The 56,575-nt window shown below is 62.3% G+C and carries 51 protein-coding genes and 1 pseudogene (1 of these 52 cut by a window edge); 16 read left to right on the top strand and 36 right to left on the bottom strand.

Annotation, left to right across the window (positions count from 1 at the left end; translation table 11 throughout):
* Nucleotides 1-148, top strand: the 3' portion of a protein-coding gene (locus ABW22_RS16745) for a hypothetical protein (RefSeq protein ID WP_237763280.1). The gene continues 131 nt to the left of window position 1, outside the view; 148 of the gene's 279 nt are visible here — the last part of the coding sequence; its start codon lies beyond the left edge, outside the window; it ends in the stop codon at nucleotides 146-148.
* A gap of 104 nt (nucleotides 149-252) precedes the next feature.
* Here ABW22_RS16745 and ABW22_RS08455 read toward each other — a convergent pair whose 3' ends face one another.
* On the bottom strand, nucleotides 253-525 hold the full coding sequence (locus ABW22_RS08455) for a hypothetical protein (protein WP_157648582.1): 273 nt from the start codon (nucleotides 523-525) through the stop codon (nucleotides 253-255).
* 606 nt (nucleotides 526-1,131) lie between these two features.
* Nucleotides 1,132-1,797 carry a mechanosensitive ion channel family protein gene (locus ABW22_RS08450; RefSeq protein WP_059754810.1) on the bottom strand — a complete coding sequence of 222 codons (666 nt, stop codon included), beginning with the start codon at nucleotides 1,795-1,797 and terminating at the stop codon, nucleotides 1,132-1,134.
* 222 nt (nucleotides 1,798-2,019) lie between these two features.
* Between ABW22_RS08450 and ABW22_RS18000 the strand changes: the two genes are divergently transcribed.
* From ABW22_RS18000 to ABW22_RS08435, 3 genes are all read left to right on the top strand, one after another.
* The gene (locus tag ABW22_RS18000) at nucleotides 2,020-2,502 is read left to right on the top strand and encodes a hypothetical protein (protein WP_059754806.1); all 483 of its coding nucleotides are present in this window, start codon (nucleotides 2,020-2,022) and stop codon (nucleotides 2,500-2,502) included.
* Nucleotides 2,503-2,676: 174 nt separating this feature from the next.
* Complete coding sequence (locus ABW22_RS08440) at nucleotides 2,677-3,357, top strand: hydrogenase maturation protease (protein WP_237763279.1); 681 nt, start codon at nucleotides 2,677-2,679, stop codon at nucleotides 3,355-3,357.
* A 123-nt stretch (nucleotides 3,358-3,480) separates the two neighbouring features.
* Complete coding sequence (locus tag ABW22_RS08435) at nucleotides 3,481-5,730, top strand: putative bifunctional diguanylate cyclase/phosphodiesterase (RefSeq protein ID WP_059754803.1); 2,250 nt, start codon at nucleotides 3,481-3,483, stop codon at nucleotides 5,728-5,730.
* A 34-nt stretch (nucleotides 5,731-5,764) separates the two neighbouring features.
* Here the strand turns inward: ABW22_RS08435 and prmB are convergent, their stop codons facing one another.
* The 3 genes from prmB to ABW22_RS08420 form a co-directional block, all read right to left on the bottom strand.
* Complete coding sequence (gene prmB, locus ABW22_RS08430) at nucleotides 5,765-6,670, bottom strand: 50S ribosomal protein L3 N(5)-glutamine methyltransferase (RefSeq protein ID WP_059754798.1); 906 nt, start codon at nucleotides 6,668-6,670, stop codon at nucleotides 5,765-5,767.
* Between the two features lie 457 nt (nucleotides 6,671-7,127).
* Entirely contained in the window at nucleotides 7,128-8,258 is a 1,131-nt protein-coding gene (gene dapE / locus ABW22_RS08425) for a succinyl-diaminopimelate desuccinylase (protein ID WP_059754795.1), read from the bottom strand.
* Between the two features lie 6 nt (nucleotides 8,259-8,264).
* Nucleotides 8,265-8,612 (bottom strand): ArsC family reductase, encoded by a 348-nt coding sequence (locus ABW22_RS08420; protein ID WP_059754792.1) that lies wholly within the window; start codon nucleotides 8,610-8,612, stop codon nucleotides 8,265-8,267.
* 84 nt (nucleotides 8,613-8,696) lie between these two features.
* Here ABW22_RS08420 and ABW22_RS08415 point away from each other — a divergent pair, with 84 nt between their 5' ends.
* From ABW22_RS08415 to ABW22_RS08400, 4 genes are all read left to right on the top strand, one after another.
* Nucleotides 8,697-10,499, top strand: a complete 1,803-nt coding sequence (locus tag ABW22_RS08415; RefSeq protein WP_059754790.1) for an ABCB family ABC transporter ATP-binding protein/permease — start codon at nucleotides 8,697-8,699, stop codon at nucleotides 10,497-10,499.
* On the top strand, nucleotides 10,499-11,794 hold the full coding sequence (locus tag ABW22_RS08410; RefSeq protein WP_059754787.1) for an MFS transporter: 1,296 nt from the start codon (nucleotides 10,499-10,501) through the stop codon (nucleotides 11,792-11,794). Before ABW22_RS08415 ends, ABW22_RS08410 begins: the two co-directional genes overlap by 1 nt.
* Nucleotides 11,787-12,215, top strand: coding sequence for a GNAT family N-acetyltransferase (locus ABW22_RS08405; RefSeq protein ID WP_059754784.1), 429 nt, complete (start codon nucleotides 11,787-11,789; stop codon nucleotides 12,213-12,215). Before ABW22_RS08410 ends, ABW22_RS08405 begins: the two co-directional genes overlap by 8 nt.
* Before the next feature lie 187 nt (nucleotides 12,216-12,402).
* On the top strand, nucleotides 12,403-13,368 hold the full coding sequence (locus tag ABW22_RS08400) for an NAD(P)/FAD-dependent oxidoreductase (protein ID WP_059754781.1): 966 nt from the start codon (nucleotides 12,403-12,405) through the stop codon (nucleotides 13,366-13,368).
* Between the two features lie 119 nt (nucleotides 13,369-13,487).
* Here ABW22_RS08400 and ABW22_RS08395 read toward each other — a convergent pair whose 3' ends face one another.
* The 6 genes and pseudogenes from ABW22_RS08395 to ABW22_RS08380 form a co-directional block, all read right to left on the bottom strand.
* The gene (locus ABW22_RS08395) at nucleotides 13,488-13,781 is read right to left on the bottom strand and encodes a chaperone modulator CbpM (RefSeq protein ID WP_059754778.1); all 294 of its coding nucleotides are present in this window, start codon (nucleotides 13,779-13,781) and stop codon (nucleotides 13,488-13,490) included.
* Nucleotides 13,782-13,784: 3 nt separating this feature from the next.
* Nucleotides 13,785-14,738, bottom strand: coding sequence for a DnaJ C-terminal domain-containing protein (locus ABW22_RS08390; protein ID WP_059754776.1), 954 nt, complete (start codon nucleotides 14,736-14,738; stop codon nucleotides 13,785-13,787).
* Nucleotides 14,739-14,787: 49 nt separating this feature from the next.
* A complete protein-coding gene (locus ABW22_RS18265; RefSeq protein ID WP_269083907.1) occupies nucleotides 14,788-14,916 on the bottom strand; it encodes a hypothetical protein in 129 nt (42 codons plus the stop codon).
* Nucleotides 14,917-15,107: 191 nt separating this feature from the next.
* Nucleotides 15,108-15,709: pseudogene (locus tag ABW22_RS08385) on the bottom strand (GGDEF domain-containing protein).
* A gap of 28 nt (nucleotides 15,710-15,737) precedes the next feature.
* A complete protein-coding gene (locus tag ABW22_RS17995) occupies nucleotides 15,738-15,992 on the bottom strand; it encodes a hypothetical protein (RefSeq protein WP_237763278.1) in 255 nt (84 codons plus the stop codon).
* Between the two features lie 112 nt (nucleotides 15,993-16,104).
* Entirely contained in the window at nucleotides 16,105-16,980 is an 876-nt protein-coding gene (locus tag ABW22_RS08380) for a formylglycine-generating enzyme family protein (protein ID WP_237763277.1), read from the bottom strand.
* A 388-nt stretch (nucleotides 16,981-17,368) separates the two neighbouring features.
* Here ABW22_RS08380 and ABW22_RS08375 point away from each other — a divergent pair, with 388 nt between their 5' ends.
* The 3 genes from ABW22_RS08375 to ABW22_RS08365 all read left to right on the top strand — a co-directional run bounded on the left by ABW22_RS08375 (nucleotide 17,369) and on the right by ABW22_RS08365 (nucleotide 22,486).
* Nucleotides 17,369-18,199: a hypothetical protein gene (locus ABW22_RS08375; RefSeq protein ID WP_059754773.1), complete on the top strand. Its 831-nt coding sequence runs from the start codon at nucleotides 17,369-17,371 to the stop codon at nucleotides 18,197-18,199.
* Between the two features lie 365 nt (nucleotides 18,200-18,564).
* The gene (gene pepN / locus ABW22_RS08370; RefSeq protein ID WP_059754770.1) at nucleotides 18,565-21,276 is read left to right on the top strand and encodes an aminopeptidase N; all 2,712 of its coding nucleotides are present in this window, start codon (nucleotides 18,565-18,567) and stop codon (nucleotides 21,274-21,276) included.
* A gap of 340 nt (nucleotides 21,277-21,616) precedes the next feature.
* On the top strand, nucleotides 21,617-22,486 hold the full coding sequence (locus tag ABW22_RS08365; RefSeq protein WP_157648581.1) for a hypothetical protein: 870 nt from the start codon (nucleotides 21,617-21,619) through the stop codon (nucleotides 22,484-22,486).
* 98 nt (nucleotides 22,487-22,584) lie between these two features.
* On the opposite strand, the gene ABW22_RS08360 is transcribed toward ABW22_RS08365, so the two are convergent.
* From ABW22_RS08360 to ggt, 6 genes are all read right to left on the bottom strand, one after another.
* Entirely contained in the window at nucleotides 22,585-22,920 is a 336-nt protein-coding gene (locus ABW22_RS08360) for a DUF2173 family protein (RefSeq protein ID WP_059754765.1), read from the bottom strand.
* A 293-nt stretch (nucleotides 22,921-23,213) separates the two neighbouring features.
* Nucleotides 23,214-23,561 (bottom strand): DUF2173 family protein, encoded by a 348-nt coding sequence (locus ABW22_RS08355; RefSeq protein ID WP_059754762.1) that lies wholly within the window; start codon nucleotides 23,559-23,561, stop codon nucleotides 23,214-23,216.
* 12 nt (nucleotides 23,562-23,573) lie between these two features.
* A complete protein-coding gene (locus ABW22_RS08350; protein WP_059754759.1) occupies nucleotides 23,574-23,930 on the bottom strand; it encodes a DUF2173 family protein in 357 nt (118 codons plus the stop codon).
* Nucleotides 23,931-23,994: 64 nt separating this feature from the next.
* Nucleotides 23,995-24,294, bottom strand: a complete 300-nt coding sequence (locus ABW22_RS08345; protein WP_059754756.1) for a DUF1540 domain-containing protein — start codon at nucleotides 24,292-24,294, stop codon at nucleotides 23,995-23,997.
* Between the two features lie 120 nt (nucleotides 24,295-24,414).
* Entirely contained in the window at nucleotides 24,415-24,642 is a 228-nt protein-coding gene (locus tag ABW22_RS08340) for a hypothetical protein (RefSeq protein ID WP_059754752.1), read from the bottom strand.
* A gap of 178 nt (nucleotides 24,643-24,820) precedes the next feature.
* Nucleotides 24,821-26,653 (bottom strand): gamma-glutamyltransferase, encoded by a 1,833-nt coding sequence (gene ggt / locus ABW22_RS08335; protein ID WP_059755239.1) that lies wholly within the window; start codon nucleotides 26,651-26,653, stop codon nucleotides 24,821-24,823.
* Between the two features lie 313 nt (nucleotides 26,654-26,966).
* Here ggt and ABW22_RS08330 point away from each other — a divergent pair, with 313 nt between their 5' ends.
* Complete coding sequence (locus ABW22_RS08330) at nucleotides 26,967-27,305, top strand: type II toxin-antitoxin system RelE/ParE family toxin (RefSeq protein WP_059754748.1); 339 nt, start codon at nucleotides 26,967-26,969, stop codon at nucleotides 27,303-27,305.
* A complete protein-coding gene (locus ABW22_RS08325) occupies nucleotides 27,302-27,583 on the top strand; it encodes a helix-turn-helix domain-containing protein (RefSeq protein WP_059754744.1) in 282 nt (93 codons plus the stop codon). The genes ABW22_RS08330 and ABW22_RS08325 overlap by 4 nt, the downstream gene beginning before the upstream one ends.
* A gap of 349 nt (nucleotides 27,584-27,932) precedes the next feature.
* Here ABW22_RS08325 and ABW22_RS08320 read toward each other — a convergent pair whose 3' ends face one another.
* The 10 genes from ABW22_RS08320 to ABW22_RS08275 form a co-directional block, all read right to left on the bottom strand.
* On the bottom strand, nucleotides 27,933-29,228 hold the full coding sequence (locus tag ABW22_RS08320) for a peptidase U32 family protein (protein ID WP_059754741.1): 1,296 nt from the start codon (nucleotides 29,226-29,228) through the stop codon (nucleotides 27,933-27,935).
* Between the two features lie 303 nt (nucleotides 29,229-29,531).
* Nucleotides 29,532-30,725, bottom strand: coding sequence for an NnrS family protein (locus tag ABW22_RS08315; RefSeq protein ID WP_059754738.1), 1,194 nt, complete (start codon nucleotides 30,723-30,725; stop codon nucleotides 29,532-29,534).
* A gap of 42 nt (nucleotides 30,726-30,767) precedes the next feature.
* Nucleotides 30,768-31,088, bottom strand: a complete 321-nt coding sequence (locus ABW22_RS08310) for a TusE/DsrC/DsvC family sulfur relay protein (RefSeq protein WP_059754734.1) — start codon at nucleotides 31,086-31,088, stop codon at nucleotides 30,768-30,770.
* Between the two features lie 48 nt (nucleotides 31,089-31,136).
* Nucleotides 31,137-32,684: an NAD(P)/FAD-dependent oxidoreductase gene (locus tag ABW22_RS08305; protein ID WP_059754731.1), complete on the bottom strand. Its 1,548-nt coding sequence runs from the start codon at nucleotides 32,682-32,684 to the stop codon at nucleotides 31,137-31,139.
* 25 nt (nucleotides 32,685-32,709) lie between these two features.
* Nucleotides 32,710-33,393, bottom strand: coding sequence for a respiratory nitrate reductase subunit gamma (gene narI, locus ABW22_RS08300; RefSeq protein WP_059754726.1), 684 nt, complete (start codon nucleotides 33,391-33,393; stop codon nucleotides 32,710-32,712).
* 148 nt (nucleotides 33,394-33,541) lie between these two features.
* Complete coding sequence (gene narJ, locus ABW22_RS08295) at nucleotides 33,542-34,207, bottom strand: nitrate reductase molybdenum cofactor assembly chaperone (RefSeq protein WP_059754722.1); 666 nt, start codon at nucleotides 34,205-34,207, stop codon at nucleotides 33,542-33,544.
* A gap of 145 nt (nucleotides 34,208-34,352) precedes the next feature.
* The gene (gene narH, locus ABW22_RS08290) at nucleotides 34,353-35,897 is read right to left on the bottom strand and encodes a nitrate reductase subunit beta (protein WP_059754718.1); all 1,545 of its coding nucleotides are present in this window, start codon (nucleotides 35,895-35,897) and stop codon (nucleotides 34,353-34,355) included.
* 145 nt (nucleotides 35,898-36,042) lie between these two features.
* Nucleotides 36,043-39,741, bottom strand: coding sequence for a nitrate reductase subunit alpha (locus ABW22_RS08285; RefSeq protein WP_059754715.1), 3,699 nt, complete (start codon nucleotides 39,739-39,741; stop codon nucleotides 36,043-36,045).
* 65 nt (nucleotides 39,742-39,806) lie between these two features.
* A complete protein-coding gene (locus ABW22_RS08280) occupies nucleotides 39,807-41,417 on the bottom strand; it encodes an MFS transporter (RefSeq protein WP_059754712.1) in 1,611 nt (536 codons plus the stop codon).
* A 31-nt stretch (nucleotides 41,418-41,448) separates the two neighbouring features.
* Nucleotides 41,449-42,702 carry an MFS transporter gene (locus tag ABW22_RS08275; protein ID WP_059754709.1) on the bottom strand — a complete coding sequence of 418 codons (1,254 nt, stop codon included), beginning with the start codon at nucleotides 42,700-42,702 and terminating at the stop codon, nucleotides 41,449-41,451.
* 320 nt (nucleotides 42,703-43,022) lie between these two features.
* On the opposite strand from ABW22_RS08275, the gene ABW22_RS08270 reads away from it, so the two are divergent.
* Entirely contained in the window at nucleotides 43,023-43,520 is a 498-nt protein-coding gene (locus ABW22_RS08270; RefSeq protein WP_237763276.1) for a c-type cytochrome, read from the top strand.
* Nucleotides 43,521-43,601: 81 nt separating this feature from the next.
* Here ABW22_RS08270 and ABW22_RS08265 read toward each other — a convergent pair whose 3' ends face one another.
* From ABW22_RS08265 to nosZ, 9 genes are all read right to left on the bottom strand, one after another.
* The gene (locus ABW22_RS08265; RefSeq protein ID WP_059754705.1) at nucleotides 43,602-44,207 is read right to left on the bottom strand and encodes a nitrous oxide reductase accessory protein NosL; all 606 of its coding nucleotides are present in this window, start codon (nucleotides 44,205-44,207) and stop codon (nucleotides 43,602-43,604) included.
* Nucleotides 44,207-44,572: a hypothetical protein gene (locus ABW22_RS08260; protein WP_059754699.1), complete on the bottom strand. Its 366-nt coding sequence runs from the start codon at nucleotides 44,570-44,572 to the stop codon at nucleotides 44,207-44,209. Before ABW22_RS08260 ends, ABW22_RS08265 begins: the two co-directional genes overlap by 1 nt.
* Nucleotides 44,572-44,841 carry a hypothetical protein gene (locus ABW22_RS08255; RefSeq protein WP_059754696.1) on the bottom strand — a complete coding sequence of 90 codons (270 nt, stop codon included), beginning with the start codon at nucleotides 44,839-44,841 and terminating at the stop codon, nucleotides 44,572-44,574. The genes ABW22_RS08260 and ABW22_RS08255 overlap by 1 nt, the downstream gene beginning before the upstream one ends.
* Before the next feature lie 5 nt (nucleotides 44,842-44,846).
* Nucleotides 44,847-45,368, bottom strand: a complete 522-nt coding sequence (locus ABW22_RS08250; RefSeq protein ID WP_059754694.1) for a nitrous oxide reductase accessory protein NosL — start codon at nucleotides 45,366-45,368, stop codon at nucleotides 44,847-44,849.
* The gene (locus ABW22_RS08245) at nucleotides 45,365-46,180 is read right to left on the bottom strand and encodes an ABC transporter permease (RefSeq protein WP_059754691.1); all 816 of its coding nucleotides are present in this window, start codon (nucleotides 46,178-46,180) and stop codon (nucleotides 45,365-45,367) included. The genes ABW22_RS08250 and ABW22_RS08245 overlap by 4 nt, the downstream gene beginning before the upstream one ends.
* A gap of 15 nt (nucleotides 46,181-46,195) precedes the next feature.
* Complete coding sequence (locus ABW22_RS08240) at nucleotides 46,196-47,146, bottom strand: ABC transporter ATP-binding protein (RefSeq protein WP_059754688.1); 951 nt, start codon at nucleotides 47,144-47,146, stop codon at nucleotides 46,196-46,198.
* Nucleotides 47,118-48,389 carry a nitrous oxide reductase family maturation protein NosD gene (locus ABW22_RS08235; protein ID WP_059754685.1) on the bottom strand — a complete coding sequence of 424 codons (1,272 nt, stop codon included), beginning with the start codon at nucleotides 48,387-48,389 and terminating at the stop codon, nucleotides 47,118-47,120. The genes ABW22_RS08240 and ABW22_RS08235 overlap by 29 nt, the downstream gene beginning before the upstream one ends.
* Nucleotides 48,377-51,040 (bottom strand): 4Fe-4S binding protein, encoded by a 2,664-nt coding sequence (locus ABW22_RS08230; RefSeq protein WP_059754682.1) that lies wholly within the window; start codon nucleotides 51,038-51,040, stop codon nucleotides 48,377-48,379. The genes ABW22_RS08235 and ABW22_RS08230 overlap by 13 nt, the downstream gene beginning before the upstream one ends.
* Nucleotides 51,041-51,162: 122 nt before the next feature.
* Entirely contained in the window at nucleotides 51,163-53,103 is a 1,941-nt protein-coding gene (gene nosZ, locus ABW22_RS08225; RefSeq protein ID WP_059754679.1) for a TAT-dependent nitrous-oxide reductase, read from the bottom strand.
* Between the two features lie 374 nt (nucleotides 53,104-53,477).
* On the opposite strand from nosZ, the gene ABW22_RS08220 reads away from it, so the two are divergent.
* Both ABW22_RS08220 and narL read left to right on the top strand, forming a co-directional pair.
* A complete protein-coding gene (locus ABW22_RS08220; RefSeq protein WP_059754676.1) occupies nucleotides 53,478-55,385 on the top strand; it encodes a histidine kinase in 1,908 nt (635 codons plus the stop codon).
* A 10-nt stretch (nucleotides 55,386-55,395) separates the two neighbouring features.
* Nucleotides 55,396-56,055 (top strand): two-component system response regulator NarL, encoded by a 660-nt coding sequence (gene narL / locus ABW22_RS08215; RefSeq protein ID WP_059754673.1) that lies wholly within the window; start codon nucleotides 55,396-55,398, stop codon nucleotides 56,053-56,055.
* Nucleotides 56,056-56,575 lie beyond the last annotated feature (520 nt).

The following is a 56,575-nucleotide window of genomic DNA, read 5'->3' as shown; positions in this document are numbered from 1 at the left end:
ACTGAGCATCACGACGGCAGGCGCGCCTTATTGCCCGGAATGCCAAAGCCGGATGGTGATGCGTAAAGCCAAGCACGGTACAAATGCGGGCAAGAAGTATTGGCGCTGCTCACGACACCCGGATTGCAAGGGCATGCGCCCAGCCTGACATGTGCTTTGCGGGCATGCGCAAGCCTCTGGATTCATCCTCGTCTGCCTGATCTGCCCGGCTGTTGGGGGCGGAGCCGGCAGCATGGCCAGGCAGCCCGCTTCTCAGTTTCCTTCCTGCTCCCCCACGGGCTCGGCGTCATGCATCTGCGGATGCGCGGTGCGCAGCCAGCCTGCCTCGCTGTCCCAGAACACCGGCTTTTCGGTCTGCAGCATGTGGAGCAGGTTGCGGTAATCCTCCGAGCCCAGGTTGGTCAGGCGGAACAGTTCGGTGAGCCGGGTTGCGCTGCGCAGGATGATGCGCCCGCGGCCGGGTTTGTCGGGCGAGCCGGAGGGCATCCACTCGGCATAGTAGTGACCAATATTCACAACAGCCATCGTCATTCTCCTTGTGTGTCGATCCACTCTAAAAATAGGCGGTTTTGCGCCGCTCGTTCTTGTTCGGGCTTGCTCCGTGTCGATGCAAAGCTAGATTGAACCCAAAAACCGCAGTTGACCGCTCATCACCTCAATGGAAGCCGCGTGAATACTGAGTTTTCCGCCTTCGGATGTGGCGTCCTCGCGCAATATGGGATGTGGCGTCCTCGCGCAATATGTTCGCGTTCACCTTTTGGGTGACACCGCTACGCACCCGCTGGCACGTCTGGTCGCGCGCCTGCCTTTGTCGCGCCTCGTTGCAGGCCCCGGCCTGCCGCCTCGTTGCTTCGCCCTAAAGGACTCCGATCCACTATGGGCTGAAGCCCATGTGGAATCGTATGCGGCAGACACACGCCCAGACGCACCATCGGGCGCGTCCAACTGCGGTTTCCAGGTTGAATTGAAACCCCGTTCATAACGAAATTTGCATCAAACGGCTTCCCAATGCAAAAAATATGGCGTGGAAATTCCACGCCATATTTATTTATTTCCCGATTTAAAACCCGACCAGGCGTTTCACGCGTCTGTCCCTAGCCATCAAGGCAACGGCCGCGGGCACCGTTTGTTTTATTTCTCGGTCAGTTTCTTGATTACGCCTGCCGCCCATTCGCGGCCGCCCAGCCCGAACGCCAGCGCTAGGGCCAGGCCGATCGCACCGAAGCCGATCTGGAAGGCGGCGGTCAGCAGCGTGGTGCCGATCGCCAGCTGTTCCAGCGCCACAAACACTACAAAGATGATGGTCGCATACTCCGCCAGCGTGCTGATGGTGAGCGCGCCCTGCACGCCGATGTTGTTGAGGTAGGCGAACACCATGCTGTTGATAAAACGCGCCACCAGCACGCCGAACACCAGCACCAGAATGGCGACGATGATGTTGGGGATGTAGAGCACGACCTTGTTGAACAGTTCGGCCACCATGTGCAGGCCCAGGCTGTTGGCCACGGTGACGACCACGATGAAGATGACAATCCAGTAGGCCAGTTTGGCGAGCAGCCGCGAGAGCGACACATCCAGATTGCCCTGCTTGAGAAAGGCTTCGATGCCGGTCTTTTCAGCCAGCCGGTCAAAGCGCAGCAGGTCCAGCAGCTTGGTTACCCCCGTGCGTGCAAGATTGGCGAACAGCCAGCCAACGAACAGCAGCAGCAGCGCTGCCAGCAATTGCGGCACAAAACTTGCCAGCTGCGTCCAGAAGGTGGTCAGGGAGGCGACGAACACGTCGAATTGTTGCTGCATGGCACGCTCCTTCTACTGCTTGAAAAAATGGATTATAGCGAATCGATCGGGATGGCTTTCCCGGCTTTCCGACATCGGCGGGCTGACAATGACCTGAATCCGTGATCGTTTTCGCGTAAGCCCAGCGCCAGAGCGGGTTGCAGGCAAATTTACCCGCACCCAGTGGGTGAAGCCGGTGGGGTGGCCTGAGATAATGGCGGCATTGAATTTCCCACCGCCGCCATGACCGACTTCCAAATCAAACGCCTGCCCTACAATCTGACAGCGCAGGCCGGGTTGTCGCTGGTCGGGCAATACCTCAAACGCTTTGCCCAGATCGACCAGATCATCGACCCGCGCTTTCCCATTTCTGGCCAGGGCGGCATTGCCACCAGCAGCCTGCTCAAGGCCTATGTCGGTCTGTTGTGTACCGGCAAATCCGACTTCGACGCCATCGAATCGCTGCGCCGGGGCCTGCGCATCCAGTCGCTCGACAACGAATTGATGGAGCTGTTCGGCGCCCGCTCGGTGCATCCGGTGGGCGTGCGCATCGGCGGCTTCCATGGCGCGCCGTCGCTGGCTCGCGTCAGGGACATCCGGGAAAAAACTGCGCGCCGCTCTGCCGGAGGCCGAAGCCCTGATCCGCTGGGCGGCGGGCATTGCGATGCCGCAGGACGACCAGGCTTTCGTCTCGGGTGCGATGCTACGCCATCGAGCGCGGCCTGATCGGCGTCAGCGACGGACTGCGCATCGAGGCAGACGCCTTCGACGACCACTTTGCCGAGCAGCACCAGGCGCATTCGACTGCGCTGTTCAGCAGCTATCACGGTCAGCCCGCGTGCCGGCGTCGCCAGCGGCTGCACCGAAGCGCCGCGCGGCCTGTTGTGGCATCGCTACGAAATGGACGACGACGGCCGCGTGGTCAATGCCCGCATCGCGCCGCCGACCAGCCAGAACCCGGAGCGCATCGAGGAAGATCTGCGGCTGTCGCTGCTGAGCTTCGGGCTCGACCATCCTGACGACGCGCTGCGCCTGCACTGCGAAAAAGTCATCCGCAACTACCCCCTGCATCTCCTGCGCCACCCATTTCCTGCGGATGAACGTCGAGCGCGGATGAGCAGGGTGCGCATATTCGGCATCGGCTCGTCGTCGGGCGACGACCAGGCTGGCTGGCTGACCATCGATGCCCTGCTGGCAGCCGGCTTGCAATGCGATGATGCGATGGTCATTGAAAAGCTGGATCGCCCTGGTGCCAACCTGATTCCTTTGCTGGACAACACCGCCTGGGTGATTCTGGTCGACGCCATGCAGGGAAGCGGACCGGCCGGCCGCATCCAGCGCTTCGATCAGAAGGATTGGCCACGGTACACGAAGGGACTGTCCACTCATGGCTTCGGCGTGATCGATGCGCTGTCGCTGGCACGCGAACTCGGCCGCCTGCCGTCGCGGATCGACCTGTACAGAATCGAAATCGGCTCGGCGAATCCCGGCGAACAAGCGGGAGACGACATTCAGGCAGCGGCGCAGCAACTTGCCCGGTGTATTGCCGCCGACCTGATCGCCACGCTTCTGCAAGCATGATCGGGACGCATGCCCGAAAGGTGGTTGACGCCGGATGCGCCTTCTAATTCTTGCTATCAATATCAGGTTATTCTTGCCGTTACAGAGGTACTTGACTCAAAAATCCCAAGGATAAAAAAACTCGTGGCGTTCCGACCTTTTTTGCAGGCCTGCCTGTTTTGGCTGGTGTCGTTTTCTCCGGCGTGGGCCGCGCCAGACCGGATTCCGGTCCGGGTAGGCGTATTCGAGAATCCGCCGATTGTCAGTGCGGCAGCCGACGCTTTTCCAGAAGGCATCGCGATCGACATGATCCGCTGGGTGGCCGAACGGGAAAGCTGGCAGGTCACCTATGTCCCCGATTCCTTTGACAATCTCGTTGCACGCCTGGACAAGGGCGATATCGATCTGCTCGCGGTTATCGCCTATAGTGACGGACGCGCCAAGCGTTTCCAGTTCACGCAACAAAGTCTGATCGGCAACTGGGGGATGGTATTCCGCCATGCCGAGGCTGACATCCATTCGCTGCCCGATCTCAAGGGAAAACGCGTCGCGCTGATGCGCAGCGGCACGCACAGCCAGGCGCTGATCGAGCTGTCGAGGCAGTTCGACGCGCCGTTTATCCCGGTCTATGTGGACAACTTTCCCCAGGTGCTGGACGCGATTGCCGAACGCCGCGCCGACGCCGGTGCGGTAAACCGGGTGTTCGCCGCGCTGCATGCGCATCAGCCCGACCTGGTTGCGACCAGCATTGTCTTTAATCCCGTTTTTGTTCACTACGCGGCACCGAAGGGCGCCAGCCCAGCCTTGCTGCAGGCGCTCGACCGCCACCTGGCTGCCCTCAAGGCGGACCACCAGTCGGCCTACTACGATTCCTTGCGGCAATGGCTCGAAGCGGTGCCGGCAGACCGGATTCCAAACTGGGTGCCGTGGTCCGCAGCGGCTGCCGGCTGCCTGCTTGTCCTGGCGCTGGCCATCGCCGGATTTCTGCGTCATCAGGTACAGCGGCAGACCGGCGAACTGCAGCGGCGTGCGGATCAGCTGCAGTCCGAGATCGAACAACGCGTACAGGCCCAGGCGCATCTGAATCAGTTGGCCTATTTCGACGAGCTGACTGGTCTGCCGAATCGCGAGGGCTTTCGCATCGCGCTGAATCAGACGCTGGCCGGCTTGCAGGGCACCAATGAACGCCTGGCCCTGCTATTCCTCGATGTCGACCGCCTGAAAAACATCAACGACGGGCTTGGGCACGGCGCCGGCGATTTGCTGCTGCAGCAGATCGCCATACGCCTGCAATCGGTGCTGCGCGCGCACGATCATCTGAGCCGCTTCGGCGGCGATGAGTTCGTGGTGATCGTGTCCGAGATCGGCGAAGCTTCGGATGCCGAACTGGTGGCAACCCGATTGCTGCAAAGCCTCGCCATGCCGATCGATATCGGCGCCACCCAGATATACAGCAGTGCCAGCATCGGCATCGCGTTCTATCCGGACGATGCGACGTCGCAGGAGGCGCTGCTCAAGCATGCCGACACGGCTATGTATCAGGCGAAGGAAATGGGCGGTAACCGCCTCCTGTTCTATCACGCGCAGCAGACCGCACGCGTGGTCGAACGGTTGACGCTCGACACCCGCTTGCGCCAGGCGCTGGAACGCGACGAACTGCTATTGCATTACCAGCCGATTGTAGCGTTGGGCAGCCGGAATATCGTCGGGGTCGAGGCGCTGGTGCGCTGGAACGATCCGGATCGTGGCCTGGTGATGCCGGGCGCATTCATTTCCGCAGCCGAGGACACCGGCTTGATCGTTCCCCTCGGCGAATGGGTGCTGGAAGCCGGGTGTACCCAGCTGCGCGACTGGCAGAAGCAGGGCAAGGCAGACGGGATGACGCTGGCGGTGAACGTGTCCACCCGCCAGTTCGAAGGGCGGCGTCTGGTGAAATCGGTCGAGCAGGCGCTGTCACGCACCGGTCTGGCACCGGAATGCCTCGAACTGGAGATTACCGAGAACGTGATGCTGATCATGAACGACGAGGTGCGCAGTAGCCTCGAAACCTTGCGCGACATGGGCGTGCGGCTGTCGCTCGACGATTTCGGCACCGGCTATTCCAGCCTGGGTTACCTCAAAGAGCTACCGTTTCATACGCTCAAGATCGACCAGTCGTTTGTCAGCAAAATCCCGGGACAGTCGGGCGACCGTCAGATCGTCACGACGATTCTGGCGCTGGCAAAAGGGTTTGAATTGCAGGTCATCGCCGAAGGCATCGAAACCCAGGAACAGTACGACTTCCTGCGTGACCACGGCTGCGAATTCGGCCAGGGCTATCTGATGAGCCGGCCGCAAGCGGCGGACAATCTGGCTGCCATGCTGGGCCAGCATGCCATCGTCAGCATCGGCTAGACAGCACCTGCCTGCCTGCACCGACGGTCAGGGATTACGATAGATCCGTGAGATCTTCGCGCCGAAGCATGAAGACGAACTGGTCGCCGCTTTCGGTGTCGAGCCAGATGAAGGGCAAGGTGGGGTAGGCGGCTTCGAGGGCATCACGGTTGTGGCCGATTTCCACCACCAGCAGACCGCCGGGGTTGAGGTGATCCCTGGCCTTGGCGAGGATCTGCCGGGTGGCGTCCAGGCCGTCTTCGCCCGAGCCCAGCGCCAGCGCCGGTTCCGCCTGGTATTCCGGCGGCAGGGCGGCGACTGATTCGGCGTTCACATAGGGCGGGTTGCTGAGGATGACGTCGTAGGTGCGGCCTTCCAGCGCCGCAAACAGGTCCGACTCGACCAGCTCGATGCGGTCCGTGAGGCCGTAATCGGCGACGTTCTTGGCGGCGACTTCCAGCGCATCGGCCGACAAATCCACAGCATCGACTTCGGCATTGGGAAAGGCCAGCGCCGCCAGGATGGCGAGGCAGCCCGAGCCGGTGCAGAGGTCGAGCGCGCGCGTCACTTCGTCCGGCGCTTCAATCCATGGCGTCAGTTGCTCGTGCAGCAGCTCGGCGATGAAGGAGCGCGGCACGATCACCCGTTCGTCGACATAGAAACGGTGCTCGCCCAGCCAGGCCTCGTTCGTCAGATAGGCAGCCGGGATGCGCTCGCGCACCCGGCGCTCGATCACCGCCTGCACCTCTTCCGATTCGCCATGCGTGAGGCTGGCGTCGAGGAAGGGCTCCAGCCGCTCGAGCGGAAGATGCAGGGTGTGCAGGATCAGGTAGGCCGCCTCATCGAAGGCGTTGTCGGAGCCGTGGCCGAAAAACAGCTTGGCCTCGTTGAAGCGCGACGCTGCAAAGCGCAGCCAGTCGCGCACGGTGATGAGGGATTCGGTGTCGTCGAAATGTTTCATCGTGTTGGAATAATCCTGGGGAAAAGCAGTTGAACCACAGAGGCACAGAGACACAGAGGAAAAACAAGGCTATGTCACGGTTAGTTGTTGAAGTCATGTCTTGTTCCCTCTGATGAGGCGCCCATCCTTCGGCCTCCCACAGGGGTCTGCTGTTGTAGGAGCCCCCACGAGGAGGAGGCCGTGGTTGTAAAAGCCGACGCGTCGGCAACAACCACGCACGCCCGCCCCGGGCCGATGCCGTGGCGGTTGCGACGGTGCGCAAATCGGGGCGAGGGCGCCCCGCCCACAGCGCTGGCCAACACCAACAAATAACGATGAAAGAGCCAAAAACAAACATTGCGGTACTTGGCCCGATCACCTTTCTGATGAAAGCCGGGTCCAATCAGCGCAAGGATTCAGTCGTTTTTTCTGTGTCTCTGTGTCTCTGTGGTAAAGAATTTAGGTTAATCCATCGCTATCAAGTCAGCAGTTTTTCCAGCGTCTTCTGATAAATCGTCGCCAGCTGCTCGATGTTCTCCACCGCGACGTGCTCGTTCAGCTTGTGGATGCTCATGTTGAGCGGGCCGAACTCGACCACCTCGCGGCAGATGTCGGCGATGAAGCGGCCGTCCGAGGTGCCGCCAGAGGTCGACAGTTCGGGGGTGAGGCCGGTGACTTCGCGGATCGCCTCGCTGAGCCGGTCGCACAGGGGGCCGCGCGGGGTGAGGAAGGGCTTGCCCGACAGGTGCCAGTCGATCTCGTAGTCGAGGCCGTGGCTGTCGAGGATTTCGTTCATGGCGTCCATCAGGCCTTCGGCAGTGCTGGCAGTGGAAAAGCGGAAGTTGAACTGGATCTCGAGCACGCCGGGGATGACGTTGGTGGCGCCGGTGCCGCCGTGGATATTGGAAATCTGCCAGGTGGTCGGCGGGAACCAGGTATTGCCCTCGTCCCACATGGTGTCGGCGAGTTCGGCAATCGCGGGCGCGGCGAGATGAATCGGGTTCTTCGCCAGATGCGGGTAGGCGATATGCCCCTGCACGCCCTTGACGCGCAGCGTGCCGGAGAGCGAACCGCGGCGGCCGTTCTTGATGGTGTCGCCAAATTCGGCGGCGCTGGTGGGCTCGCCGACGATGCAGTAGTCGAGCATCTCATTGCGCGCGCGCAAAGCCTCGACCACTTTCACCGTGCCGTCGGTGGCGGGGCCTTCCTCGTCCGAGGTGATGAGAAATGCGATTGATCCTGAGTGATCGGGGTGCGCGGCGACGAAGCGTTCGGTGGCGGTGACGAAGGCTGCGTCCGAGGTTTTCATGTCGGCGGCGCCGCGCGCGTAGAGCTGGCCGTCGCGCACCGTCGGCTCGAAGGGATCGGACAGCCACTGGTCGAGCGGGCCGGTCGGCACCACGTCGGTGTGGCCGGCGAAGCAGACCACCGGCGCGGTCGTTCCCCTGCGCGCCCACAGGTTGTCGACGCCATTGTGACAATGGCGTTCGATGTGGAAGCCGAGCGGTTGCAGGCGCGCGGCGATGAGGTCGTGGCAGCCGGCGTCGTCGGGCGTCAGCGAGCGGCGTTTGAGCAGTTCGACTGCAAGCGCGAAAGTGTCATTGGCCATGCTGCGTCATGCTCCAAATAAAGTTTGGTACTGGTCTTCGGCGAAACCCAGATGATATGTCCCGTCGCGTTCCAGCAGCGGCCGTTTGATCACGCTGGGCTGCGAAATCATTAATGCAATCGCGCTGGCCTCGTCGGCGACGGCGGCTTTTTCCGCATCGGTGAGTTTGCGCCAGGTGGTGCCGCGCGTGTTGACCAGCGCCTGCCAGCCGGTTTGCGCCACAACCGCGCGCAGCCATGCGGCATCGACGCCCTGTTTCTTGAAGTCGTGGAAGGCGACGTCGAGCGCGTGATCGGCCAGCCAGGCGCGCGCTTTTTTCACCGTGGTGCAGTTGGGTATGCCGTAGAGCTTCATGCCATTTCTGTCGTCCGGGGCGGAATCATCCGCGCATGGACGTAAAATCGGGAAAGAAAACAAGCCTCGATTCTAACCGACCTGATGTTCCATCCCGATCATTCCCATTCTCCGCCACCGCCAATCGGCGAACCCAGCCTGCGCTCGATCGGCCGCCTGTTCCCCTATCTGTGGGAATTCCGCGGCCGCGTGCTGCTGGCGCTGGCGCTGCTGATCGGCGCCAAGCTGGCCTCGGTGGCGGTGCCGCTGGTGCTGAAGGAAATCATCGACGCGCTCGACCAGCCGCGCCCGGAACTGGTGCTGCCGCTGGCCTTCATCCTGGGCTACGGCATCTTGCGCTTTGCCAGCACCTCGTTTTCCGACCTGCGCGACGTGGTGTTTGCCAAGGTCACGCAGCGTGCGATGCGCCGCATCAGCATGGCGGTGTTCCAGCATTTACACGCGCTGTCGCTGCGCTTTCATCTCGAGCGGCAAACCGGCGGCATCACCCGCGACATCGAGCGCGGTTCCAAGGCGATGTCGAGCCTGGTCGGCTATCTGCTGTTCCGCATCACCCCGACCATTCTGGAAATCCTGATGGTGGCGGGCATCCTCTTCGTCAAACTCAACTGGGTGTTCGGGCTGATTACCCTGGTGACGCTGGCGGCCTACATCGGCTTCACCATCACCATCACCGAGTGGCGCACCCAGTTCGTGCGACGCGCCAATGCGCTGGATTCCGAAGCGTATGGCCGCGCCATCGACAGCCTGCTGAACTACGAGACGGTCAAGTATTTCGGCAACGAAAAATACGAGGCGCGTCGCTACGACAACAGCCTGATCGAGTGGGAGAACATGGCGCTCAAGTCGCAGCGCTCGCTGGGCCTGCTGAATATTGCGCAGGCGGGGGTGATCGCCATCGGCGTCACCCTGATGGTGCTGCTCGCCGCCGACGGCGTGGTCGAGGGCACGCTGACGCTGGGCGATCTGGTGATGGTCAACGCCTTCCTGCTGCAGATGTTCCAGCCGCTGAGCTTTCTTGGCGTGATGTACCGCCAGATCAAGGAATCGATCACCGATGTCGAGCGCATGTTCGCGCTGTTGCAGCGGCCGCGCGAAGTCGAGGACGCGCAGGATGCGCAGGCGCTCGACGTGATTGCCGGCGAGGTGAAATTCGAGCAGGTAAACTTTGCCTACAACCCCGACCGACCGATCCTGCACGACGTCAGCTTCACCATTCCCGCCGGCAAGACGGTGGCGGCGGTGGGGTCCAGCGGCGCCGGCAAGTCGACGCTGGCCCGGCTGCTGTTCCGCTTTTACGACGTGGGCGCCGGCAGCGTCCGCATCGACGGCCAGGACATCCGCCAGGTCACGCAGGACAGCCTGCGCGCCGCCATCGGCGTGGTGCCGCAGGACACTGTGCTGTTCAACGACAGCATCTACTACAACATCGCCTACGGCCGGCCGGACGCCTGCCGCGATGAAGTGATCGAGGCCGCGCGTGCCGCGCACATCCTGCAGTTCATCGAAAGCCTGCCGCAGGGCTGGGATACGGTGGTGGGCGAGCGCGGTCTCAAGCTGTCGGGCGGCGAAAAGCAGCGGGTGGCGATTGCCCGCACCCTGCTGAAAAATCCGGCCATCCTGATCCTGGACGAAGCCACCTCGGCGCTCGACACCAAGACCGAAAAGGCCATCCAGGCCGAGCTGCTGGAAATCGCCAAAAGCCGCACCAGCCTCATCATCGCGCACCGCCTGTCCACCGTGGTCGAAGCCGACGAGATCCTGGTGATCGAAGGCGGCCGCATCGTCGAGCGGGGGCGGCATCCCGAGCTGCTGGCGAGAAATGGCGTGTACGCGCACATGTGGGCGCTGCAGCAGCAGGCCGAGGCCGAGGACGGCGCGGACTGATGGAAAAGCTGCTGCAGCCCGGCGTGCCGCGCCGCGAAGTGTGGGCGTGGGCGATGTACGACTTCGCCAACTCGGGCTACACCACGGTCGTCATCACCGCCGTGTTCAGTGCGTATTTCGTCGCCGTCGTCGCCGGCAATGCGCCGTGGGCGACCCTCGCCTGGACCCTGGCGCTGGCGGTGTCCTACGCGCTGGTGATGCTGACCGCACCGTTGATCGGCGCCTGGGCCGACGCCCACGCCAGCAAGAAAAAGCTGCTGTGGCTGACCACGCTGGGCTGCGTCGGCTTTACCGCCTCCCTATCCTTCGCCGCGCCGGGCGCGCTGGGGCTGGCGATCGCTGCGCTCATCCTCTCCAACTATTTCTTCGGCACCGGCGAAAATCTCATCGCAGCCTTCCTGCCCGAGCTTGCGCGTCCGCGCGCGCTCGGCCGCGTCTCGGGCTGGGGCTGGTCGCTCGGCTATGTTGGCGGGCTGGTGTCGCTCGGCGCCAGCCTCGCGTACATCAATTGGGCGCAGGCACAGGGGCTGGGCGCAGCCAATTTCGTGCCGGTGGCGATGCTGATCACCGCCGCGATCTTCATGCTGGCGAGCCTGCCCACGCTCTTGATGCTGCGCGAGCGCGCCACGCCGCAGCCTAAGCACACCCCGCGCAACGCCTGGCGGCAGGTGCGCTACACCCTTGGTCATCTGAGCCAGTTGCCCGACCTTAAGCGCTTTCTGATTTGTACTGTGCTGTATCAGGCCGGCATCCAGGCGGTCATCACGCTGGCGGCGATTTATGCCAGCCAGGTGTTTCACTTCGACACGCAGCGGACCATTGTGCTGGTGCTGGTGGTCAACATTACCGCGGCGATCGGCGCGTTCGCATTCGGCTATGTGCAGGACCGCATCGGCCATGTGCGGGCGATTGCCCTGACGCTCGCCGGCTGGATCGCGATGGTGCTGATCGCCTGGGCCGCGCCAGGCGAGGGGCTGTTCTGGCTGGCGGCGAACATCGCCGGGCTGTGCATGGGTGCGTCGCAGTCGGCGGGCCGGGCGATGGTCGCACTGCTGGCACCCCCCGCGCACCAGGCCGAGTTCTTCGGCCTGTGGGGGCTGGCGGTGAAATGCGCCTCGATCGTCGGGCCGCTGACCTATGGCATCGCCAGCTGGCTGACGGCCGGCGACCATCGCCAGGCCTTGCTGATCACCGCTGCCTGGTTCGTCGCCGGCCTATGGGTGCTGCGCGGGATCCGGGCCGACCGCGGCCGCCGCGCGGCGCATCGCTTCACATTGGAGGCCGAGCATGCCTGACTTCAGCATCCTGCTCACCGACTGGGCGCACGAGCAGGCGCGGCTGTCCCGCGTCCGGCGCGCGGTGTTCGTCGACGAGCAGGGCGTGCCCGAGGACCTGGAATGGGACGCCGACGATGCCGGCGCCGTGCACCTGCTCGCCATCGACGATCAGGGAGAAGCCATCGGCTGCGCCCGCCTGCTGCCCGACGGCCACATCGGTCGCATGGCGGTGCTGCCGGCCTGGCGCGGTCGCGGCGTCGGCCGTGCCTTGCTGACGGCGGCCTTGAGTGCGGCGCTGGCGCGTGGACACGCCCTTGTCCAGCTCAGCGCGCAGACGCACGCCGCCGATTTTTACGTGCGCGCAGGCTTTGTCTCCATGGGGGAAGAATACGAAGAGGCCGGTATCCCGCACGTGGTCATGCATAAAAAACTGACCTGAGCGCAACATCATCAAGCGGATCAGGCTTATTGCATTGGCATGTAAGAATTTACTGATAGAGTTCGTCATGAATAATATTGGGTTCGCATAGGCTGCGCGTTGCCGGCCACGTCTCGTTTCAGTGGCAGTGACCCGGCCTCACGGATTCACGAACATCCCGCACGTCACAACAGAGGTAAGCAAAAATATGGCAAGACTCAGGGCAGGCATCGTTGGCGCGGGCATCTCCGGCGCCAGTTGCGCAGGAACGCTCGCATCAGCAGGCTGGGACGTGGAGGTGTTCGACAAGGCCCACGGCGCGGGCGGGCGTTTGTCGACCCGGCGCACCGAACAGGGCTGGGCCACGTTGGGAAGTCCCTTTATTTCGGCCAAGCGTGATCCCTTCCGCAGTCAGCTGCGTGACTGGGTGCGCCAGGGCTGGCTGACCCCGGTGCGGGGCGACGTCCTGCAAGGGCGCGCCAACCTGTCGTGGTCGCAGGTGCAGCTCCCAAACCATTACCGGCCCACCATCGAACCCTCGCAATTGGTGCACCAACTGCTGGGCAACGCGCGCCTGCACACCCTGGCACGCGTTGCCACCCTGCAGCCACGCACCATCACCATGGAAGACGGCCGGGTGTTCGGCGATTTCGACTGCGTGATCTGCAGCGTGCCCACCCCGCAAGCCATCCCCATGCTCGACGCGCTGCCGCTGCTGCGCGAACGCCTGGGCGAGGTGCGTTACCGCCCGATCTGGTCGTTCCTGATGCGTTGGGAAGGCGGCCCCCAGGCCGACGTCATCAAGTTCGACGACCATCTGCTGGATCTGGCGGTGCGCCAGACCGCCGACGGCCCCGGCCTGTGGGCGGTGCACAGCAGCCATGAATTTGCCGAAACCTATCTCGAAGCCTCGGTCGAGGAAGCCAGCACCCGCGCAGCCTCGGCCTTGATGGGCTTGCTGGGGCTGCCGTGGCCGGTTGAGGTCGAGGCGACCCACCTGTGGCGCTACGCCCAGCCGGAATCCACGGTCGGCGGCTTCTGGCTGGGTGATCGCGAAAACCGGGTCGCCCTGATTGGCGACGGCATCGCCGGTGCGGGGGTCGAGCGTGCCTGGGAAAGCGGTGTGAGATTGGCGCAGGCGCTGATTCAGGCCAGGGAAGAGCTGGTGATCTGAACCGGCAGTCCAGTATGGAGCGGGGCGTCCTCATCCTCGTCACACGAGCAGCAAATGCACCTGACCGCAATGCCATCGTGTATGTTCGCGCGCTTTCTGTCGCCATGTCGGTCTTCCGTTTAACGCAGTCGCGTGCGCAGCGCGTCCATTTCTTCCAGCAGATCAGCCACCAGGGCGGCCAGTTCGGGCACGGCATCGAAATCGCGCTCCAATTGCCGCATGCGCCGTGCGCGCAGCAGGCTTGCACCGGAAAAGCGCCAGGTATTCGCCACGCTTTCGGCACAGGGGAAGAGACCTTCCTCGATATGGCGGATAAGCCAGGCCGGTTCCACCCTGCAGGCGGCGGCCACCTGTTCCAGGGTCAGCCAGGAATCTTCCATCAGGCTGCCAATCAGGATGTCATCGTCACGCATGGCTCACGCCCTCCCTTGATGGCGCGGGTCGAACGCCAGTTCGTGCGCCATGGTTTCATACAATTCCCGCGCCTTTGGGGTGTCGGCCGGCGGCAGCACCACCTGAAGATCGAGCAGCAGGTCGCCGGGCGGCTGGCCGGGAATGCCGTGACCGCGCACCCGCAATTGCCGTCCGCTCTGGGCGCCCTTGGGGATGCGCACCTTGACGCTGCCATGCGGCAGGTCCACCGCAACGATGGCCCCGAGGGCGGCTTCCCATGGCGCCACCGGCAGGTTCAGGTGGAGATCGCGTCCGTCCACCCGGAAGCGCGGATGCGGTTTGAACTGCACTTCGAGCAACAGGTCGCCCGCGGGTGATCCGCCCATCCCCGGCGCGCCCTGACCCGCCAGCCGGATCACCTGACCTGCGCGAACGCCTTTGGGAATCTTCACGTTGAGGGTGCGTATCGCCAGTTGAACCCGGCCTTGAGCGTTCATCTGCGGCACCCGCAGGGCAATCTGCCGGGTGGCACCGCTGAAGGCGTCCTCCAGATCGAGCAGCACCTTGGCGTGGTGATCCTCGCCCTGCGCCCGAAAACCGGCGTGGGTGGGTCGGGCACCCGCGTGCGTGCCGCCCATGCGGCCGAACAACTCGGCAAAGAAATCGCTGAAGTCGGCGGCTTCGCGGGGCGAATACCCCTGGCCGGTAAATTCGAAACCGGCGTCCCAGTCCGGCGGGGGACGGAAATCCTGGCCGGGCTGATAGCCACGCCCGAGCTGGTCGTAGGCGGCGCGTTTCTCCGTATCCGAGAGCACGGCGTTGGCCTCGTTCACCTCCTTCATCCGCAACTCGGCATCCGCCTCCTTGGAGATATCCGGATGGTACTTGCGCGCGAGCTTGCGGAAGGCCTTCTTGATTTCGTCTGCGGTGGCGTCGCGCGCCACGCCCAGGGTCTGATAATAGTCCTTGAACTGCATGCGGGTTCCTTGTGTTCGCGGCTGGGCTTTCTATGACTGAAGTCTAGTGTCACGAACCGGAAATAACGAAACATGAAACAGCATCTTTTTCCGCCATGCGTCGTTGCAGCCCATTGCCGTATACCCCATACGGCTGCTGTTCTGCGCCTAGCCTGGCGAAAAAATCCATCTGTTTCATTTGTTCCGTTATTTCCGGTTCGCAACACTAGTGCACGCACGATCAAGCCGTGATGCCGGCACCCATGCGCCGAAATCAGGGTAAGCACGCGGAATCAGTGAACACATGCAGGTTTGAGAGGGCGAGAAATTCATGACTCAAGTATTGCGGTTGTCTCGTTCGCCGGGGCGGGCAGCCGCGTGGGAACCCGGTCAGGGCTCGGCGATGACGTAACGATTGCGTCCGCTTCGCTTGCCTTCATACAGCGCCATGTCGGCACGCTTGATGACGCTGGAGATATCCTCCATTTCATCGGCCAGTGCCAAACCAAGGGTGATGGTTAGCCTCAGGGTTTCGTCGTAGGCGATCGGCACCGGGGTCGTGCCGACGGTTGCCAGGACGCGACGTGCGGACTTGATGGCCTCTTCGGCGGATTTGCTTTTCAGTAGCCAGATAAATTCTTCCCCGCCATAACGATACAGCGGCTCGTCGATGCGCAAGCTCTGCTTCAGCGTGCCGGCGAGGTGGCGCAAAACCATGTCGTCCACGTGGTGCCCGTAGTGTCGTTGATCGGTTTGAAATGGTCCACATCGATCAACACGACATACAGCAGGGTGCGGTTGCGCCGGGCTTCCTTCTGGTACAGGGCGAAGTCGTTCTCGATGCCGTAGCGCAGGGGCAGTTCGGTCAGCGGATCGCTTCGCACGGATCTGGAAAGGATCAGGGTCTTGAAACTGGCCAGCAGGCCGATCAGTTCGGATTGCGACTGTTCAAAACAGTCCAGATCAACGAAATGCCCCGTTGCGCCGGTCATGACATGGGTGCACAGCGATCGTATGGCGTCATGCATGGTCTGTGGTGCACCGTTTCGACGCGGTGGGCGGCAGGTGCATCCAGCGCCACGAACTGGTCCCGGTTTTCCACGAACCAGGCGCTGAAACGGCACAGGGTGTGCGCCATGGATCGAGCACATCCTCGCCGGGCGTCAAGCGCAGTACGGCGCAGCGGAGAATCCGGCGGGTCCAGTTCATATGCGCCTCGACGGCCGCATCGAGCTCGGCGACGAACGTATCGGTTTCGGTGGGCAGGTTAGACATGCATATGTTCATAAACCTGTTATTAATCGGACAGTTATTCCGCAAGCTGCGCCGGAATAATCAGGTGCCGCACCACGCAGCCATCTTGAATTTCGCGCATCACCCGGCTGTTCTAAACCTCGCGTGCTACGCGAAAGCCCAGATTGATGTCGAGCTCGTTCTCCAGCCGGCGTCGGCGTGCAGCGGCGCGGCAGTCCTCGGGGCCGTCGAACCAGGAACCGCCCTTGGTGACGACGGCCTGCGGCCCACCGGGCTGGGGACGGTCGGGCAGGCTGGCATGGTCGCGGGTCCACGGACTGGCGGTGAATTCCCACACATTGCCCGCCATGTCGAAAAGGCCCCAGCGATTGGGGCGTAGCCTGCCGGCCTCTTTCACGCCGCAGCGGGCCATGCGGCTCGTCAGCTGTTGCGGGCTTTGGGGGCGGGTTGCATCAAGATCCTTTCTGACGTTGTAGACCGCTTCGTCCGGGCCGATGTTGTCGCCGTATGGGTACGTCGTGGTGGCCCCTGCGCGGCAGGCATATTCCCATTCCATCTCGGTGGGCAAGCGGTAGTGCTGGCCGGTTTCGCTGGACAGCCAGGCGCAGTAATCGCGCGCATCGGTCTGCCGCACATCGATCACCGGCATGCGGCCCGACAGCCACAGCAGTTCCTCGCGCGGCTTCCAGCCGCTGGCACGGGCATAGGCCTCGAACTCTTCGGTGGTGACCGGATTCACCCCGATGGCAAAGCCGCGCTCGATCAGTGCGGCTTTGCGCGGGCGTTCCTGCTCGGGTGCGGCCTCCTCCGGCGCTGCGCCGTATTCAAATATGCCCGCCGGAATGACCGCGAGTTCCGGCGCGGCGCTGCCGTCGGAGCGCGCGTCGTGAAAATGCACGTCCGGCAAGCCCAGTGTCTGCGCGGCCTGAGTCTGCAGCGTGATCAACGCGCCCTCGGACAGGGCGAACGTGTTGGGCGGTGCAATGTGGGTGAGGTCGGGATTCATCATGGTCGGGTGCGAACAGGGGATTTGATTATGCCATTTCCCGGATGCTGAAAATGCGGCAGATGGCCGTAAGCAATGCTGCCTACAAGGCGTGGCTGCCTGGCGTGCGAGGCCGCGCATCAGCCATTTCAGCACCGGCAGGCGGGAATAGTGTTCCTCGGCGGCGTCCCGGTAGTCGCGGCTGCAACTGTGGGCAGGTGGTTACGGCGTCAAGCCGATCCGCAAGCCGAGCGTCGGCGTGTGGCTGGTGCCCGAATTTCAGGATTTGTTTGCCGGCCAGCTGGCGGACGGCAAAGGACGGCAAACCGGCAGTTTGAAACTAAAATGTCCTCCACTCCGTCAACCAAGGCGTACCGGGTAGCGTTTTGACCCTCCCGCGCCCACAACCGACATGCTCTACATCGACCTCTTCAAATCCCTCGAACGCGCTCGCTGGAATATGGAAACCGACATTCCGTGGGACACGTTCGACGCCAGCAAGCTGACCGACGAGCAGGCGCTGACCATCAAGATGAACGCCATCACCGAGTGGGCGGCACTGCCGGCCACCGAAATGTTCCTGCGCGACTTCGTGCACGACAGCGATTTTTCCGCCTTCATGTCGATCTGGTTCTACGAGGAGCAGAAGCACGCGCTGGTACTGATGGAATACCTGCGCCGCTTCAAGCCCGAACTCGCGCCGACCGAGGAAGAGCTGCACGCGATCCGCTTCCCGTTCGACCCGGCACCGCCGATGGAAACCCTGATGCTGCATTTCTGCGGCGAAGTGCGCCTCACCCAGTGGTACAAGCGCGCCTCGGAATGGCATACCGAACCGGTGATCAAGCGCATCTACGAAACTATCTCGCGCGACGAGGGGCGTCACGGCGGCGCCTATCTGCAATACATGAAGCGCGCGCTGAAGCAGGGCGGGCCGGGCGTCGCCGCCGCGTTCGCCAAGATCGGTTTCCTGATGGCGTCGAGCCAGCGCTCCGACAAGGCGCTGCACCCCACCAACCTGCACGTCAACGAAGCCCTGTTCCCGCAGGACACCATCCAGTCGCGCCTGCCCAATCCGGAATGGCTCGAACACTGGCTCGACGAGCAGATATGCTTCGACGAAACCTGGGAAAACAAGGTGGTAGGCGGTATTCTTCGCAACCTGTCGAGCTTGCTAGGCCAGCCGTTCGAGAACGTGCGCGAACTCAACAAGTACCGCAAGCAGATGCTCGCGGCCGCCTGAGGCCAATCCGGAATTGCCTATTGCTGCATAAACTCATCCGGGGCGGGCCTCCAACAAGCCTTTGTGGGAGCACTTGCAAGGGGTAGGCCGTGGTTGTAAAAACCTTGCCTATCCGGTTTGTTGCCAAAGTGATTGAGCGTACCCAAGGCGGTATCTACAGGGAATTGGTTTTGGCAACAAACCGGATAGGCCCAAGGTAAAACCGATAAATCGGCAACAATCACGCACCGGCGCCCCCGCCGCGAATGCCAGCGCCGCACCACCGCCCGCATTCGGCCCGAGGGCGGGCCTCCTACATGGCACCCATAATCCGAGCGCCGTGTCGCGGTGCCCACTGTTTTGAACGTATTTTCCAGGAATGACCCATGCGCACCGAAACCCCGAACACGATCTACCTCAAGGACTACACGCCCCCCACCTGGCTGGTCGACACGGTCGATCTCCATGTCGCGATCCATCAAGGTCACGCTGAAGTCCGCGCCCGGCTTGCCTGCCGGCGCAATCCGCAGGGGGCCGGCGGCACCCTGGTTCTGAATGGCGAGGCACTCGCGTTGCAGGCGGTCAGCCTCGACGGCGACGCGCTCGCCCCCGCGCGCTATACCGTTGCCGATGACACGCTGAGCATCATGGGTGAGGATGCCGGCCCGTTGCCGGATGCCTTCCTGCTCGAAACCGTGGTGCGCATCGAGCCGGACAGCAATACCCAGCTCTCCGGCCTCTACCGTTCCAAGGACGGCTACTTCTCGCAATGCGAGGCCCAGGGTTTTCGCCGCATCACCTTCTTCCCGGACCGCCCCGACGTGATGGCGCGCTTCACCTGCACCATCGAGGCTGAACGCGAGCGCTTCCCGCAGCTGCTGTCCAACGGCAACCGGGTTGCATCCGGCACCTGCGAGCACGATGCCTCACGCCACTGGGCGCGCTGGGAGGATCCCTTTCCCAAGCCGGCCTACCTGTTCGCGCTGGTCGCCGCCAGTCTGGACATGCTGGAGGATGAATTCGTCACCCGCTCCGGCCGCACGGTGCGCCTCGCGGTGTATGTCGAACCCGGCAAGCTCGACCAGTGCGGCCACGCCATGGCTGCGTTGAAGAAGGCGATGCGCTGGGACGAGGAACGCTTCGGCCTGGAGATGGACCTTGACCACTACATGATCGCCGCGGTGAGCGACTTCAACATGGGAGCGATGGAAAACAAGGGCCTCAACATCTTCAACACCAAGTACGTGCTGGCCCGCCCCGATACCGCAACCGACGGCGACTACCAGGCCATCGACCGCGTCGTCGCCCACGAGTACTTCCACAACTGGACCGGCAACCGCGTCACCTGCCGCGACTGGTTCCAGTTGTCCCTGAAGGAAGGCCTCACCGTCTTCCGCGACCAGGAATTCGGCGCCGACACGCATTCGCGCGCCGTTACCCGCATCCAGGAGGTGCGCGCCCTGCGCGTCGGTCAGTTCCCCGAGGATGCCGGCCCGATGGCGCATCCGGTGCGTCCGGCGTCCTACGCCGAGATCAACAATTTCTACACCGCCACGGTGTACAACAAGGGCGCCGAAGTCGTTCGCATGATCCACACGCTGATCGGGCGCGAGGCGTTTCGCCAGGGCATGGATCTCTATTTCCAGCGCCACGACGGCCAGGCCGTCACCTGCGAGGATTTCGTCGCCGCCATGCAGGATGCCGCAGGCGTTGACCTCACCCAGTTCCGCCGCTGGTATGCCCGCGCCGGCACGCCGCGCCTGAAAGCCGAGGGTGCATGGGACGCAGCGTCCCGGCGTTACACGCTGACCCTCACGCAAAGCCTCGCCGCGACCGCCTACGAGCAGCGCCTGGCGGATGCGGGCATGCCGATCGTCGAAGGCCCGCTGCATTTCCCGGTCGCCCTTGGTCTGGTGCTGCCCGACGGCACGGATGCGCCGTTACGTCTTGCAGGCGAGACCGCGCCGCAGGGCACCACGCGCGTGCTGTCGCTTACCGCTGCCACGCAAACCTTCGTTTTCGAGGACATTCCGGCCGCGCCGGTCGCCTCGCTGCTGCGTGACTTTTCCGCGCCGGTGCAGCTTGATTTTGAGCAGACCGATGCCGAACTCGCCCACCTGATGGCACACGACACCGATGCGTTCAACCGCTGGGAAGCCGGCCAGCGCCTCGCCACCCGCGTCCTGCTCGCCGGCATCGCGGCCGGCGGCGAGGGCGACGCCTGGATTCCAGCTGACTTCGTCGCCGCCTGCGGCCGCGTGCTCGATGCCGGCCTCACCGACGCCCCCGCGCTGACCGCCGAGGCCCTGGTCCTGCCGGCCGAGCAGGTGCTGGCCGAGGCGATGGCCGGTCGCGGCGAGATTATCGATCCCGAAGCGATCCATCGCGCCCGCGTCAACCTGCGGCGCCACCTCGCCACCCAACTGCGCGAACGTTTCGAGGCCGTGTGGACGGCGCTCGCGCCGTCCGAACCCTACGCCCCGGATGGTGCCCAGGTCGGCCGCCGCGCCTTGCGCAACCTCTGCCTTGGCTACCTTGCCGAAAGCGACGACGCCACTCTGCGCGCCGCCGTGCTGCCGCGCCTGCTGGCCCAGTCCGGGCAGCGCGGCAACATGACCGACGTCATCGCGGCGCTGGCCACCCTCGCCAATCTCGATCTGCCCGAACGCGAGACCGCCCTCGCGGCGTTCCACGCGCACTGGCAGGGCGAAGCGCTGGTAGTCGACAAGTGGCTGCAGGTCCAGGCGACGTCGCGCCTGCCCGGCACCGTGGCGCGGGTGCGCGAACTCATGCAGCACCCGGCCTTCGACCTGAAGAATCCGAACAAGGTCTATGCCCTGGTGCGCAGCTTCTGCGCCGCCAACCCCCGCCACTTCCACGCGGCGGACGGCAGCGGCTACGCGCTGGCGGCCGACGTCATCATCGAACTGCAGGCGATCAACCCGCAGGTGGCTTCGCGCCTGGCGCGCAGCTTCGACCGCTGGCGCCAGTTCGATGCCGTGCGCCAGGGCCACGCACGGGCTGCGCTGGATCGGATCAGAGCCTGCGAGAACCTGGCGAAAGACGTAGCCGAAGTTGTCGGCAACGCCTTGAAGTAAGACAAGCGCCTTGCCGGGCGCGGCTTCCCGCTCAACTTGGCCGCGTTTTAGCCGCTATTAAAACAAAACATATTGAACCTAAAAACCGCAGTTGACCGCGCATCACCCTGAGGAATGCAGCATGGATATTGGTTTTTCTGCCCTCGGCCACGCCCCCCTACAGGGTGAGTCCGCTACGCACCCGCTGGCACGCCTGGTCGTTCGCCTGCCTTGGTCGCCCGTCGTTGCAGGCCCCGGCCTGCCGCCTCCTCGCTTCGCGGCATCCACCCGCCCAGACGCACCATCGAGCGCGTCCAACTGCGGTTTCTAGGTTTACACGCACCGGCAAGGGACGCTCTCTTTGAACCGATTAACTGCAAAACTCGTGCATGGGTTTTCCCGGCTCGCCTTTTGGCGCAAGCCGGCTGCGGCGTTCCCGGAACAACTGGAAACACCTGACCCGGAAGCGTCGATGGACGTGCGGCCGGTCGAGGTCGAGGCAGAACCGGGCGCCGCCGCTGACACCGCCGAACCCCAGGTCGGCCGCTTCGAACGCCTGAAACAATTCTTCAGCCGGGGGCATAAGCCTGTTCCGGAACAGCCCGTGGAGCCGGATCAAGCCGCGCTCGGTGAAGCGCCCGCCCGGGAACAAGCCGATGCAAGTGCCATCGAGGAAGAAGCGTCCGCGCCCCAACGGTCTTTGCTGGCGCGGCTGAAAACCACATTCCGCCAACAGCCCAAACCGGAAGTGCTCGAGGCGGACGAGTCAATCCCCGGCGCGGGACGGAACAGGGACGCGACAGCGTTCAGCGAGGACGATTCAGACAGCGATGAGGACACGGTGCAGCCTGGCCGCATCCGGCGCGTGCTTGCCATGCTGTCGAACAAATGGGTGTGGATACCGGGGGCAAGTGCCATGCTGCTGGTGTTGATCGGCGCGATGGCTTTGATGCTGCTGCAATCCGCGCAGGAAAAAGAACACCTCCAGGCGAAACTGCTGGCGATGCAAAAAAAACTTGAACAGACAGGCGTCGCGAAGGAAAGGGCAGCGGACGCTCCCGCCCCTGTGCCTGCAGACGCCCCCGCTTTTTCAGCAGTCGGCAGTGCTGTTGCCGACCGCCGTCCCGGCATCGACGCCGGAGATTGTCAGGTGAGCGACAAGGCAAGCGTCACCCAGAACCTGAAGAACTGCATCGACAGTTTCAACCGGTCCATGGCGGGGTCGCGCTGATCTGTCGACCCGCAAGGTGGTTGAGGATGGGCAATTCTATGGTGCGGGTGCAGGCAAGTCGGGTCGGCGTTCTGTCTGTCCTGTCCAGGATGTTGTTTTTATTGACTTTCAATCTCAGACAGGACTTTCAATGTTTCGTTGAAAGACACCTCGCTATTTTTCACGAAACACACCACATTCGCGATGGTGCAGATGGACAGCTCGTCACCCATCATCATCCATCCCCGCGGCGGCCAGCCAGCCTTGCCGGAAATGGTCGTGAGGACATCGCTGCTGTGATGCAGGATGCGCCCATTGGCATAACACAACTCCGCGGCAAGGTCCGTATGCAGCGGATCGATCTCGCCTGCCGCCTCCATCAGAGTGCCGTCATCATAAAAGCGCAGGGCTGCGACCACGCCCTTGATCTCAAGCAGACTCGCTAGATCCGTCATGGTCTATCTCCTTCTGTGACACCATCGCCTCCGGGCTGCTAGGGAAACACTGATTAATTCGATATAACCGTCATTGCGAGCGAAGCGCGGCAATCCAGCGCATTGATTAAGCAGGCATTTCTGGATTGCCGCGTCGCTTCGCTCCTCGCAAAGACGGATTAATCAGCGTCTCCCTAGGGAAGCGCTGATTGATTTCGTCATCGCGAGGCCCGCAGGGCCGTGGCGATCCAGAGTTCTTTGATTCCGCTGGCATTCTGGATTGCTTCGCTGCGCTCGCAATGACAAATAGTGAATTATTCGGCGTCTCCCTGGGCATTTTCATTGAAGAGCTGGTAAGCCCGGTCGTAGTTGAACCCCAGGCTATGTCCGAGGACAGCCTTTCCGTCCATCCCCATCATCACATGGTCGAGACTCAGGAAGGCAAAGCCGCGTTCGGGCAGGAAGCCCCGCTGACCGGTATGCTTCGCCCAGCCCGTGGCTTGCATGCGATAGATGGCCATGTTGGCGGCGCACATCTGCGCGACGATTTCGGCGAAATCCGGCTCCAGCTCGCCGCGCATGTCACCCAACTCGCCCGCGCAGGAAAATTCGATCGCGCCATAAGCGCCCGGCAGCTGCATGAGTTGATCCAGGGTCGGCATCTTATTCTCCTTTTATTCGGTTTCACTGACCTCGACGCCCGCTGCCGTTCGCATGGCCGAGAACACTTCGTCGAAGGATGTTGCCGGTGTCTGCACAATGCACATGCTGTCGTCCACCGCGACGATGGCGCTTCCTGGCCCCCACGCTGCCCAGCCGTAACAGCCTGCCCAGCCGGGTTCCCCGGTTAAGCGTTCCAGCAGCAGCCCCTGCATTTCCATTGTCAGCGTAATGGCGGAACACAAGCCTGCCAGCCCGGCAGCCTCGCTGGCAGGGAAAGGGCCTTCGAACTCTTCCAAAAACCCCTTGCGGGAAAAGAGACCCGCGGCAACCGCGCCAGGCAGCTTGAGTAATTCGGATGATCGTGACATAGGCATCCCTCCACGGTTTGTAGATCGTAAACTTGGATGGCGCCTTGGCCGGGGCGGTTGCCGATTAGCGCGGCGAGTAAGTCATGCAGTTGACCGCCTGACCTGCCGGGGCCACGCGAATGCTGTCCGTCATGCACTCCAGATCCTCGTTGAATGCGCAGTTGGTGGATTTGCAGGCGCCGATTCCTGCCGTCCGGGTGGTCGCCCTGGTGTGGCCCGAACCCGAAAAAAAGGTATCGCAGCCTGCATGCAGGCTATTGCCCACGGTGATCGCCTTGGCGTGGCAATTCATGTCGACGTTGTAGGCGCATTCACTCGCCAGGCATTCGGATACGATCGGCATGTCGATGGTCATGTGTTTCATGGGAGTCCTCCTTGAAGCTAAGCGTGTTGAAGCTAAGCGTAGGTGCATGAAATCCAGCGGGGCTCGCGGCGCGTTGCGCGATACCGTATCGGAGGCGAAACGCCGCCGCGAAGGTGCTTGCTAGAGCCCGACCAGATTGGCGTGAACGCCTTGCGCCTGAATCATATTCAAGACGTAGCCGGAACTCGTGCACGCGGGGTTGTAGGTCACCATCAGCAGATGGGGATTCTCGTTCGAACTGCAGGCGCTGATGACGCAGGCATCGGTCCGCACCACGTCTTCCAGCTCGTGCATTCTCTCGGTGGGAATCGTCTCGTTTACATGGACGATCATGTCAACAATATCCATTGTTCACCTCCTTGACCCCGGGCAGCCGGATTGAAAAAAGACCGGGGGATGCCACTCACTTCATTCACTTTAGCAAACTATCCGCGTTTTTAAAGTGGGCATACGCGCGGCCCAAAAGGACGTGTTGCGAGCGCAGCACCGATTTTCTCAATGCGACATTTCGTCGGCGTTCCTTGAATTACGGGTAGTTCTTCCGAGCCTGGTTTCCGTCAAGGCGCTGGCCGACCTGAACCACTGTTCCTTCGCGGCGCGGGTCGGCGGCGCCGTGATGGGTGCCGGACGCGAGGTCGATGACGACTGCCTGCACCGCCCCGATCGTTTCCTGGCAGCCCTCGGTCCCCGCTTCGCCCAATCTCGCATGCCCCATCTTGCGCAAGGCGTCCTGCGTGGCGACGCTGAAACGCGGCTGCATGAAGGGCGCGCCGCCTTCGCACTTCACCTGGCCCGCCGCGTGGGTGACCGACAGGCGCGGGGCGGCGATGGCCTGCTGCATGCTCATGCCGTGGTCGATCAAGTTGAGGGTGACATTGAGCACGGTGTTGATGATGGTGGCGCCGCCGGGCGAGCCGTAGGCGGCGACCGGCTTGCCGTTTTTGAACAGCAGCGTGGGCGCCATGCTGGAGCGCGGGCGCTTGTGGGGCGCGACGTCATTGGCGCCGGGGTTGCCTTCGGCGGCGTCGGCTGCGGGCATGAAGTTGAAATCGGTGAGCTCGTTGTTGAGCAGGAAGCCGTATCCCGGTACGGTGATGCCCGCCCCCCAGGTGTATTCGATGGTGCTGGTGTAGCTCACCACATTGCCCCAGCGATCGACGATGGAAAAATGCGTGGTGTGAGGGCTTTCCTGCGGGGTGCGCGATGGTTTCGGCCGCACGGCGGTGGACGAATCCCAGGGCAGCGGATCGCCCGCCTGCGGCGGGTCCATGCGGCTGTCTGTTTTGATCAGCGCAGCGCGCGTCGCCAGATAGTCGGGATGCAGCAGGCCCTGTCGCGGTAGCGGCGCGGCATCGTCGTCGCCGATCCACAGCGCGCGGTCGGCGAACGCCAGACGCATCGCCTCGATCATGGTGTGCAGGGTTTTCGGGCTGCCGAAGCCGTAGCCCTGCGCGGCGTCGCCGAGCGGAAAATGCTCCAAGAGGCCCAGCATCTGCAGCACGGTGAGGCCGCCGGAAGAGGGCGGCGGCATGCCCGCCAGCGTCCAGCCGCGGTAGTGGCCGACCAGGGGTTGACGGATCGCGACCTCATACTGCGCGAGATCGGCCAGCGTCATGCGGCCTTTTCCGGCTGCGCCCAGTTCGCTGCGCGTGCGCTGCTGCGCCTTGACGATCGCCCGTGCGAGGGCGCCGCGATAGAAGGCATCCGGCCCTTTGGCGGCGATGCGTTTGAGGGTTTTGGCGAGCTCGGGCTGCACCAGCCAGTCGCCCTCGGCCAAGGGCACGCCGCCGGGGCGGAAAATTGCCGCGGTTTCGGGATGAATCCGGGTGCGACCGCCGTCATGGGCGATGTCGGCGGCAAGGAAGCGGTTGACGCGAAAGCCCTGTTCGGCGAGCTCGATCGCCGGCGCCAGCGTGTCCGCCAGCGTCTTCGTGCCCCAGCGGGTGAGCGCGGTGTCGACGCCGCGCAGAGTGCCCGGCACGCCCACCGCAAGGCCGCTGGTCGAAGCCAGCGGAAACTGCATCGGCAAGCCGTCCGGCGCGAACATGTCGGCGCTGGCCGCAGCCGGCGCACGCTCACGTGAATCGACGATGAAGGTTTCGCTGGTTTTCGCCAGATGAATCAGCATGAAACCGCCGCCGCCGATGCCGGACGACTGCGGCTCGACCACGTTCAACGCGAACTGCACCGCCGCCGCCGCATCGATGGCGTTGCCGCCCGCAGCCAGCATGCGCGCGCCGGCAGCGGCCGCCGCCGGGTGCGATACCGCCACCACGCCGTCGGGCGAGGCGGCCAGTACCGAGGTGGAAAACAAAGCGAAGAGCGCGAGCCAGCGCGTGCAAAGCGAGCGGAGGGACATGGATGTCGGCGAATAACGGGAGAGCCCCAAGCCTGCACTGGTTTGGCCGCGCGCGTCAATGCGCGGGCTGCGATGGCCTGTTCTGGAGTTGCAGCCGGGTTTCATCTGCAGGCGCAATGACAGTTCCGTGCCGGCATCACCCCCAACATGATGATTGCCGAACGCTACTGCGATTTCGTAGCATTCCTCCTTTGGCCTCGAAAGCCTGACCTCGTCATGTGCGAGCGGCTTTTTGATGGGGTTGTCTCCAGGAACGGAAAATAGGGCCCAGTAAGGGCTTGCGCTACATACAAATATTTGTATAATTAAACCAATGATAGATACCAAGCCGGTCGAGTTCCGGGGCAGCGCCCTCGATGATCTGCGTGTCTTCCCCATCTCGGCGCGGCGCGAGGCTGGACACCAGATCGGCCAGGTACAGCAAGGCGGCGAACCGGATGATTGGAAACCGATGACAACGGTAGGCCAGGGCGTGCGGGAAATCCGGATTCGGGATGAAGTCGGCGCGTATCGGGTGATCTATGTCGCCAAGTTTGCCGATGCCGTCTATGTGCTGCACTGCTTTCAGAAAAAAACGCAGAAAACCAGCAAGACGGATATCGACTTGGCAGCGAAACGCTACCGGGATTTGTTGAAGGAGATAGAACAATGAGCAATAAACGATTTGCCAGCGTGTGGGATGCCATCGAGGACACGCCCGAGGAAGCGGCAAACATGAAGCTCCGCTCGGTCTTGATGATGGCCTTGAAAAATCATATCGCCCGCGTCGGCATCAGCCAGTCGCAAGCTGCCAAGCTGTTCGGCGTCACGCAGCCGCGCGTCTCTGACCTCATGCGCGGCAAGATCGACTTGTTTGCCCTGGATGCCCTGGTCAACATGGCGGCAGCCGCAGGCCTGCACGTCGAAATGCGTGTGCTGGAAGCTGCATAGGGTAAGTTGCAACGTTTGCCGGGCTTTATTTTCCGGTCCCAAGTGAACCCTGCGTGCACAAAGTGGCTTCGTCTGCCTGGGGCAGTTGCCGGCCAGGAACGGTCATTCAGGGCAGTTGTTGCAGGCGTCTGGTTTTCGGCCTTATGGAAAGCTTTGCATAAGGCCGAGAACCAGACATAAGGATTGCCCAGCCTGACAGTCCGAAATGGGTCGAAAGCGCCAATTCAGCATGATCGAAAGCAGTCACTGCCGAGTGTTGGGTATCAGGCGGCGGTGACCGTTAGCAAAGGCCGATGAGCCGGCCTTGCCAGCCGGTACGCGAAACACCGGCTCATCGGCTAAGCAGCCATCAGACTGGGGCGTTGGGCAGGATGGCAGGTGTTTGGTCGTGCTCTGCGACAAAACGCGCGACGAATGCGCCCTCATAGCCCGCTGGTATGGGAATGCTGACGCGATGGCCGCTGCCCGGTGCGACGTTGACCGGGGTGCTGTCTTTGCCTTGCATGGTGGTAATCGTCAGTTCCAGGTTGCCCCTGGGGTGAATGAGTTCGATGCGGTCGCCGACCGAAAACCGGTTCTTCACGTCGATTTCAGCCAGGCCTGCCGCGTCATACGCCATGACATCGCCGACATAGAGGCTGCGGTCCGACTCGGAATGGCTCTTCAGGTAGCTCTGGTATTCGCGATCCGGGTGGCGTTCGTAGAAGCCGCCGGTATAGCCCCGGTTGGCCAGGCCGTCGAGTTCGCGCAGCAAGCCCGGATCGAGCGGGCGGCCGGCGACGGCATCGTCGATGGCCTGGCGATAGGTTTGGCAGGTGCGCGCCACATAGTAGGGCGACTTGGTGCGGCCTTCGATCTTGAGTGAGTCGATGCCGATTTCGGTCAGCCGCTGCACGTGTTCAATGGCGCGCAGGTCTTTCGAGTTGAGGATGTAGGTGCCGTGCTCGTCTTCTTCGATGGGCATGTAGCTGCCGGCGCGCTGTTTTTCTTCCAGCAAATACACGTCGCCGTCCGGTGCTTCCTTGCCGGGGAGGGGGTTGTATTCCCAGCGGCAGGAGTTGGTGCAGGCGCCCTGGTTGGGGTCGCGGTGGTTGAAGTAGCCCGAGAGCAGGCAGCGGCCGGAATAGGCGATGCACAGCGCGCCATGCACGAAGACTTCAAGTTCCATGTCCGGGCATTCCTGGCGGATCTCGGCGACCTGGTCGAGCGAGAGTTCACGCGAAAGAATGACGCGGCGGATGCCGAGTTTTTTCCAGAAACGCACCGCCGCGTAGTTGACGGTGTTGGCCTGTACGGACAGGTGGATGGGCATGTCGGGCCAGGTTTCTCGAATCATGTCGATCAGGCCCGGGTCGGCCATGATCAGCGCGTCCGGCTTGAGGGCGATGACCGGCGCCATGTCGGCCAGGTAGGTTTTCAGCTTGGAGTTGTGCGGAAAGATGTTGCTGACGACAAAGAACTGCTTGCCCCGGCTGTGCGCGTATTCGATGCCGACGCCCAGCGTAATTTCGTCACGGAAGCTGTTGTTGCGGACGCGCAGGCTGTAGCGCGGCTGGCCGGCATAAACCGCGTCGGCACCGAAGGCGAGCGCGGTTTCGAGCATGGTTTGGGAGCCGGCGGGTGCCAGCAACTCGGGTTGGCGCATAGGGGTGTGCTTCACGTTGAATGACCGAGGGGTTGATAGCAGAAAAACAGAACCGTTCGGGGTCTGGTTACGGCCCGTAGTCGTCGCTGCTTATCCGCCTGCCCCGGTTATTGTAAACGTTGAGATTCCGCGTTGAGCGAGCAAGCGGCGTGTTGCAGCACACTACGGCCGATATCTGGCCACATGGGCATTCGGTTCACCAATAGCCCCTTCGGGTGTGGCCCGCATGCGCACCCTGACGGCTATCGCGCCGTTCTGCATGGCACGACTGGAGGTGCCGATGCGCCCGGACAGAACGCTTATTCAGCCCGGCTTGCCGTCGACCCGCGGGCGCAGCAGCATGGGGGCATACACCACGACGAACAGACCGAACGCGGCCATCCACAGCAGTCCGGCAGCCGTCATGCTCTGCGTATACACGCCCGGGAAAAGCAGCGGTAGCGCGACGCGCAGCAGCGCCGCGAGATTGATTGCGACGAAGGCCCGCGTCATCAGCGGCGCTGCTTCCAGCACCCGCCCGGTGTGGCCGAGCGAGACCCGCGCCATCATGCCCAGAGTCAGCACGCCGATGCCGCCGGTGGTGAAGGCATGCAGCGCACTGACGGCAGCGGTGCTGATTCCGGCTGCCGACAGGGCCAGCAGCGCGAAGCCGAGCGCGATCCAGGCATAGCCCAGGTGCAGGATCCACAGCAGCGGCACCGACCAGAATTTGTGCGTATACCAGCCCACCAGCCGGATGACATGCACCGCCGCTGCGATCGCCGCGAACAGGGCGGTGACGAGCGAATAGGGTGCGGCCAGCGCGGCAAGCAACGCGCCAACGGTGGCGACCGGCGCCAGGATTTCGATGGTTTTCCAGCGCCGCGCGCGGGTGTTCAGCTTGTTGTCGGTGAAGCTGGGAATCACCCGCCCGCCCATCAACACCATCATCGTCACCACCACGTAGGTGGCGAGGTGCAAGCCAAGACCGGCCGTGTCTGCCCAGCCGAGCGCTTGCAGATGCACCAGCGCATTGGCCGCCGTCAGCACCAGCAACAGGACGGGGAAGGGGGCGTTGTGCAACTGCCTTGCCTTGAGGATGGGCACGGCAAGCACCAGCGCCACCGCAGGCAGGAACGCCAAGTCGACCAGCGCAACCAGCTCCGCCGGCAGGCCCGGCACCAGGAAGCCCAGCCGCCCGGCCAGCCATAGCAGGAACAGCGCGGCGAGCGGCGGGCCGGACAGTATGGGGATGCCGGTCCAGTTCTGCGCGGCGGTGAGCAGAAAGCCGGCGATCACCGCCACGGCGAAGCCGAACAGCATTTCGTGTCCGTGCCAGACCTGCGGCGGCAGTTCGCCGAGGTCGAGGCTGCCGCGCAGCACCAGCAGCCACAGCGCCATCAGCAGCACGGCGAAGACGCCGGCGGCGAGGAAGAAAGGCCGGAAGCCGAGTGCGAAGGGGGCCCAGCCGGTGAGCGGGGGATGTTTGTCGAGATCGTCGAGAGGAAGCAAGGCCATACTTGGTATTGATTTGTGGTCAAGGTATCCGGGTGCGGGCGATCAGCCCGTGCTCCAGGCGCGCGGGCGCCGCATGCCGGCAATCTTACAGGCCTGCTTCACGTAGCCATAGGGAAACAGCTCGAACAGCTTCTTCTGCGCTTCCCGGCCCATGCGTTCGGCCAGATGCTTGATGACGAAGCGCGCGTCGGCCGCGACCTGATGTTCCTCGTAGTACTCGCGCATGAAGCGAATGACGTCCCAGTGGTCGTCGTTCAACTGGATGTTCTCCTCCTCGGCCAGGGCGCGGGCCACGTCCTCGTTCCAGTCGGCAGGGTCGATCAAATAGCCTTCGGCGTCGCGTTCGGGCAGGTCGGTGCGCATGCTGGGTTCTCCTGTGCGGCGGTTAAAAAAGTCTTGCGGCGATTGCGGTCAGGTGCCGCCGCCGTGGAACTCGACTCCAGGCTGGCGCTCCGGCAGGTCTTCCACCAGCAGTTCGCGTCGCGAGCGCGCCATCGCCTCGACCCCGTCTTCGTTCAGATATAACTTGGCGTCGGACACCGCGGCGGCCAGCAACTCGGCCGCCAGCGCGTTGGGCTCGCGTCCCAGCGATTTGGCGAGCGCCCGCAGTTCGATGCAGGGATCCTGCGGCAGGCGGATTTCCAGTGGCTTGCCGCCGCCGGATACGGTCACTGGCGCAGGCGTGCCGCCCGGTTCCGCCAGCAGCCGGCTCATCACGCCGGCAATCCGGGAGGCCGCCGAGGGGGCCTGGTCCGCAGGCTGCAGGCGGATCTTGTTGACGAAGTACTTTTCGAAATCGACCTTGGCCTGGTGCACCCAGCGGCCCTGGCGCATCCAGTTGATGTCGCGCAGCGGCACCTGCGGTTCCGACAGATAGGCGGCACCGGTATTGCCCATGTCGGTCAGCCACTTGGCGCGTTGCGGCACGTGGCTCACCAGCGGCGCATCGCCGAGCTGGGCGAGGATGTTCTGCACCACGATCTCGCCGGCCTTCTGGATCGAATACACCGAGTCGGGCGCGCCCACCGGCACCGGCGTTTTTTCCACCGGCGGCTGCGACACGCAGGCGCCGAGGGCGAACACATTGGGGTAGTCGGGGTTACGCAGATACTCGTCCACCACCACCAGCCCGCGCTCGTTGACCAGCCCGGGCGAGTTGCGCACCCCCGGCACGCCGCCGAAGGCCGGCCAGTACACCGAATAAGCATAGGGCAGGGTATGGGTCTGCTTTTCGTTGCCGGCGGCGTCGAGCTCGACTACCTCGATGGTGTCCTTGTTGATGCGCAGCGTGCGGGCATTGCAGATCACGCTGATTTTGGTATCCATCAATGCGGCGGTCACGGCGCCGCGGCTGGCGCCTTCGCCGCCGAGGCCGAGGTGGCCGGGCCAGGGTTCCGGGGTCACCAGGGTGATCGGCACCCGCTCGCGGATGTTGCGCCGCTTGAGGTCGGCGTCGACCAGGAAGGCGTATTCGTAGAGCGGCCCCAGTACGCTGGCGCCTGGCGCCGCGCCCACCACGATGGGGCCTGGATGGCGCACAAACTCGCGATACGCCGCCAGGGCGCGCTCGGCCTGGTCAACGTGAATCACCGAATGAGTGTGCTCGGCGAGGCCGGGAATCTCATCGGTCATGCCGGTCACGCCGGTGGCGATCAGAAGATAGTCGTAGAACAGCACGTCACCGTTTTCCAGGTCGACCTGGATAACGTCTGGCTGGATGCGCTTGACCGCGCTGTGGATGAACTTGATGCCGCGCGATTCGAGATAGGGCCCAATCGGGAAGGCGATGTCGGACCGCTCGCGCCAACCCATGGCGACCCACGGATTCGACGGCACGAAGTGGAAGTAGGGCTTGTCCGAGACCACGGTCACTTCGTCGCGCGGGCCCAGTTTGGCTTTCAGTGCGTAGGCGGCGGATACACCCGCGATGCCGGCACCCAGGATGACAACATGAGTCATTTCAGTCTCCTTTGATCAGTTTGGGTCAGCCGCGCGGACGCACCAGCTGCCAGGCACGTACCACGTAGGTCACTGCGGCAAAGCCGCTCCACACATGCACCAGACGGGTGAATGGAAAGACGAGGAAGATCGTCATGCCGAGGAACAGGTGCGTCTTGAAAATCCAGCCTGCGCCTGCCAGTAATTCGACCGCGCCGCCGCGGAAGGTGACGATGCGCTGCGCCCATTCGGCCAGGCGGATCATCATGCTGCCGTCGAGGTGCTGCGCCGACAGCGGGATGGTCGCCAGGCCGAGCAGCAGCTGCAGCCACAGCAGCAGCAGGATCAGGATGTCGCTGGGCTTCGAGGTGATGCGGATGCGCGGCTCGGTCAGCCTGCGGTGCAGCAGCAGCGTGAGGCCGATGAAGGCCAGTACGCCCGCGATGCCGCCCGTGACCATGGCGAGGATCTGCTTGTCGCCCGAGCTGAGGAAGGGCTCGTAGATGAAGTGCGGCGTCAGTATGCCGAACAAATGACCGAAGAACAGAAACAGCACCCCGATGTGGAACAGGTTGCTGCCCAGCCTGAGCTGGCCGCGCTTGAGCATCTGCGACGAGTCGCTCTTCCACGTGTACTGCTCGCGGTCGAAGCGGATCAGGCTGCCCAGCAGGAATACCGTCAGGGCGATGTAGGGATAGATCCCGAACAGGAAAGTTTGCGAGTAGGACATTTTCAGATACTCCTTTAACCTAAATTCTTCACCACAGAGGCACAGAGACACAGAGAAACCCGTTCGATCGAAGAGAGCAGTGTGTCGTAATAATTGACTTTTTCTCTGTGTCTCTGTGCCTCTGTGGTTCAACGGTTTTCATGATTAATCATTGCGCTGCAGTGGGGGCCTGGCGGCGCGAGGCCGGCATCTGCACCACCGACACCTGCGCGCCGGGATTCATCAAAGGCTCGACGCCGTCGACCGACGGGCCGAACATCTCCATCGCCTCGTCCATGTCGCGCACCGGCGGCTCGGCCAGTTCCTGCGCCGCCACCGGCGACAGCGCTTCCAGCACCTGGAAGGCGGTGGCATAGGGGCTGCCGTTGGCGTCGAGCTTGCGGCCGATGGTGGCGAGCACGTGCACGGCGTCGCCGAGCAGTTCGAGGGCCTCGTCGGTCGGCAGCAGCGACAGGAACTCGAGGAACAGCGGCACGTAGTCCGGCAGTTCCGAGGCACTGGCGTCGAAGTCGTGCTTCCAGTACTCGTTCAGCAGGTCGATCATCGCCGAGCCGCGGTCGCGCGATTCGCCGTGGATGTGCTCGAACAGGTGCAGTGAGTGCGAGGGGTTGCGGTCGAAGGTAGCGACGTAGTTTTCCTGCAGTGCGATCAGGCTGGTGTCCCGCAGCTGCGCGAACAGCGGCGCCATGTGGGCAGCGGCATCGCCGTTGACGTCGGCCTCCGACGCCAGCGCCTCTTTGAGGTCAGGCAAGGCCGCCAGCCAGTCCGACTCGGGGTAGCACAGCAGCAGGGAAATCACTTTGAAGGTTTTCATCGGATCGTTTCCTTATTCAAAGGTTGGGCAAGCCGTCATCGCGAGGCTCGCAGAGCCGTGGCGATCCAGAGTCCGTTGATGCTGCTGGCATCCTGGATCGCTTCGCGTTGCTCGCAATGACGGTGCAGCGTGATTGAGCATGTTCTTAACCGGTTTTCTTCTTGGCGTGCAGCTGCGACAGATCGACCGGCACCGAATTTTTGCGGTTGCCGAACAGGCTCGGTTTGGAGACGCCGTCCGAGCAGCCGTTGCCGAAGGTGAAGCCGCAACTCGACTTTTCCTCGAAGGTGTTGAGGGCCTCTTCGCGGTGCGTCGTGGGAATCACGAAACGGTCCTCGTAGTTGGCAATCGCGAGGTAGCGGTACATCTCGTCGGCCTGCGCGGAGGTCAGCCCCACCTGGTCGAGCGCGGCGGTGTTGGGGATGCCTTCCACCGATTTGCCGCGCATGTAGGCGCGCATCGCCAGCAGGCGGTCGAGCGCGGTGACGATCGGCTTTTCCTTGCCGCCGGTGAGCAGGTTGGCGAGATAGGTGATCGGGATGCGCAGCGACTTTGTATCGGGAATGATGCCGTTCATCCCCATCTTGCCGGATTCGGCGGCCGACTGGATGGGCGAGAGCGGCGGCACGTACCACACCATCGGCAGGGTGCGGTATTCCGGGTGCAGCGGGAAGGCGATCTTCCAGTCGATGGCCATCTTGTATACCGGCGACGCCACCGCGGCGTCGAGCCAGGCCTCCGGGACGCCTTCGGCGCGCGCGGCGGCGATGACTTCAGGGTCGTTGGGGTCGAGGAATATCTTCAGTTGCGCTTCATAGAGTTCCTTCTCATCCACCACGCTGGCGGCTTCCTCGATGCGGTCGGCGTCATACAGGATCACGCCGAGGTAGCGGATGCGGCCGACGCAGGACTCCGAGCACACGGTGGGCTGGCCCGCCTCGATGCGCGGGTAGCAGAAGATGCACTTCTCGGCCTTGCCGGACTTCCAGTTGAAATAGATCTTCTTGTAGGGGCAGCCGGAGATGCACATGCGCCAGCCGCGGCACTTGTCCTGGTCGACCAGCACGATGCCGTCCTCTTCGCGCTTGTAGATCGAGCCCGAGGGGCAGGAGGCGACGCAGGTCGGGTTGAGGCAGTGTTCGCACAGCCGCGGCAAATACATCATGAAGGTGTTTTCAAACGTCGAGTGCATTTCCTTCTGCACGTTGTCGAAGTTCTTGTCGCGGCCGCGCGAGGAAAACTCGCCGCCGAGATCGTCTTCCCAGTTGGGGCCCCAGTTGATCTTGTCCATCTTCTTGCCGGTGATGGCGGAGATGGGGCGCGCGGTGGGCGGTGTCTCGGACAGCGGCGCCTTCTGCAGGTGCTGGTAGTCGTAGGTAAAGGGCTCGTAGTAGTCGTCGATCTCCGGCAGGTTGGGGTTGCCGAAGATGTTGGCGAGGATTTTCAGGCGGCTGCCCTGGCGCGGCTCTAACTTGCCGTCGCCCTTGAGCTTCCAGCCGCCGTTCCAGATGTCCTGGTTTTCCCACTGCTTGGGATAGCCGATGCCGGGCTTCGTTTCGACGTTGTTGAACCACGCGTATTCCATGCCTTCGCGCGAGGTCCACACGTTCTTGCACGTGATCGAGCAGGTATGGCAGCCGATGCACTTGTCGAGGTTCAGCACCATGGCAATTTGCGCACGCACTTTCATGTTGTGACTCCTATAAACCTTAAAATCTTTCACCACAGAGACACAGAGGCACGGAGAACCCCCCTGAGTTTTTTTGTTTTCCTCTGTGTCCCGAGGGATACCGCCCCTGCGGGGCATATCTCTGTGCCTCTGTGGTTAATGCATTTCAGCGCTCGACCAGCGGACCTTCCATCCAGTCCACCTTCTTCATCTTGCGCACGATCACATATTCATCGCGATTGGAGCCGACCGTGCCGTAGTAGTTGAAGCCGTAAGCCAGATGCGCGTAGCCGCCGATCATGTGGGTCGGCTTGGTGATGGTGCGCGTCACCGAGTTGTGGATGCCGCCGCGGAAGCCGCTCACCTCCGCGCCCGGCACGTTGATGATCTTTTCCTGAGCGTGATACATCAGGCACATGCCCTTGGGCACCCGCTGGCTGACCACCACGCGCGCCGTCAGCGTGCCGTTGACGTTGAACACCTCGACCCAGTCGTTGTCGACCAGCCCGGCTTCCTTTGCCTCCGGCTCGGACACCCAGACGTGGGGGCCGCCGCGCGACAGCGTCAGCATGCGCAGGTTGTCGGTGTAGGTGCTGTGGATGCCCCACTTCTGGTGCGGGGTGATCCAGTTGAGCACCAGCTCGTGGTTGCCGTTGGGCTTCTTGCCCAGCATCGGTGCAATCGTCTTGGTGTCGACCGGCGGCTTGTACACGCACAGGCCCTCGCCGAAATCCAGCATCCACTGGTGATCCTGGTAGAACTGCTGGCGGCCGGTGAGGGTGCGCCATGGGATCAGCTCGTGGACGTTGGTGTAGCCGGCGTTGTACGACACATGCTCCGATTCCAGCCCGGACCAGGTGGGCGAGGAAATAATCTTCCTCGGCTGCGCGACGACGTCGCGGAAGCGGATCTTGTCGTCCTCGCGCGGGCGGGCCAGATGGGTATGGTCGCGGCCGGTGATCTTCGACAGCGCTTCCCAGGCCTTCACCGCGACCTGGCCATTGGTTTCCGGCGCCAGCATGAGAATGACCTCGCAGGCGTCGATGGCCGACTCGATCTTCGGCAAGCCTTGGCTGATGCCGTCTTCGGTGACGGTGTAGTTCAGTTCGCCCAGCTGATGGACCTCATCTTCCGTGTTCCAGCTGATGCCCTTGCCGCCGTTGCCGATCTTGGTCAGCAGCGGCCCCAGCGAAGTGAACTTCTTGTAGGTGTCGCCGTAGTCACGCGTCACCACCGTCATGTTCGGCATGGTCTTGCCGGGGATGGCATCGACCTCGCCCTTTTTCCAGTCGCGCACCGCCATGCTCTGACCCAGTTCGGACGGCGTGTCGTGCATCAGCGGGGTGAGCACCAGATCCTTCTGGGTGCCCAGATGGGTGGCCGCGAGTTCGGAGAACTTCTTCGCGATGGTCTTGTAGATATCCCAGTCGGACTTCGATTCCCACAGCGGCTGCACTGCTTCGGACAGGGGATGGATGAAGGGGTGCATGTCCGAGGTGTTGAGGTCGTCCTTCTCGTACCAGGTGCATGACGGCAGCACGATGTCGGAATACAGACAGGTGGTGGACATGCGGAAGTCGAGCGTCACCAGCAGGTCGAGCTTGCCTTCGGCGCCCTTGTCATGCCACACCACTTCCTTCGGCTTGGCTTCGCCCAGTTCGCCGAGGTCCGGCCCCAGCACCGCGTTCTGGGTTCCGAGCAGGTACTTCAGAAAATACTCGTGGCCCTTGCCGGACGAACCCAGCAGGTTCGAGCGCCACACAAATAAATTACGCGGGAAGTTCTTCGGGTTGTCCGGATCTTCGCAGGAAAATTTGAGCGCGCCGCTCTTGATCTGCTCGACCGCATACTTGACCGGATCGATGCCTGCAGCATCGGCGGCCTTGGTGATTTCCAGCGGATTGGTTTCCAGTTGCGGCGCGGACGGCAGCCAGCCCATGCGCTCGGCGCGCACATTGAAGTCGATCAGCCGGTAGTCGCCCAGGTTCTTGTTCGCGGTGGGCGAGAGGATCTCGGACGCCGCCAGCTTCTCGTGGCGCCACTGGCTGGTGTGGGCATAGAAGTACGAGGTGCCGTTCATCTGCCGCGACGGCCGGTGCCAGTCGAGGCCGAACGCCAGCGGCGCCCAGCCGGTCTGCGGCCGCAGTTTTTCCTGCCCGACGTAGTGCGCCCAGCCGCCGCCCGACTGGCCGATGCAGCCGCACATCATCAGCATGTTGATGATGCCGCGGTAAATCATGTCGTTGTGGTACCAGTGGTTCAACGCCGCGCCGAGGATGACCATGGACTTGCCGTGGGTCTTGTCGGCGTTGTCGGCGAACTCGCGCGCCACCGTGATGATGTCGGCGCGCGGCACCCCGCAGTGCTTCTCGGCCCAGGCCGGGGTATAGGGCACGTCGTCGTCGTAGCTGGTGGGCAGGTTCGGTCCGCCGAGGCCGCGGTCGACGCCGTAGTTGGCCAGCGTCAGGTCGTAGACGGTGGCGATGCGCACGTCACGGCCCCCCACGTTGATCACCTTCACCGGCAGGTTGCGCGCCAGCAGTTCTTGATGATCGCCACCGAAGTAGGGCAGCGCCACCTCGACGACTTCGTCATGGCTGCCCAGCAGCGTGAGCTGCGGCTTCACTTCCTTGTTCGAATAGCCGTCGCGCATTTCGAGGTTCCACGCGCCGGACTGGCCCCACCTGAATCCAATGGACCCGTTGGGTGCCACCAGGTAGCCGGTGTTTTCGTCGTACAGCACCGTCTTCCATTCGGGGTTGTTGTCCTGGCCCATGTTGCCGCTGAGGTCGGAGGCGCGCAGGTAACGGTCGGCGATCAGCGTGCCCTCGTGTTCCTTCAGCATCACCAGCATCGGCATGTCGTTGTACTGGCGGCAATAGGAATCGAAGTATTCGCTGCGGTTCTTGACGTGGAATTCGGACAGGATGACGTGGCCCATGGCCAGCGCCAGCGCGGCGTCGGTGCCTTGTTTTGGGGCCAGCCAGATGTCGCCGAACTTGACCATCTCGCCGTAATCCGACGAAACCGCCACGGTCTTGGTGCCCTTGTACCGAACCTCGGTGTAGAAGTGGGCGTCGGGGGTGCGGGTCTGCGGCACATTGGAGCCCCACACCATCAGGTAGGTCGAGTTGTACCAGTCGGCCGATTCCGGCACGTCGGTCTGCTCGCCCCACACCTGCGGGCTGGCCGGCGGCAGGTCGCAGTACCAGTCGTAGAACGACAGCGGCGTGCCGCCGATCAGCGACAGGTAACGCGAGCCGGCGGCGTAGCTCACCATCGACATGGCGGGAATCGGCGAGAAGCCGGCGACGCGATCCGGGCCGAATTCCTTGATGGTGAAAACGTTGGCGGCGGCGATCATTTCCGTCACCTCGTCCCACTTGGCGCGCACGAAGCCACCCAGGCCGCGCACCGACTTGTAGCGCTTGGCTTTCTCCGGATCCTGGCTGACCGATTTCCAGGCTTCCACCGGGTCCATCGTCTTCCTCGCCTCGCGCCACATTTCCATCAGGCGGCCGCGGATCAGCGGGTATTTCACGCGCTGCGCCGAATACACGTACCAGGAGTAGCTGGCGCCGCGCGGGCAGCCGCGCGGTTCGTGGTTGGGCAGGTCGGGGCGGGTGCGCGGGTAGTCGGTCTGCTGGATTTCCCAGGTGATCAGACCGTTCTTGACGAAGATTTTCCAGCTGCACGACCCGGTGCAGTTCACGCCGTGGGTGGAACGCACGATCTTGTCGGTCTGCCAGCGGCTGCGGTAGGCGTTTTCCCAGCTGCGGTCTTCGTTGGTGACGGCGCCGTGGCCGTTGGAAAACTCGGCGACGGTCTTCTTGAAGAAGGTCAGTCGATCAAGGAAGTGGCTCATTGTTTGCTCCTTTCAGTTGCAGGATTCAGCTTTAGTGGCGTGCGCCATGCGCACCCCACGTTTTATTACGGATTCTTGATGTAGGCGTTCTTGCGCAGGTAAAACCACCAGTTCAGCACCAGGCACAGGGCGTAGAAGATGGCAAAACCGTACATGGCGTTTTGCGGGGTGCCGGCCTTGATCTGCTCGCCGATCACCACCGGAGCGATGAAGGCGCCGTAGGCGGCCACCGCCGAGGTCCAGCCCAGCACCGGGCCGGCCTGCACACGGTCGAACACCACGCCGACGGTGCGGAAGGTAGAGCCGTTGCCGATTCCGGTGGCGGCGAACAGCACGACGAAGGTGATGATGAACTGGGCGAAATACACTTCGGGGGTGGCCGACTGGTAGGCCTGCATCATGATCCAGCCAGCGTAGGCGGAGGCCGCGACCATGATGGCCGAGATGATCTGGGTGACGATGGAGCCGCCGACCTTGTCCGAGATCCAGCCGCCCACCGGCCGGATCAGCGCGCCGACGAAGGGGCCGATCCAGGCGTATTGCAGCGCAGACGGTGCGTTGGGGTTCTTGACGTGCGTCCACAGGCCGGTGGCGGCATCGAGGCTATGGGTGTCGCCGAAAATCACCGTAATCGACAGCGGCAAGGCCATCGAGAAGCCGATGAAGGAACCGAAGGTGACGAGGTAGAGCGCGGTCATCGACCAGGTGTGCTTGTTCGAGAAGATTTCGAACTGCTTGGCGATGTTGCCCTTCATCTCGCCGAAGGCGGCGAGTTTCATCACCATCAGGGTGACGACCATGATGAGCGGCAGCGCCAGCCACATGTTGAGCAGGCCGAGGCCGGTGGGCGCGGGCAGATACAGATAGAGGCCGACCGCCGCGGTGACGAAGGCCAGGCCATACAGCCACAGCACCTTGGCGAATGCCATGAGCGTGGAGCCGATGTTGGGCGTGACCGTCAGCAGGTTGTTCATGCCGAAGTAGCCGAGGAAAGCCAGCGGCACCAGCAGCAGCAACCAGACATAGCCGGCGTTCTGGATGTAGGTGGGAGTGCCGGCGACAATCTTGCCGAGGATCCAGCCGCTGTCCTTTATCAGTTCCATCGAGCCGCCGGCGGCGGCGCCGAAGATGCCTGCCGTCATCACCAGCGGGATCAGGATCTGCATGGTGGTGACGCCGAAGTTGCCGAGGCCGGCGTTGATCCCCAGCGCGGTGCCCTGCAGGCGCTTGGGGAAGAAGGTCGAGATGTTCGACATGGAGCAGGCGAAGTTGCCGCCGCCGATGCCGGAAAGCAGCGCCAGCAGCTGGAACACCCACAGCGGTGTTTCCTTGTCCTGCAACGCGATGCCGGTGCCGATGGCTGGAATCATCAGCAGCGCGGTGGTGAGGAAAATGGTGTTGCGGCCGCCCGCGATGCGGATGAAGAAGGAGGCTGGGATTCTCAGGGTTGCGCCTGCCAGGCCGGAAATGGCCGTCAGCGTGAACATCTCGTCCTTGGTGAAGGGGAAGCCCAGGTTCAGCATCTGCACGGTGATGATTCCCCACATCAGCCAGATGGCGAAGCCATTGAGCAGGCTGGGAACCGAGATCCACAGATTGCGGTAGGCGATCTTCTTGCCGGTCGTTTCCCAGAAGGTCGGGTCTTCCGGGTTCCATTCCTTGATATTGGTGGGCATAGATCGCTCCTGGGTTGGATAAGGTCGGGAATTATTCGAGAGTGTCAGCCGCAGCCGTCTTGATCATCGGCACCTTGCGCACTTCGGTCAGGTACATCCAGATCAGTGACACCCAGGTGACGCCATACATCAGCATGAAGATGCCGCTGTTGATGCCAGTGAGGTCGACGATGGCGCCGAACATGATGGGCAGCACGAAACCGCCGAGACCGCCGACCAGGCCGACGATGCCGGAGATGACGCCGATGTTGTCGGGGTATTCGTCGGAGATGTACTTGAACACGCTGGCCTTGCCGAAGCCCCAGGAAATCCCCAGGATGAACAGCAGGGCGGTGAACATCCAGACGTTGAGGCCAAGGTGCAATGACATCTGGCCCTTGGTAGTCTGCACGACCATCTCGGTTTGCGGATACGACAACAGGAACAGGCAGATCCAGGACACCCACATCACCCACCAGGTCATACGGTGCGCGCCGACTTTGTCGGACAGCCAGCCGCCCATCGCGCGAATCACGCCGGACGGCAACACGAAAATGGCGGCCAAAAGTGCGGCGGTCTGCATGCCGAAGCCGTATTCGGTAATGTAGTACTTGGTCATCCACAGGCTCAGGGCAACGTAGCCGCCGAACACGATGGAGTAGTACTGGCACAGCTTCCACACGTTGGGATCCTTCAGCGCGGCGAGCTGCTCCCTGATGGTGATCTGGCTCGACACATGGTGCGCGGTGTCGGTGTAGGTGAAGATCCAGAACAATATGGCCATCACCAGCATGGCGATGGCATACACCTGCGGCACCGCCTGCCAACCATAGGCCACCACCAGCGCGGGCGCGACGAACTTGGTCACTGCCGCACCGGCGTTGCCGGCGCCGAAGATGCCCATGGCAAAGCCCTGGCGCTTCTTGGGAAACCAGCGCGCCACGTAGGAGATGCCGACCGAGAACGAGCCGCCGGCCACGCCGATGAAGAGGCCGAGCACCAGGAAGTGCCAGTACGCGGTGGCAAAGCTGATGAGATAGATCGGGATGACCGTGGACAGCATCAATATGAAGAAGACAATGCGGCCGCCGACCTTGTCGGTGAGCATGCCGAGCGGCAGGCGGATCAGCGAACCGGTGAGGATGGGGGTGGCGGCGAGCAGGCCGAACTGGGTTTCGTTCAGCCCGAGGCTGGTCTTGATCGGAATGCCGATGATGGAGAACATCACCCATACGGCGAAGCACATGGTGAACGCCAGTGTGCTCATGCTGAGTACGGAAATCTGCTGCTGGGTCTGGGTGGCCATGTCGCGTCCTTTATGAAAAATATGGACTTGTTTATCCGAAATGCTGATCGAAGTGTATGCCTATGAACGTAGATGAAAAGAGGCCCGAATCCGGCTGAACAGCAGCGATCTACCTCCAAATAGGTAGAGGGGGTAGTGGCTTGAGCCCATGTTTTATCGGGGAGTTCCGGGATATCGGCCGGCATGGAACCAGGCACTTTTAATAATGGAGGTAGCTCTTCAGCCCCGGTGATATGTCGGGAATAGGCATGCTATATTTTGAACAGTGCCGGTGCCGCTGCTCCAGGTTTCAACCCTGAAGCCAGCAGACAGGATGCTTCATGATGAAAGCCTGTCGTATCGGCTCCCCCCATTCCGGGACGCTCAAGCCGAACCCGGCACAACAGGAGATATTCATGAAGATGACACCATTCGTTCTTGCCTTTTCACTGGCGGTTTTGTTGGGCGCTTGCGGGAAGCAGGAGCCTGCCGCGCCGGAAGAATCCGCGCCCGCCCCCGCAGTGCCGGAGGCGGCTGCACCGGCTCCGGCTCCGGCTCCGGCGGTGGAACCGATGGCAGCGGGGAGCGACCTGGGCAAGAAGGTTTATGGCAACGTCTGCTCAATGTGCCACGCGGTGGGTGCTGCCGGCGCGCCGAAGCCTGGTGATCAAGCTGACTGGACGCCGCGCATCGCGCAGGGCATGGACGTGCTCTACCAGCATGCGATCGAAGGATTCACGGGTGCAAAAGGCATGATGCCGGCGCGTGGGGGTTCCACCACCCTGTCGGATGACGACGTCAAGGCGGCGGTGGACTACATGGTTGCCCAGTCGAAATAAACTATTGCGGCTTTGAAAAACAAAAACGGGGGAGATACAGATCTCCCCCGTTTTTTTATTCATGAATCCGGCAACTCGACCTCAGTGGCGGTGATGCACGCTGCGGTTCAGTGACAGGATCAGCTCGGGAGTCACATCGGTAAATCCCAGCACGCGGCCGCCGCGGCTGCGGGTCAGGGTGGCAGCCGTTTCGCGGCTGGAAAAGGCGGGCAGGTCAGCATCGCGCATCGGACCGAAGACACTGGAGCCGTGGACGAAGAAAGCGTCGTGGGCCTCGATCCATTGCCCGGTTTCGAAGTCGGTGACAAAGCTCACAGCAACATCGTCCTGGTCGTAGCGCCTGTCATGGCGATTGACCTTCTGCAGAAAGACAAACAAGTCGAGCGGAGAGTCGAAGTAGTGGGCAGCGCCATCCTTGAATAGGCTTTGCGCGGCCCAGCGCGGAAAGCGGGCGGGATACATGCCGCATACCAGGCAGCGTGCATCGGCGGGGATCGGCCGCGGTGCGAGCATCGCCAGCCCTGAAGCGGGATCATGGGGCGTTGCGGGTGCAACGATGCAAAGATCATTCGTGAACAGGTTGGCGTCGCGTGCCGCTTGCTTGCCAAGGGGCAGCAGCAAGAGGGCAGCAGTTGCGATCGCCAGCACGCCACCCGCCAGCGAGAATAGCCTCGCCGAACGGCGCATCAGGTGCTGTCTCTGATCCCGAGCATGGGGTCGTCGAGCAAGGCCCCGATCAGTCTGTTCAGATTGTCTTCCGGCGGGGCATCGGGGCGGGTGATCGGGTCCGCAACGATGCGGCCACCTGCATGGTGAAAGTGGTTGGGGAAGGTCGCAAGCCCGTGGTGCAGGGGGGCGGTATCGATGCCGGATTCGGCATCGCCATAAACCCAGCGCAGCGAATAGGCATCGGGTGCGGCATAGCGCACGTTCAGCGTCACGCCATTCTTCAGGTGGACGATCATTGCATCCTGCTTCTGTTCGACCGGGGAATCGAGGTCATCGCCAAAGGCTGCATCGATCGCCGAACCCAGTTCAAGGTGCAGGCTCATTATCGATTGGCCTCCTTCAGGCATTCGCCGAGCATGGCGCGGGCCGATTCGCGGGTGTCGGCCAGAATCCTGGCAGCCAGGTAATGTTCATAGGTAGGATGCTCGGCCACCGCGCCGGACTGGATATGCTGCAGCAGCGCCGCCTCGTCCTCTACAGCGTAGGGCTTGAGAACGGCATTGCGGTTCTCGCGCAGTTCATAGACCAACTGTGACAACAGTTGGAGTTCCGTTGCCACATCAGGCTCCAGGTTCTCGAAAAAATTCGTCATGATGCTTACATGTTGCTGTCGTGGAGCGCGCCGCCATCCAGCGCCACCATGTCGGGCGTGATGTCGGCGAAACGATAGACCTTGCCGCCGTACTCGGCGGCAAATTTCACCGCGTCGTTCTCCTGCGCGAAACTCGCGATCGTCGATCCCATGGAGCCGCGCCGCTTGCTCCCGTGGACGTAGTACGCGTTCTTCGCATCGATCCAGTGATCGCGAGGGACATCCCAGTCGGCCTTGCCCATGTCCTGCACGAAAAGGCCATGCACGGCCCTGACCTGCTCGGGACTGAGGTAGATGTTGAACATTTCCACCGTGTCGCAGAAGAAATCCGGCTCCGCCTGCCCGGCATAATGGATCTGCGCCTTGGGGCCGGGGTAGTCGGCGAGCAGCATGCCGTCGAGGGCGCAGGACGTGCCGTGGTTGATCTCCACCGGGGCAACCGCAGTCGAGGTTGCGGATTGCTCGCAGCCAGTGAGCGCGGTCGCTGCCAGGGCGGCAAGCATGAGTTGACGGAGTACAGGGTTCATTGGCGGAATCTCCAGGTGGCAATTCCCAGCGGCGCGGCGATCCAGGCGAGCATCACCAGGCTCAGCAGCCAGGGCTCGGCCAGCGCACGCGGGAAAACAGTTGACAGCCCATATAGCGTACGCACATCGTCCAGGGCAAAAATATTCAGGATGCGGAACACGTCGGCCGGGTTCGCCAGCAGCAAGTAGGGGAAAATCTCGCCGCCGTAGCTGCCGCCCGTGACGACCAGCGCGCCCAGCAGCAACAGGTCGAACACCAGCACGAAGAAGAACCACAGCGCAATCGCCATGCCCGAGGCGCGGGTGCGATCCGCAGCAAATACCGACACCATCACGGCGAGACTGAGGAAAGCCATGCCGAGCAGAACCGAGCTGATCATGAAGCCGAAGTAGTGAAGCAGTTCAGCCAGGCCAAGCTTCGTGGACAGTACGACGGCGACCAGGCCAAAGCCCGCCACGGTGGAAAATGCCAGCGCGGCTGCCAGGCCGAGGTATTTGCCGAGCAGGAGTTCAAAGCGGGTGATCGGCATCGACAGCAACAAATCAAGCGAGCCGCGCTCCCGCTCGCCGACGATGGCATCGAAGCCAAGAATCAGCGCGATCAGCGGAATCAGATAAATCACCAGGCTGACCAGGCTGGCAATGGTGAACTCAATCGAGCGAAACCCGACCGTACCCTGTTGCGCTCCGCCAAAGTAGGCGATGGCCAGCGCGAAGACGGTAAACACCAGCGCCACGGCGAGCACCCAGCGGTTGCGGATGCGATCCCAGAATTCCTTGCCGGCGATGGTGCCGATTTGTGCGAATTCCATCGTTGCGTTGCCCCCTTAATCAGAAAAACCGAAGAATACGTCTTCGAGTGAAGGCTCGCGCACATGCAGGTCGAGCACCCGACCGTCGAGGGTGGCGAGGGCTTCGAGCACGGCCATCTTGGTTTCGCGGCGGCACTGCACCGAAACATGGCCATCGTGCGCTTCAATGGCGCTGATCGGCAGATGGCCGAGTGCAGTGCGCACCGCGTCGAAGTGTTCGGGGGCAATCCGGACATCGAACCATAGCGGCAGGTCCATCTGCTCGCGCAGTGCCTGGACGGTGCCGATGGCACGGATTCTGCCCTCGGCCATGATGGCGAGGCGGTCGACCCGCTCCTGGATCTCGGCAAGGATGTGCGAGGTCAGCACCATCGTCACGCCTTCCGTTCTGAGCCCGCGCAGGATGGCGTAGAAATCGCGGATCGCTTCGGGATCCAGGCCGGTGGTCGGCTCGTCGAGAAACAGGATTTGTGGTCGGCCGAGCAGGGCCTGGGCAAAACCGAGGCGCTGGCGCATGCCCTTGGAATATTCGCGTACGCGCCGTTTGGCTGCGTGGGTCAGTCCGACGCGGTCGAGGGCAGGGGCGCAATCCTGCAAGGGCGCGCCTTTCAGCCGCGAAAAGAATTGCAGGGTTTCCAGCCCGGTCAAGTTGTCGTAGAGCACGATGTTTTCGGGAAGATAGCCAATCTTGCGCCGCACTGCGCGAAACCCGCTGCCGGACACGGACGCATGGTCGATGAGGATCGCTCCCGAGGTCAGCGGGGTCAGGCCCAGCATCATCTTGAACAGGGTGCTCTTGCCTGCACCGTTGTGGCCGATCAGGCCGAACAGTTCGCCGCGGGCGATGTCGAGATCGATGCCGTCAACTGCATGCACGGCGCCGTAATGCTTGGTGACGGCACGTGCGCTTACAACGGCTTCAGCCGCAATGCGGGGGTCAGCGGGTGCCGGGATAATGCTTGCCAAGCCAGTTTCTCCAATCTTCCGTGTCAGGGCGCATGCGCGGCTTGGGATCCACGATGCTGGGCGCGCGCAGCAGCGGAAACTGCTGACCCACCATGCGCAGGGTTTGCACGGCCGGGCTTGCGAGCAGCAACTTCATCATCGGATGGCGCCATGAGAGCCGGTCGACTATGTCGTTCGCCTCATAGGGTACGTCACCGACGCCGTCTCCGTTGCGGTCCCAGCCCAGATAATTGCTCCAGTAATTGCCTTCCTTGATCCCCCACAGCTCATCGCGCGCAGCCACATAACGCACCTGCTCGCGGTTGCTGATGAACTCGTTGCGTTCGACCTGGTTGTTCTTCGACCCCGCCCACACATGCATGCCGACGATGTTGTCGACCACCAGATTGCCGCGCAAGGTATTGTATTCGGCGTCGTAAATGAAGAATCCCCGGGCATTGCCGGCCACCACGTTGTCTTCCACCACCGAATCCTGGATGGTACGCAACATGATGCCGTGGTCGGAATTGGCCCACGCGCGATTCTTGCGCACCACCTGGTTGCGTACTTCCATCAGCGCCAGTCCGCCCCGGTTCAACCAGGAGTCGTTGCCTTCCCACAGGTTGTAATAGGAATTCATGTAGTGCGTGCCATAGCGGCTGTGATGCATCCGGTTGCCACGAAAGATTGCATGGTGCGAGACATCGACATAGATCGCATCCCGCACGAAGCTGATGTGGTTGCCAATAATATGTGCGCCAGTCGTGTTGTAAAGCTGAATGCCGTTGCCGCGCTGCGAGGATCGGTAATCGCGCTTGCCGGTAATGAGGTTGTTTTCGATGCGCACGTCGTTGGCCTTCTCGATCCACAGGCCGAACAGGTTGTAGGCGAGGTCACAGTTGCGCACCACTGCACGGTGCGCACCCGGCCAGATGTAGATACCGGCATTCTGGTCGAGCAGGCTGTCGCCCGAATCGCGCACGTTCAGCCCTTCGATGACGACGTCCGGAGCGGTGACACGGATCGTATCCCCTTCCAGTCCGCCGCTTATCGTAGGTCGATCGATTCCCTTCAGGGTCAGAGGCTTGTCGATCACCAGTCGCTCCTGGTAGTAACCTCTTTCCACGCGGATCACATCACCGGGCAGGGCACGTGCTATGGCCGCGGCGATGGACTGCGCTTTGCCAACCGTAATCTCCGCGGCCAGCCCACTCCCGGCGGCCAACAGGCAGAGCAGGGCGCCGATCCGGGTCAGTACAGCCATTGCAATGCGGGCAGTCCGCTCAGATAGTCCAGTACCCCGGTGCCTTTCATTACAAGGAACAATGCCGCGGCGATCAGCAGATTCTTGAACGCCACGTAGGAGGCCATGTCGGCCCACGAAGCCGGGCGCAGGTTGCGGCCCCACCACGGCCCATCCTTGACGTAGGGTTTGCAGCGCATCCGCACCACCAGCTCGTACACGCTCCAGGCCAGCCACCATCCGAGGACGATGCCGGGGCCGATTCTCCCGGCCGCGCCGAGCACCCAGACCCAGCTTACCAGGACCACGAGCGCGAACGTGGTTGCCTGTAGCAGGATCGGCTGCTGCAGCACCTTGCGGCTCCAGGGAAACACGTGATCGAAGAACTCCTGTCCGATAAACTTGGGCAGGCTTTGCCGCGCCGCCGCAACAGGAGCGGCCGCCGCGGCGGCTGGAACGATCGGGATGAAGTAGCCGTCCGCGCCGATCGCGGTCAGCGGCTCACCGGCCTTGGTGCGGCGCTTGCGCTCCTGGACCAGCGGCGGGCAGGCATGGTCGTCGTAATAGAGCACCTGGCAGTCCAGGCACAGCAGGCATTCGCGCTGGTCGATACGGCCGGTTTCGTCGATGGCCTGCGAGCCGCAGCCGACTGCGCACGCGGCACAGGGCCCGCACTCCTGCTTGCGCTTGAGCCCCCACCAGCGGAAAGTGGAGGGCACCGCCAGGGCGGCGCCGAGCGGACACAGATACTTGCAGAACGGGCGCTCGAAAAAAACCGAGGCGACCAGCAAAACCGTCCAGAAGGTCACGAAGGGCCAGGAGCGGTTCCACACCCCCACCAGGAAGGTGGTTTTGAACGGCTCGATCTCTGCGAGTTTCTCGGCCAGCCCCATGGAATAGAAGGACACCCCGAGCAGGCCGGCAAAGATGCCGTATTTGATCCACTTCAAACGATCATGCCAGCGTTGTGGCAGCAGATGGCGCTGATAGCGTTTCAGCCCCAATTTGCCGGCCACATGGTAGACGATCTCCGAGAGTGAGCCGTAGGGGCACATCCAGCCGCAGAACATCCCGCGCCCCCAGAAGAACACGGAGACGATGATGAAAATCCAGAACAGGAAGACGAATGGATCGGAGAGGAAGAGTTCCCAACGCCATTCGAACAGGATGGCATGGAACCAGGTCAGCACCTGCGTAATGGAAGGCACCGCCAGCAGGTAGAACCCGACGAAGCCGATCGACGTTGCCCATAGAATATATTTGGGGATGTCCTTCCAGCGCTTGTCCTTGAGCGTTGAGCGCCTGACCAGCGTGTCCCGCAGCGCATAGACCGTTCCCGCGGCAGCGAGCCAGAACAGAAACAGCACAGTCTCGACCTTGCGTGATTTCCACACCGTCACCCAGGTTGCTTCCGGCTTGACGATTTCGGGCCGTCCTCCCTCAAGGTAACGGCTGGGCAGCCAGTACTCGCGGCTAAAGTTGACAAAGGTCCGGGTACCCGTCTGCTGGTCCATCTTGTTAGCCAAAAACACCAGGTTCCAGGGGTAGGCCGCGCTGAATATTGGCGAGCGGATGATGAAGATGGCCGACTCCCGGTAGGGGGGCGCGCCGGCCGCCTCGATCTTGTACAAGTTGAGATAATCCAGATCGCGAAAAGTGAAGGTGTCCATGTCCTGTGCCACCTGCACCCGGTCATAGATGCCGCCGCGCACAAAGCCCGAGCCCTTGAACGATTCCACACCGTTGGCGATGAGGAAGATGGCATGGTCGCCGGGCTTGAGTCGGGACATCAGGCTTTGATAGACAGAATCGCCGAGCACGCTGCGCCCCACCGCCGGGGCATTGAGGTACCCAAAATAAATGTCGATGTAGGGCAGGTCCGAACGTGGCATCCCGACCTCTGTGGTGTCGACCTTGAGTCGCTGGATACTGCCCTCTTCGAGGAGCGCCTGCCAATTCAGCTTGCCGGCCACCTCGGTGAACTTTGCCTGGGGGTGGATGGTGGGCTTGATGATGCCCACCTGCCTGGCGATCGCCAGGCCGCTGCGCAAAATGACCTGGTTCTCCGCAATCACGGTTACCGTGGCGCCGGTGATCGCGTCCAGACCGATCATTCCCTGATTGGCGTTGCCCTTGCCCACGGTGATCTTGTCGCCGACGAACTTGCCGACGTACTGAAAGATGAACTTGGTGAGTTCGGTCTCCGGGATTCCCAGCAGCAGGATCGGCTCGGAATGACGCAGCACCCGGACGCCGGTGACGATGCCGCGAGTGTCCATCCCGATCAGGGTCACCACCGGTTTTCCCGAGTAGGCGGGGATGTCCACGATGTCGGTGGACAGGAATACGTAACCGATCAGTTCACGGTCGTCTTTCTCGCTGTCGTCATCCTTCTCGATGTGCGCTTCTTCGCCGCTGTCGCCCTTTTTGTCGGCGTGATCGTCTTTCTTGCTGCGGTAGGCCTCGACATAAGCCGGCTTGCCCATGCGGTGGGAAAAGCTGTCAGCGCCAGGCAGCACATCCTTGCATGGAATATGCGCGCAAAGATCCGGATCAGTGGACAACTGCGCGGGTAGGGGCGTCTCATAGCTGCCGCCGGCAGCCAGGCCCCAGGCGCAGCACAGATAAAGAGCCGTCAGAAAACGGGAAAAATGGCCGGAAGGAGAAATCATGAAAAAACCGGCGAACCTCGGAATGCCAACTGGAACACGCGCAATGGACCGCAGTCCATTGCGCCGTAGGGTTCATGAATTTTTGCAGCCCCCCCGTTTCCTTTGCGGAAACGGGGTGTCGTTCAAACTTCGACAATCATCCGGCTACGCATTTCCAGGTGCAAGGCGTGGCAGAAGTTGGTGCAGTAACACCAGTACACCCCCGGTTTGTCGGCAACGAACGTGACCGACTTGGTCTCCTGCGGGCTGACGATGAACTGGATGTCGTACTTGGGAACCGCGAAGCCGTGGGTCAGGTCCTCCACCTTGTCGAGGTTGGTCAGGATGATGGTCACCTCATCGCCCTTCTTGACCTTGAACTCCCGCAGGCTGAAAGCCGGGGCCTGGCTGGTGAGCTTGACGGTCACCTTTTTGCCATTGCGAAAAACACCAGACTCCTTCGGATCCTTCACCGCCAGAGGGAACTCGTCAAGGTCGTAGATCTGACGCGTCTTGATGATGTCCCGCCGGACGATAATCGAATCGTGTGGCTCCGAGTACACCGAGTGGTCGGCCACCAGCTTCATCTTGTCGCCGCTGATGTCGATCAGCTGAGCAGTCTCGGCATGGAGCGGCCCCACGGGCAGGAAGCGGTCCTTGGAGAACTTATTGTCGGAAATAAAGTAGCGGCCGTCCGATTCCTTCGTCTCGCCCATCGAGGTGAAACCATGCCCCGGCTGGTAATGCACGTCGATGCGGTCCAGGATTATCTTGGCATTCTTGTCGCCCTTGAACGATTTGATCGCCGCTTCCACGTTCCATTTCACGATCTGGCTGTCGAGGAACAAGGTGGTATAAGCATTGCCCTTGTTGTCGAATCCGGTGTGCAACGGTCCCAGGCCGATCTCGGCTTCGGCAACCACTGTATCGCGGGCCGAGGCCACGCCGCCATCGAACCATTTCAGCATCAGGGCATGGTCGATCACCGAAGCCGTCGGCGAAAGCTTGCCCGCGCAGACGTAATACTTGCCGTCCGGGCTGATGTTCACGCCATGTGGGTTCTTCGAAATCGGCACGTAGCAGGTCAGGGCGGTTTTCGGATCCTGGTTGGAGGCTCTTGTGCCGTCGACCACCGGAACCTTGGAACCCCCTATGTAGCTTACCTTGCCGGCCTTTACCGCATCTTCAATGCGCGCCACGTTGAAGAACAGGCAAGCATCCATCTCCGCTGCCATCATGTCTTCGTAATGGACGCCTTTCTCGGTGTTGTACTGGTTGGTCGCCGCCAGCTTGCCGTCGTAGGAAGTTGCCACCAAGTCGCAATTGCCGTCGATCAACACCTGCCAGCGCATTTCCATGGTCTCGGAATCGACACAGCTGAATAGCGTTTTGTACTGGCTCCCATCCTCCATGTCGCGTCCATCGTTGGGCAGCGGAATCGCGAACTCTGCGCCACAGAACACCCGCGTGGTGTGATTGATGTTGGGATCGACCGGGTCGCGCTTGTCGGTAAAGGTGCCGTGAAAGCCCTGGATGTTGGGCAGTTCGATGATCTTGTCGCATTCCATGGTATCCATGCGGATACGTGCCAGACGGCCATGGATCTTGTCGTTCACGAACATGTATTTGCCGTCGTAGGTGCCGTCTTTGTAACTCTGGTGCACGTGGTGGGTATCGCCCGTGGTGTACTTCGGCGTGCCGTCGGGCTTGGTACCCAGGATGGCCTTGGATTCGTTGGTGACTCCCCAGCCCACCAGACAGTCCATGTTGAAGACCGGGATACGCTTCAGCTCGCGGCCGGACGGCAGGCCGTAAATGCGCACCTCGCCCGAATGGCCGCCACTGGAAAATGAGTAATATTCATCGAGTTCGCCTGGTGGCACCTCGTACTTGCCGTGATCGCCCTTGGCGCTGGCGGCTGGGGCGCCCGGGGCAGCCTCTGAGGGAACCGATTCGTTCTTGCAGGCCGACAGACCGACTGAAAGCCCTGCGCCGGACAGGCCAACCAGAGCGGCGGTATTCAGGAATTTGCGGCGGCCCAGGTCAGGCGGGGTGTCTAGCGTTTTGATGTCGTCCTGTGTCATGATTGCCTAGCTCCATGTATCAAAAATTAAGCGCTGACCATCGATTCGCGGAAGCAAGAACCCACCCGGATCGATCGAAATGCGGGACTGTCGAGGGTGCCCGCCGCTGCGACAATATGTCACGCTTCGACCTTAGCAAAAAGAGACAACCAAGTCCATTGATCGGAGCAGAAGGCCGACAGCGAAGTTCACACTATCGAGTAAGCCTTTCTGTGACTGACACTGGGCGTACGGAGTTAACTGCTTGTTTTAACGTTAAAGAATTGGCTTATTCAAGCTTGGCTCCAAGGCTCGTGACATATAGAGGTACCCCTTAAATATCCTTGAGGTACTCCTTAATATTCCGGGTGATCTGTCCTGGCCAAGAGGCGAACATGAAAGAAAAACGCGGTTTCCTGCAGCATTCGCTGCTGCTCAAGCTGGGCGGCATGCTGGCGCTGATCGCTAGTTTCGCCATCCTCGGCATGGCCAGCTCGGGCATCATCGCCGAGTCGGTGCAGGGCAGCGGCGAAGCGATCAACCTGGCAGGCAGCCTGCGCATGCAGGCCTACAAGATGACCAGCCTCGCGTTGACGGCACGCCAGCCAGGGGGCGTCGAAGCATCCACTCGGCTGCGCGCCGCGATCGACAGTTTCGAGTCCACACTCACCGATGCGCGCATCATCACGGTAATGCCCAGCCAGGCCGATACCGCGCTCGCGCGCAGCTATGCGGCGGTGCTGGAGCGCTGGCACACGCGGGTGAAGCCGCGTTTTCTTTCGGAAGCGGCAGACGGGTCGTCTTTACCGGAAAGTTTAACGGAAAGCGGCACGCTGCTGTTCGAGGACATCACCCGGTTCGTCGACGAGATCAACGACCTGGTCAAGCAGATCGAGCGCGACACCGAGGCGAAAATCCTGGTGCTGCGGATGGTGCTGGGGGCGGCTCTGCTGATGACCCTGCTGATCGGCGCGCTCACCCTGATTCTGGCGCGCAATGACCTGATCCTGCCGCTGCGCAACCTGCTGGCATTTGCTTCAAATGTCGGGCGCGGCAATCTCGCGGTGCGCACCGAGCACACCGGCAGCGACGAACTGGGACGGCTGGGCCAGGCTTTTAACCATATGGCGGAAGACCTTTCCAGGCTGTACCGGAATCTGGAAGCGCGGGTAACGGAAAAGACCGCCGAGCTCACCATTGCCAACCGCTCGCTGGAGCTGCTCTATCACTCGATCGCCCGGCTTTACAACGGGCCGGTGGCGCCGGACACCTACGCCATCCTGCTGAAGGATCTGGAAAATGTGCTGGGCGTCGGGCACGGGCGGGCCTGCCTGGTGGAAGCCGGCGACAAACATGCGCGGGTGATCGCCAGCACGCTGCAGCTGCAGCATGGCGATGCTGACCTGTGCGGCCTGATGAGTTGCGCCGAGTGCCTGGCCCACCCGGCACTGGCCGTGCACCCGCTCAAGGATGGCCGGCGCGTGCTGTCATTGCCGTTGAAGGACACCGAGCACCAGTACGGCGTGCTGCAGCTGGAAATGCCGCCGGGCAAGGAACTGGCGCAATGGCAGACCCAGTTGCTGGACGCGCTGTCGCGCCACATCGGCATCGCCATCGGCACTGCGCGGCGCACCGAACAAAGCCGCCGGGTGTCGCTGCTGGAAGAACGCGCCGCGCTGGCGCGCGACCTGCACGATTCGCTGGCGCAGTCGCTCGCCTACATGAAAATCCAGGTCAGCCGCCTGAAGCCGCTGGTGGACAATCCGCAGCGGGGAGACGAGGCCAGGGACGTGTTGGCCGAGCTGCGTGAAGGCTTGAACAGCGCCTATCGCCAGTTGCGCGAGCTGCTCACCACCTTCCGCCTGCGCATCGAGGGCGAAGGGCTGGCTGCCGCCCTGCGCACCACGGTGACCGAGTTTTCTGGCCGTGGCGGCATCCCGATCACGCTGGACGTGCATCTGGCCGGCTGCACGCTCAGCCCCAACGAGGAAATTCACGCCCTGCAGATCATTCGCGAGGCGCTGTCCAACGTGCTCAACCATGCCAAGGCGCAAAAGGCCGAGGTCAGGGTGGTGTGCAACAGCGACGGCTCGGTGTCGGCCAGTGTTACCGACGACGGCCTCGGCATCCGCCAGGCCGCCGGCGCGCACCATTACGGCATGACCATCATGGACGAGCGGGCAAAAAACCTGGGCGGCCGGCTGACGGTCGAGAATCTGCCTACACTCGGCACCCGCGTGACCCTGCATTTCATGCCGAGTGCCGGACACGACGTTACCATCCCCATTCAACCCGTCACCTGACCCGACATTCATGAACCCGGCAGAGCCCCAGAGCATCCTCATCGTCGATGACCACCCGCTGTTTCGCAAGGGTGTGATCCAGCTGATCCAGGCCGCACCCGAATTCCGTTTTGTCGGCGAGGCCCCAAGCGGCCGGGAGGGCATTGCGCTCGCCCACAGCCTGCAGCCGGACATGATCCTGCTCGATCTGAACATGAAAGACATGAACGGGGTCGAGGTGCTGAAAACGCTCAAGGACGCCGGCCTCGATTCACGCATCATCATGCTGACCGTGTCGGATCATGCGGAAGACCTGATGGCCGCGCTGCAGGCCGGCGCCGATGGCTACCTGCTGAAGGACATGGAGCCGGAAGACCTGATGCAGCAACTGGCCGAGGCGGCGCGTGGCAAGATCACCATCAGCGAGCGCCTGACGCAATTGCTGGTGGCTTCGCTGCGCGAAAAGGATCGTCCCACCAGCCTCGCCGAGGCCGGGCTGACCGAACAGGAAAGCCGCATCCTCGACCACCTGATCGGCGGCAAGAGCAACAAGCTGATCGCCCGCGACATGGGCATCGCCGAGGGCACGGTGAAAGTCCACGTCAAACATTTGCTGAAGAAGCTCAACCTGCGTTCGCGGGTGGAAGCCGCGGTATGGGCCGACCGCTGCCGGCGCCAGGCCAAGCCCTGACATTTGCGAGAACTGGTCGTGCCAACTGGTTTGCCGGAGTCGACTATCTTGAATAGCAGGTCCGTTCAAACAAGGAACACGAGCGGCAACGCGAAGCGGCTGACCGTACATGAAATGTAGAAATTCAGACTTGGCCTGATTGACAGTTCAAGTTTAGGGGGGGGCTGTCAGGCAAAAACCGGCCATCAGCCGTCACTGGCGGAGCGGTAAAAATACTTTACTGGGCGGTCGGTGTAGGCCAGTAAGCGGTCGGTCGTGAAATCGGCGCGTACTCCTGATGATCGGCCATTCCTGCCGTTCACATTCATCAAGACACACGAAACCCAATCGCAGTAAAATCCAGACTGATTGTTAGTTCTACTGTGTTATAAATAATGCGATGATTCAGGCATAGGAATTAGCGAGGTGGAGGCTACATGGGGCTGAGTCTTGAATCGCGGTTTGAAGCGTATTGCGACGAACTGGTAAAAGCGCTGTCGCATGCGGACCGTAGTCAGCCAGCGCGCTGGTATCTGAAAGG

The sequence above is a fragment of the Thiobacillus denitrificans genome (genome assembly GCF_001530125.1).
Taxonomy (GTDB): Bacteria; Pseudomonadota; Gammaproteobacteria; order Burkholderiales; family Thiobacillaceae; genus Thiobacillus; species Thiobacillus denitrificans_C.
Note: the sequence above shows the minus strand (reverse complement) of the source record. Positions and strands in the feature narration are given on the sequence as shown.

Excerpts from the sequence above, each read along its gene's own strand:
- ABW22_RS08455 (WP_157648582.1), bottom strand. The coding sequence starts at position 525 with ATGGCTGTTGTGAATATTGGTCACTACTATGCCGAGTGGATGCCCTCC.
- ABW22_RS08450 (WP_059754810.1), bottom strand. The coding sequence starts at position 1,797 with ATGCAGCAACAATTCGACGTGTTCGTCGCCTCCCTGACCACCTTCTGG.
- ABW22_RS18000 (WP_059754806.1), top strand. The coding sequence starts at position 2,020 with ATGACCGACTTCCAAATCAAACGCCTGCCCTACAATCTGACAGCGCAG.
- ABW22_RS08440 (WP_237763279.1), top strand. The coding sequence starts at position 2,677 with ATGGACGACGACGGCCGCGTGGTCAATGCCCGCATCGCGCCGCCGACC.
- prmB (WP_059754798.1), bottom strand. The coding sequence starts at position 6,670 with ATGAAACATTTCGACGACACCGAATCCCTCATCACCGTGCGCGACTGG.
- dapE (WP_059754795.1), bottom strand. The coding sequence starts at position 8,258 with ATGGCCAATGACACTTTCGCGCTTGCAGTCGAACTGCTCAAACGCCGC.
- ABW22_RS08420 (WP_059754792.1), bottom strand. The coding sequence starts at position 8,612 with ATGAAGCTCTACGGCATACCCAACTGCACCACGGTGAAAAAAGCGCGC.
- ABW22_RS08415 (WP_059754790.1), top strand. The coding sequence starts at position 8,697 with ATGTTCCATCCCGATCATTCCCATTCTCCGCCACCGCCAATCGGCGAA.
- ABW22_RS08410 (WP_059754787.1), top strand. The coding sequence starts at position 10,499 with ATGGAAAAGCTGCTGCAGCCCGGCGTGCCGCGCCGCGAAGTGTGGGCG.
- ABW22_RS08405 (WP_059754784.1), top strand. The coding sequence starts at position 11,787 with ATGCCTGACTTCAGCATCCTGCTCACCGACTGGGCGCACGAGCAGGCG.
- ABW22_RS08400 (WP_059754781.1), top strand. The coding sequence starts at position 12,403 with ATGGCAAGACTCAGGGCAGGCATCGTTGGCGCGGGCATCTCCGGCGCC.
- ABW22_RS08395 (WP_059754778.1), bottom strand. The coding sequence starts at position 13,781 with ATGCGTGACGATGACATCCTGATTGGCAGCCTGATGGAAGATTCCTGG.
- ABW22_RS08390 (WP_059754776.1), bottom strand. The coding sequence starts at position 14,738 with ATGCAGTTCAAGGACTATTATCAGACCCTGGGCGTGGCGCGCGACGCC.
- ABW22_RS18265 (WP_269083907.1), bottom strand. The coding sequence starts at position 14,916 with ATGAAACAGATGGATTTTTTCGCCAGGCTAGGCGCAGAACAGCAGCCG.
- ABW22_RS17995 (WP_237763278.1), bottom strand. The coding sequence starts at position 15,992 with ATGTCTAACCTGCCCACCGAAACCGATACGTTCGTCGCCGAGCTCGAT.
- ABW22_RS08380 (WP_237763277.1), bottom strand. The coding sequence starts at position 16,980 with ATGATGAATCCCGACCTCACCCACATTGCACCGCCCAACACGTTCGCC.
- ABW22_RS08375 (WP_059754773.1), top strand. The coding sequence starts at position 17,369 with ATGCTCTACATCGACCTCTTCAAATCCCTCGAACGCGCTCGCTGGAAT.
- pepN (WP_059754770.1), top strand. The coding sequence starts at position 18,565 with ATGCGCACCGAAACCCCGAACACGATCTACCTCAAGGACTACACGCCC.
- ABW22_RS08360 (WP_059754765.1), bottom strand. The coding sequence starts at position 22,920 with ATGACGGATCTAGCGAGTCTGCTTGAGATCAAGGGCGTGGTCGCAGCC.
- ABW22_RS08355 (WP_059754762.1), bottom strand. The coding sequence starts at position 23,561 with ATGCCGACCCTGGATCAACTCATGCAGCTGCCGGGCGCTTATGGCGCG.
- ABW22_RS08350 (WP_059754759.1), bottom strand. The coding sequence starts at position 23,930 with ATGTCACGATCATCCGAATTACTCAAGCTGCCTGGCGCGGTTGCCGCG.
- ABW22_RS08345 (WP_059754756.1), bottom strand. The coding sequence starts at position 24,294 with ATGAAACACATGACCATCGACATGCCGATCGTATCCGAATGCCTGGCG.
- ABW22_RS08340 (WP_059754752.1), bottom strand. The coding sequence starts at position 24,642 with ATGGATATTGTTGACATGATCGTCCATGTAAACGAGACGATTCCCACC.
- ggt (WP_059755239.1), bottom strand. The coding sequence starts at position 26,653 with ATGTCCCTCCGCTCGCTTTGCACGCGCTGGCTCGCGCTCTTCGCTTTG.
- ABW22_RS08330 (WP_059754748.1), top strand. The coding sequence starts at position 26,967 with ATGATAGATACCAAGCCGGTCGAGTTCCGGGGCAGCGCCCTCGATGAT.
- ABW22_RS08325 (WP_059754744.1), top strand. The coding sequence starts at position 27,302 with ATGAGCAATAAACGATTTGCCAGCGTGTGGGATGCCATCGAGGACACG.
- ABW22_RS08320 (WP_059754741.1), bottom strand. The coding sequence starts at position 29,228 with ATGCGCCAACCCGAGTTGCTGGCACCCGCCGGCTCCCAAACCATGCTC.
- ABW22_RS08315 (WP_059754738.1), bottom strand. The coding sequence starts at position 30,725 with ATGGCCTTGCTTCCTCTCGACGATCTCGACAAACATCCCCCGCTCACC.
- ABW22_RS08310 (WP_059754734.1), bottom strand. The coding sequence starts at position 31,088 with ATGCGCACCGACCTGCCCGAACGCGACGCCGAAGGCTATTTGATCGAC.
- ABW22_RS08305 (WP_059754731.1), bottom strand. The coding sequence starts at position 32,684 with ATGACTCATGTTGTCATCCTGGGTGCCGGCATCGCGGGTGTATCCGCC.
- narI (WP_059754726.1), bottom strand. The coding sequence starts at position 33,393 with ATGTCCTACTCGCAAACTTTCCTGTTCGGGATCTATCCCTACATCGCC.
- narJ (WP_059754722.1), bottom strand. The coding sequence starts at position 34,207 with ATGAAAACCTTCAAAGTGATTTCCCTGCTGCTGTGCTACCCCGAGTCG.
- narH (WP_059754718.1), bottom strand. The coding sequence starts at position 35,897 with ATGAAAGTGCGTGCGCAAATTGCCATGGTGCTGAACCTCGACAAGTGC.
- ABW22_RS08285 (WP_059754715.1), bottom strand. The coding sequence starts at position 39,741 with ATGAGCCACTTCCTTGATCGACTGACCTTCTTCAAGAAGACCGTCGCC.
- ABW22_RS08280 (WP_059754712.1), bottom strand. The coding sequence starts at position 41,417 with ATGCCCACCAATATCAAGGAATGGAACCCGGAAGACCCGACCTTCTGG.
- ABW22_RS08275 (WP_059754709.1), bottom strand. The coding sequence starts at position 42,702 with ATGGCCACCCAGACCCAGCAGCAGATTTCCGTACTCAGCATGAGCACA.
- ABW22_RS08270 (WP_237763276.1), top strand. The coding sequence starts at position 43,023 with ATGATGAAAGCCTGTCGTATCGGCTCCCCCCATTCCGGGACGCTCAAG.
- ABW22_RS08265 (WP_059754705.1), bottom strand. The coding sequence starts at position 44,207 with ATGCGCCGTTCGGCGAGGCTATTCTCGCTGGCGGGTGGCGTGCTGGCG.
- ABW22_RS08260 (WP_059754699.1), bottom strand. The coding sequence starts at position 44,572 with ATGAGCCTGCACCTTGAACTGGGTTCGGCGATCGATGCAGCCTTTGGC.
- ABW22_RS08255 (WP_059754696.1), bottom strand. The coding sequence starts at position 44,841 with ATGACGAATTTTTTCGAGAACCTGGAGCCTGATGTGGCAACGGAACTC.
- ABW22_RS08250 (WP_059754694.1), bottom strand. The coding sequence starts at position 45,368 with ATGAACCCTGTACTCCGTCAACTCATGCTTGCCGCCCTGGCAGCGACC.
- ABW22_RS08245 (WP_059754691.1), bottom strand. The coding sequence starts at position 46,180 with ATGGAATTCGCACAAATCGGCACCATCGCCGGCAAGGAATTCTGGGAT.
- ABW22_RS08235 (WP_059754685.1), bottom strand. The coding sequence starts at position 48,389 with ATGGCTGTACTGACCCGGATCGGCGCCCTGCTCTGCCTGTTGGCCGCC.
- ABW22_RS08230 (WP_059754682.1), bottom strand. The coding sequence starts at position 51,040 with ATGATTTCTCCTTCCGGCCATTTTTCCCGTTTTCTGACGGCTCTTTAT.
- nosZ (WP_059754679.1), bottom strand. The coding sequence starts at position 53,103 with ATGACACAGGACGACATCAAAACGCTAGACACCCCGCCTGACCTGGGC.
- ABW22_RS08220 (WP_059754676.1), top strand. The coding sequence starts at position 53,478 with ATGAAAGAAAAACGCGGTTTCCTGCAGCATTCGCTGCTGCTCAAGCTG.
- narL (WP_059754673.1), top strand. The coding sequence starts at position 55,396 with ATGAACCCGGCAGAGCCCCAGAGCATCCTCATCGTCGATGACCACCCG.